This window comes from Bradyrhizobium sp. BWC-3-1 (assembly GCF_032917965.1).
GTDB lineage: Bacteria > Pseudomonadota > Alphaproteobacteria > Rhizobiales > Xanthobacteraceae > Bradyrhizobium > Bradyrhizobium canariense_D.
Window position 1 is genome coordinate 6,993,191 of record NZ_CP136625.1, and the last position, 57,483, is coordinate 7,050,673.

The following is a 57,483-nucleotide window of genomic DNA, read 5'->3' on the forward strand; positions in this document are numbered from 1 at the left end:
ATCCCAAATTGATGCACCGGGCCATGGCAGACGCGCTCGACGTCGCGCTCGTCAGCATCCGGTCGATCCAGCAGCACGCCCGCGACGGCCGCAAGAGCGTCGAACGTCCGCGCTGGCCGATGATCGTGCTGCGCAGCCCGAAGGGCTGGACCGGCCCCAAGGAAGTCGACGGCAAGAAGGTGGAGGGCTTTTGGCGGGCGCATCAGGTGCCCGTCGCGAACTGTCGCGAGAACCCGGCGCATCTGAAGATTCTCGAAGACTGGATGCGCAGCTACGAGCCGGAAAAGCTGTTCGACGCGAACGGCGCGCTCATTGCTGAGCTCCAGGCGCTCGCGCCCGAAGGCAATCGCCGCATGGGCGCCAATCCGCACGCCAATGGCGGCCTTCTGAAGAAGGAGCTGAAGCTGCCGGACTTCCGCAGTTTCGCCGTCGAAGTAGCGCAGCCGGGCGGCGTCGTGGCGGAGGCAACCCGCGAGCTCGGGAAATTCCTGCGCGACGTCATCCGCCTCAACACCGAGGCCCGCAACTTCCGCATCATGGGCCCGGACGAGACTGCGTCGAACCGGCTCGATGCGGTGTTCGAGGCCACCGAACGCGTCTGGATGGAGCCGACAAAACCTTACGACGTGCATCTCGCCCAGGACGGACGCGTGATGGAAGTCCTGAGCGAGCATCTCTGCCAGGGCTGGTTAGAGGGTTACCTGCTCACGGGCCGGCACGGCTTCTTCTCCTGCTACGAGGCGTTCATCCACATCGTGGATTCCATGTTCAACCAGCACGCCAAATGGCTGAAGGTGACCCGGCATCTGCCGTGGCGGCGACCGATCGCCTCGCTCAACTATCTGCTCACCTCGCATGTCTGGCGTCAGGACCACAACGGCTTCAGCCATCAGGATCCCGGTTTCGTCGATCTCGTCGCCAACAAGAAGGCCGACATCGTCCGCATCTACTTCCCGCCGGATGCCAACACGCTGCTGTGGATCGCCGATCACTGCCTGCGCACCTATGACCGCATCAACGTCATCGTCGCCGGCAAGCAGCCGGCGCCGCAATGGCTGTCGATGCAGGAGGCAGCCACGCATTGCGCCGCCGGCATCGGCATCTGGAGCTGGGCCGGCACGGAAGATGCGAATGGCGAGCCCGGTGTCGTGATGGCCTGCGCCGGCGACGTGCCGACACTGGAAACGCTCGCTGCCGTCGACCTGCTGCGCAAGGCGCTGCCCGAGCTGAAGATCCGCGTCGTCAACGTCGTCGACCTCATGACGCTGCAACCCAGGGAGCAGCACCCGCACGGCTTGTCCGACCGCGACTTCGACGGCCTGTTCACGCGCGACAAGCCGGTGATCTTCGCCTATCACGGCTATCCTCATCTGATCCACCGGTTGACCTATAACCGCACCAACCACGCCGGCATGCACGTCCGCGGCTTTGCCGAGGAAGGCACCACGACGACGCCGTTCGACATGGTCGTGCTCAACGAGCTCGACCGCTATCACCTCGCGATCGAGGCGATCGAGCGCGTGCCGGGGCTCGCGACCAGGGCGGCGCAGGTGAAGCAGCAATTCCGCGACAAGCTGATCGAGCATTCGCGCTATGTGCGCGAACACGGCGAGGACATGCCGGAAATCCAGGAATGGGTCTGGCAGAACAGCGCCGGCGGCAACACGCCGGCAGAGGCAGGCGACTGAGGAGAGCCATGTCGAACACGGTTCTCGTTCTCAACTCGGGATCGTCGAGCATCAAATTCGGCCTGTTCGATATCTCGGCGGCCGAGCCCGCCCTGCTCTGCAAGGGCCTGCTTGACGAGCACGAGACGAAGCCGCGGCTCGTCGTGAAGAGTCCCGCGGGCGAAGACCTGTTCGAGAAACGGAGGGAAGCATCGGATGCGGCCAGCGATCATCTGTTCGCCGACGTGCTCGGCTTCATCGAGGATCGTTTCGGCGACCATCGCTTGCGCGCCGTCGGCCATCGCGTCGTCCATGGCGGTCCGGACTATTCCGCTCCGGTCGAGCTGACGGAGGATGTCACCGCAAAGCTGCAAGCGCTGACGCCGCTGGCGCCCCTGCACCAGCCGCGCTGCCTGGCTCCGGTCCGCACTATCACGGCGATCAGGCCCGACCTGACGCAGATCGCCTGCTTCGATACCGCTTTCCACCACGGCATTGCGCCGCCCGCCAGCCGCTTCGCCATTCCGCGACGTTATGAAGAGCGCGGCATCCGGCGCTACGGATTTCATGGCCTCTCGTTCGAATATGTCGCGGGACGGCTCGCCCGAATCGCGCCGCAGCTCGTGGCGAAGCGCACTGTGATCGCGCATCTCGGCAACGGCGCGAGCCTGTGCGGCTTGCGCGACGGCCGCAGCATCGACACCACGATGGGACTGACGCCGCTCGACGGGCTGGTGATGGGCACGCGCTGCGGCAGGCTCGACCCGGGCGTGCTGCTCTATCTGCAACAGCACGAGAAGATGTCGGTCGAAGATGTCCAGCACCTACTCTACCACGAATCGGGCCTGCTCGGCGTCTCCGGCATCGCGTCGGATATGCGCATGCTGCTTGCGAGCCGCGAAGCTGCGGCGCGGGAGGCGGTCGAGCTCTTCACCTTCCGCGCCGCGCAGGAGGTGGCGGCGATGGCGACAACGCTTGCAGGGCTAGACTGCCTGGTCTTCACCGGCGGCATCGGCGAGCATGCCAGCGAAATCCGCAGCGCGATCGGTGAGCGTCTCGACTGGCTCGGCGTGCGCATCGATGCCGCTGCGAATGATGCGGCGCGCGAGCGCATCAACGATGGCGATAGCGCAGTCGATGTCTTCGTCATTCCAACGAATGAGGAACTGATGATCGCACGACATTGTGCGGCGGTGCTGCGAACAGCGAGTTGACCGGCGTTCATTCGAAGCCCTCGTCAGCAGCGTGGTTGCACGTTTTCCCGTCCTCGCGCTCGTCCGCTATCGCATCCTCCTCTTGCATGATTGCGAACGGCCGGCGCGCCGCGCAATATTGCGGCTCACCTCCGGATTAATACGGACAGGACAGGCTGGGGCGACACATTCGGCAATATCGCCGCCCCGTACGGGATATATTTGGATGCGAGGGCTGCAGCGGTTTACCATCGTCTGCCGAGGCGCGGCCGGAAAGTTGCACTCGGCAGCGCCATGTTTTATGACGCCCTCATAATGAGCTACGCTTCTCCCGAAGTGTGGACAGTGAAGCTTCCATCATGCTGAGCGTCATCATTCCGACCGAAGGCGTCGAGCAGACGGCCGTCGCAACTCTGGCCGCGCTGGTACCCGGTGCCGCCGCAGGCGTCATCCGGGAAGTGCTCCTGGTCGACGGCACCCGCAATGGCGTCATCGAGCGCGTTGCCGACGTCGCGGGCTGCCGTTTCATCGGCTTCGAAGGATCCACTCAAGGCGCCGCGCTCGCCGCCGGCGCACTCCAGGCCCGTTCGTCCTGGCTGATGTTCCTGCCCGCGGGCGCCGTGCTGGAAACCGGCTGGATCGAGGAAACCACCCAGTTCATCCAGTCCGTCTCGACCAGCGGCCGGGATCGTGCGGCCGTCTTCCGCTATGCGCGCTCGCCCTACGCCGATGCCGGCTTCCGCCACATCCTCCGGGCCCTGATGCGCAAGCTCGTCGGTCCCTTCGGCGATCAGGGACTTTTGATCGCGCGTGATCACTACGACCGCATTGGCGGCTACCCGCCCCAAGCCCGCCACTCCGAGGCACGGCTGCTCCGGCGGCTCGGCCGCTCGTCGCGGATCATGCTGCGCAGCCGGATCGTCATGGTCGGCTGAGGCACCTCGATACTTGCCAAGGTCAAATAATTATTTGACAATGGCAAATATCGGAGGTGACCCATGTCGTTCAATCCTACCGACGACCACATCGCAGCGGTCCGCGCCTTCAACCGCTTCTACACCCGCAAGCTTGGCGTGCTCGACCAGCACCTTGGCAAGAGCCCGTTCTCGCTCAGCGAGGCCCGCGTGCTCTACGAGCTCGCGCAACGGGACGACCTTGCCGCCAAGGAGATCGGCAACGAGCTTGGCCTCGACCCCGGCTATCTCAGCCGGATCGTGCAAAGCTTCGACGAAAAGGGCCTGATCACCCGCAGGGCCCTGCCCGCGGATCGCAGGCAATACCAGCTCAGCCTCACCGCCAAGGGGCGCCAGGCCTTTGCCAAGCTGAACCTGGGCTCGCAAAATGAGGTCGCCGCAATGCTGGCTCAGCTTTCGACCAGCGATGCAACGCGGCTCACGCAGGCTATGGCGACCATCGAGGCCGTGCTGGAGCATCGAAGCCACCCCGCGGCTTTCATGCTGCGCAGCCATCGCGTCGGCGACATGGGCTGGGTCATCTCCCGGCAGGCCGCCGCCTATGCGGCCGACTACAACTGGGATATCAGCTACGAGGCCCTGGTCGCCGAGATCTGCGCTCAGTTCATCAAGAACTATGACGCCGCCCGCGAGCACTGCTGGATTGCGGAAGTGGGCGGAGAGCCGGTCGGCTCTATCTTTCTGGTCAAGGCCACGGACCAGATCGCCAAGCTGCGCCTGTTGCAGGTGGAAAAGAAAGCGCGGGGACTCGGTGTCGGCCGCGCGCTGGTCGACCAATGCATCCAGGGTGCGCGCGAGAGGGGCTACAGCAAGATGACGCTGTGGACGCAAAGCATCCTGGTCGCCGCGCGTGGCATCTATCAAAGCGCAGGCTTCAAGCTCGTGAAGAGCGAGCCGCATCACAGCTTCGGGCAGGATCTGATTGGGGAAACGTGGGAGCGGGATCTGTAGAACTCTCGCAACGAGCGAGAGGCGCATGTATGCGCCCTCGCCCCTTGTGGGAGAGGGCAGCGATGCTGCCAGACGCACACTCACTAGGGCGAGGGGTATGTCTCCGAGCACTCCGTGCCGATAGATACCCAAGCTTCGCTTCGGCATTCTTTAAGGACGGGCGGCCGAAGGCGGCCTATGCCACCTTTCCCGCATCCGCCTTCGCTAAAGCTTCGGCCGACATGAGCGGAGAAGAAATGTCCAACTACACCGTCGCGCCCTGGGCCTTCGGCCGGCGCAGGTGCTCGTCCAGCCGCGGCATGATCTCGACGAAATTGCAGGGGCGCGTGCGGTAGTCGAGCTGGGCTTTGAGGATGCCGTCCCAGCCGTCGCGGCAGGCACCGGGCGAACCTGGGAGGCAGAAGATGTAGGTTGCGCCCGCGACGCCGGCCGTGGCGCGGCTCTGGATCGTCGACGTTCCGATCTTGGCGTGGCTCAGCATGTGGAATGAGATCGAGAAACCGTCCATGCGCTTCTCGAACAAGGGCTCGATCGCCTCCGGCGTGACGTCGCGCCCGGTGAAACCGGTGCCGCCGGTGGTGATGACGACGTCGACACCTGCGTCCGCAATCCAGCGGCGGATGACGGTGCGGATCGCCTCGACGTCATCGGTGACGATCTCGCGCGCGGCGAGATGATGGCCGGCAGCGGTGAGACGGTCGGCCAGGGTCTGGCCGGATTTATCATCCGCCAGCGCGCGCGTGTCCGACACGGTGAGCACCGCGATGTTGAGCGGGACGAACTGTTTTGTTTCGTCGATGGAGGTCATTGCAACGCACCTTCTTCACAGACCACAGACGTCATCCTGAGGTGCGCGCTCTTGCGCCCTCGAAGGATGGGCCACGGGCTCGCCATCCTTCGAGGCTCGCCAATTGGCGAGCACCTCAGGATGACGGATAACCCCTACTGTCCGCCCCCAAACGTGTTGCAGGCCTGGACGGTGCCCTGCTGGTAGCCGGTCATGAACCATTGTTTGCGTTGCGCCGCCGAGCCGTGGGTGAAGGAATCGGGCACGACGCGGCCTGTGGACTGGCGCTGCAGCGTGTCGTCGCCGATCGCGCTCGCCGTGGTGAGTGCGGCGTCGATGTCGCCCGGCTCCAGGAAGTTCGGCCGCTTCTTCGCCTCGCGATTGACCCAGACACCGGACAGGCAGTCGGCCTGCAATTCGACCTTCACCTGCAGCGCATTGGCCTCCGCCTTGCTGCCGGCCTGCTGCTGCAGCCGCGTCACGCGCGGAATGATGCCGAGCAGGTTCTGGATGTGATGGCCGGCCTCATGGGCGATGATGTAGGCGGTGGTGAAGTTACAGGCCGACTTGCCGGAGCAGCCGCGAAAACGCGTCTCGACCTCTCGGAAGAAACCGGTGTCGAGGAAGATGGTCCTGTCGGGCGGACAATAGAACGGTCCCATCGCCGACTCCGCCCGGCCGCAGCGCCCGCCATTGGTGACGTTGCGGAACAGCACGACCTTTGGACCGGTAAAGGACTGGCCGGAGGCCTGGAAGATCTCGCTCCAGCGATCGTCGATCTCGCCGAGGATGCCGGAGATCATGCTGCCCATCTCGTCGGTCGGCGCGCCGCGCTTGGCGTTGGACGACGATTGGCGATCGGTCTGGTAGGACGGCGCCTGGCCGCCGCCGGTGAGTATCTCGGCGCCGCCGATCAGGATGCGCGGATCGATGCCGAAGGCGTAGCCGACCAGGCCGAGCACGATGATGGTACCGATCCCAAGCCCGCCGCCGCCCATGGGGAGGCCGAACCCGCCTCCTCCACCGCCGCCGCCACCATCGTCGCGACGATCCTCGATGTCGTCGCTGCGGCGGAAATCATCGTAGCGCATGGCGGCTTCCCTCGGTCCTAGCTCAATTCGGCGCGAAAGCGCGAAAGCTCAACGCGCCACATACGTTTCCGTTGCGTTAATCAATATCCCGCTCGGCAATTATTGCCTAGTGCGACAGCATGGCAATGCCAGCAATTTTTTCCGGGCATCGAGCAATTTTTTCCGAGAGGAATTTTGAGTCTTTTTGCGCTCCGATCACAGCCGCAACGCGAAGAAACGCGAAATACACTGCAAAACATGGAGAATGCGCGGAGCGAGCCGCGTGCAAGGCGCGATGTGAGGGCTGTTCACGAAAGCCACGGGTTAAGTCGATTTTTACTTTGCCGCTTCAATGTAACGGTCAGTCGGTTGTTTGGTCCCGCGTCGCCGACAGCGTCGCCTGAGTCAGAGTTCTTGAGTCATGGTAGAGTCGCGTCGCGGGGCGTCTGCAAGGGCGCCCCGCACAAATTTTGAGTCTCCTTCGCACAGCATCGTCCTCGGCGATTGCGTCGCCGAGATGTCGAAGCTTCAGGCTGGTTCGGTCGACCTGGTGTTCGCCGATCCACCCTACAATCTCCAGCTTAAGGGCGATCTCAAGCGCCCCGACGAATCTCATGTCGATGCGGTCGACGACGACTGGGACAAGTTCGATTCGTTCTCCGCCTATGACGATTTCACCCGCGCCTGGCTGCTCGCCGCCCGCCGCGCGATGAAGCCGTCGGCGACGATCTGGGTGATCGGCTCCTATCACAACATCTTCCGCGTCGGCGCGATCATGCAGGACCTCGGCTTCTGGCTGCTGAACGACATCGTCTGGCGCAAGACCAACCCGATGCCGAATTTCCGCGGCCGCCGCTTCACCAATGCGCACGAGACCATGATCTGGGCCGCGCGGGACGAGAAGGCCAAGGGCTACACGTTCAACTACGAGGCGCTGAAGGCCGCCAACGAGGACGTGCAGGCACGGTCCGACTGGCTGATCCCGCTTTGCACCGGCGAGGAGCGCCTCAAGGGCGCCGACGGCAAGAAAGTGCACCCGACGCAGAAACCGGAAGGCCTGCTGGCGCGCGTGCTGCTGTCGTCCTCCAAACCCGGCGATCTCGTGATCGATCCCTTCAATGGCACCGGCACCACCGGCGCGGTCGCAAAGCGCCTCGGCCGCTCCTATATCGGCTTCGAGCGCGACAAGACCTATGCGAAAGCGGCCGAAGCGCGCATCGCCGCGATCGAGCCGCTTCCGGAGGCAAGCCTCGCCCCGTTCATGACGGCGCGCGAAGCGCCGCGTGTGGCGTTCTCCGAGCTGATCGAGCGTGGCATGATCATGCCCGGCACCAAGCTGTTCGACGCGAAGAAGAAACTCGGCGCGCTGGTGCGTGCCGACGGCGCCATCATGTTCGGCGACAAGGTCGGCTCCATCCACCGCATGGGCGCAGTGGCGCAGGGCGCGCAAGCCTGCAACGGCTGGACCTTCTGGCACATCGAGACCAAGAAGGGTCTTAAGCTGATCGACGAGCTGCGCGCCGAGATCCGCGCCGGCATGGCGGCGGGGTAGCCTTCCTTTCGTCGTCCCGGAGCGCGCCTCCTGGCGCGGCCCCGGAATGACGAGACTGGTTGAATACAGCGGCCGGCGGGACTAGATTGACCGCCTACGCCCCGTCTTGACCGGTCGAGCCATGCGACGACAGTCCGAGACATTGCTGCTGGTGCCGCTGCTGCCGATCTTTCTGGTCGGCATGTTTCCGATGTTCCTGATCGCGCTGCTGGGATTTTTCGGCCTCGCCTTGTTCGGCGTGCTCGTGGTCTGTGTCGGGCTCGCCAGCAGCAACGAGGCCCACGACAGCTTCAATCACGACGTCATCGTTCACGGCTACGCGCGCGGATCGGAGCGCGCGGCGCGGGCCTCCGACATGCATATCGCTACCCGGCTCGGGTTGCGCCTGGAGGTCGTGGGCGCGGCCATGGTCATTACGGCGGCGATCGGCCTTTGTTACGCCGGCTGATCTGCGTGACGCGCAGACGCCGCCCGGCAAACTCGCCGGTTGCCCTCCCCGATAAGGTTCAGGCAAGACAAGGCCGCTTGCGGACATGTTGCTGACTCCACTCTCAGCCAACAAACACAGGGGAGATGCCCGATGCTCAAATTCTATTTCAACGGTTCGCCGAACCCGACCAAGGTCGCGCTTTATCTCGAAGAGGCCGGCCTGCCCTTCGAGCCGGTGAAGATCGACACCCGCACGGGCGAGCAGTTCACGCCGGACTACCTGAAGATCAATCCGAACGGCAAGGTGCCGGCGATCGACGACAACGGCACCATCGTGTTCGATTCCAACGCCATCCTGCTGTATCTCGCCGAGAAGACCGGCAAATTCCTGCCGGCCGCCAATGTTCGCGGCGAGATGCTGTCATGGCTGATGTTCGTCGCCACCGGCGTCGGGCCGTATTCGGGCCAGGCCGTGCACTTCAAGCATTTTGCGCCGAAAGACCAGAACCACGACTACGCGCATAACCGCTATCAGTTCGAGACCGATCGCCATTACAAGATTCTCGACGGCCACCTCAAAGGCCGCCGCTACATGGTCGGCGAGAGCTATTCGATCGTCGACATGGCGCTGTGGGGGTGGGCGCGGATGGTGCCGTTCAAGCTCGGCGACGATGCCTTCGCGCGATACCCGAACGTGAAGCGGCTGGTGGACGAGATCTCGGCGCGGCCTGCGGCGACGCGCGCGATCGCGCTGAAGGACAAGTTCACCTTCAAGGCGGAAATGGACGACGAGGCGCGCAGCAACATGTTCAAGCACATGACGACGAAAGTCGCCTGATCGTCTCAGGTCACAATGCGAGGCCACGCGCATGCGCGTGGCCTTTTGCTTCTTGAGGCTCAGGCGGCGTGGACCGAGCTCAGGAAGTTGGCGACTTCCTGCTTCAAGCGATTGCTGTCGGCCGACAGCGAGCGTGCCGCCGAGAGCACCTGCGAAGACGCCGAGCCGGTCTCGGACGCCCCGCGCTGCACGTCGCCGATGTTGGACGACACGAGTTGCGTGCCTTGGGCCGCCTGCTGGACGTTGCGGGAGATCTCCTGCGTCGCCGCACCCTGCTCCTCCACGGCGGCGGCGACCGTCGACGAGATCTCCGACAGCCGCTCGATGGTGCCGCTGATTTCCCTGATCGAGCCGACCGACTCCTCCGTCGCAGCCTGGATGCCCGAGACCTGCTGGGCGATCTCACCGGTGGCCCTCGCGGTCTGCTCGGCGAGCGCCTTGACCTCCGAGGCGACTACGGCGAAGCCGCGGCCGGCTTCACCCGCGCGCGCCGCCTCGATGGTGGCGTTCAGCGCCAGGAGGTTGGTCTGGCCGGCGATGGTGCTGATCAGCTCGACCACGTCGCCGATGCGGGCTGCAGCCTTGGAGAGCTCGCTGACGCGCGCGTTGGTCTTGCTCACCTGACCGACGGCTTCGCCCGCTATGCGCGCCGATTCCTGCACCTGGCGCGCGATCTCCGTCACCGAGGAGGACAACTCCTCGGTCGCGGAGGCGACCGCCTGCACATTGGCCGAGGCTTCCTGGGAGGCGGATTGCACTTCGGTGGAGAGATCCTGAGCGCGCCTCGCGGTCGCGGTCAGGGTGCCGGCCGAGCCCTCGAGCTCGTGGGATGCCGAGGATACGGTATCGACGATCTCGCCCACCGCCTGCTCGAACCGGCTGGCGAGCCGGGCCATGTCGGCCTTGCGGCTCTCGGCCTGCCGGGCCTCGGTTGCGGTCTGCTCTTGGCGCAGCCGTTCGGTCTCGATCATGTTTGTCTTGAAGACGTCGATCGCCTTGGCCATGTCGCCGATCTCGTCGACCTTGCCGCGCGAGGGGATCTCGACGGCGAGATTGCCGCCGGCAAGCAGCCCCATTGCGCGCGTCATCGAGGTCAGCGGCCGCACGATGCTGCGGGCGGTCAGGAAGGCGACGATCAGTCCGAACAGGACGGCGAGGCCGCCCGCGATCTCCTGCAGCGAGGTCGTGCCGTCGATCACAGCATCGGCCGCGGTGCGCGAATCCTTGTAATCCGTCTTCAAGGCGGTTTCCGCGACCTTGAGCTTGGCTATGCTCGCGGAGATGAGCGGTGCGAGATCCTTGTGGTAGATCTCGTCGGACCGCAGCATCGCCGCAGAGGTGGTTTCGAACGCGGATTTGTAGATACCGAGAGCGGTCTTCACTGGCGTCAAAGACGAGCGAAGGTCCGCCGCCTGCGGGCTCCTTTCGACGGCCGCCAGCCGCTGCACCGCCCTGTCGACATTGGTTCTGAAGGCGGTGGGCCCGTTGGCGTCGCGCAGGGCGAGGAAGCGCCAGTTCGCGATTCGAACCAGCAGGACCCGGGACTCGAGGTCCGCGACGAGCGACACCGTGTCGTCGTCGGCGGCGGCACGGGCCACATCGACCAGCTTGGCCATCTTGACGGTCAGCTCTTCGCCACTCGGCAACAGCGTCGCCTTGCCGGTCCGCGCCTCGTTGACGGCGTCGCCGAGACTGTCACGCAGGCTTTTCATTTTGGCGATGTCGGCGATCAGATCGTCGTAGAGCTTCCGCCGCTCCTCCGAGAGGGGGCCCTTTGCTCCCAGCTGCAACAGCCCGGTCGCCGCGGCCTCTCGCTCGGCAGCCTCCCGCATCGCAGGCTCGTTGGCGTCGTAAATGTAGCGCAGATTGGCCCGCTGGATGGCCTGAAGATGGGTCGATATCTCCAGGACGCGCGCCGTGCTGTCCGACAACGCGGAGAGTTTTGCGACCTGATCCTGGACGGATCGCAAATTCCAGATGGCGACCACCGCCATCACAAGACCAACCGCCACCAAGGCCATGAAACCTGCGTACAGGCGTCCCCTGATCCGCAAACGAAAACTCGGCATTCCCACTGTCCACCCAGATGCATGTCAATTCGAGCGGCCGGCCTAATCCGGCGATCGTCACCGGCCACTCTGGCAGCCGCGCGTCGCGTTGTTCGCGACCCACGCTGCACCGCGACACAATGGGGGACACTCGTTAATTGAACCTTCAAATTTTTCGCGCGCGCATCCGTCGGATGGTACAACATCTGCTGATTTTATCGGCAGGTGAGCAAGGTTTTAGCGAGAAGCCCGCAGCGGCATGCAGGCCGCTGCAGCTGGTCCGGCCTGCGCCAGACCAACACGCCCCTCGCCGACCGCGGCGGACGGCACCGGTCGACGGAGGCGACGCTGCTCGATCCGCTCAGCTCGCGGCCCTCACGGCCGTTTGTGGAAACGGACCAAGGGCCTTCTCGGTCAGCACCGAGTCGCAATATTCCCGGATCTCCTTGATCTTGCCGTCCTCGAGACGAAACACGAGACAATAGTCGTTGTCGTAGCGCACGCCTTCTGGCGTGACATTGTCGCCCTTTGCTTCGATGACGACGATATCGCCGTCGGCGATGAAGCGATGAGCGACCGTCCGCGTCCGGTCGACAAGGCGGGTCCGCACATAGCCGTGCAGATCGTTGAGGATCGCCTGTTTGCCCGAAAAGGTGCGCGACCAGGAATACTGGCCGGTCACGATCCATTTGGCGTCGTCGGCAAGACTTTCGGTGAACAAGCCACGGTCGCGCGCAGCCGGATCGGGGCTGGCGGCGGCTGCAAAGATATCCTGCATCAGTTTCTTGTTGGCGCTCGCGCTCATGGCGGCATCTCCTTTGGTGAGAACACGGAAATCATCGCCGCCGGTGCTAAATTCTTCAAATCGATAGTGGATATGATATCTATTCGCCTCATGAATTTGAATTCGCTCGACCTCAATCTCCTGACCGCGCTTGACGCGCTGCTGCGCGAGGCCAGCGTCAGCCGCGCCGCATTGCGGATCGGGCTGTCGCAGCCGGCGGCGAGTCATGCGCTCCAGCGTCTGCGCGACATCCTTGGCGATCCGCTCTTGGTACGCACAGGCGCGCGGATGGAGTTGACGCCGCGGGCGCAAGCCTTGCGCGCGCCGCTGGCGCAGGCGCTCGACCAGGTGCGCGGGCTGTTCGTATCGGATGAATTCGATGCGGCGCGCAGCGAGCGGCAATTCCGACTGATGATGCCGGACCTCGCGGTCGAGCTGTTGATGCCGCCCTTGATGGAAAAGGTGACGCAGGCCGCCCCCAACGTCCGCATCGACGTGGTGCCGTGGCGAGGACCGGCTATTTTCCACGCCGAGTTCGCCCGCACCATCGATCTCGTGATCTCGATCGGCAACGCCTTCAAGGGATTTCACCGCCAGTTGCTTTACACCGACAGCGACGCGCTGGCGGTGCGGCGCGGCCACCCCGTGGCTGCGAAGCTGAAGCGGCGCGAGACGTTCCTGGCTGCACGCCATGTCGGCGTAATCATCCGCGGCCAGCCGGAGGACCTCATCGACACTTGGCTGGGCACCAAGGGCATAGACCGGCATATCGCTCTCGTCGTCCCGGGTTATCTCGAAGCGCTGCACGTCGCCGCCCGTACCGACCTCGTCGCCTTCGTGCCGCGCCGGTTGATCGCGGCGCTGTCCAAGCAGCTCGGCCTCGTCACGGTGACGCCGCCGCTCGACCCCGGCATCGATGAGCAGTTCATGTTCTACCCGACCCGCGCGCAAATGGATCCAGGCTCGATCTGGCTCAGGCGGCTGATGCTGGAGACGGGACGGGATTTGGAGAAGAAAGGGCGCGCTGGATAGGACGCAACTTCAAAGCAAATGGTGTCGTCCCGGACAAGCGCAGCGAAGCGGAGCGCCGATCCGGGACCCATAACCACAGGACGTGGTTTGGCGAAGACTCGTGATTGTCAGCTTGCGTCACAACTTCTCCCTGTGGTTATGGGTCCCGGGTCTGCGCTGACGCTTGCCCGGCACGACAGGGGAATATATTGCCGCGCTCCTACGCCTTCTGCGCGTCCATCACCTTGCGCACGGCGGGGCGGTCGGACATGCGCTTGAAATGATCGGCGATCTTCGGCGTCGCGTTGATGTCGACGCTGTCGCCTTCGAGCCAGGTCGACAGGGTGTAGAGATAAGGATCGCAGATCGTGAACTGCTCGCCCATCACCCAGGGCCCCTTGTACATCTTCTGCTCGATCAGGGCGAAGCAGGCCCCCATGGTCTTCGGGATCATCGCCTTCATGTCGGCGAACGAGCTTTCTTCGCTCGCCCAGCGTGCGCCGCGCATTTTGTGGGCATGATTGATGTGCACGGTCGAGCAGAGGTAGGAGTTGAACGACTGCACTTGGGCGAAGTCGAAGGGATCGTCGAGCGGCGCGAGCTTGGCCTTGGGGAAGGTCTGCGCGAGATAAGCCAGCATCGCCGGGGTCTCGGTCAGGACGCCGCGATCGGTCACCAGCGCGGGGACGCGGCCTTTCGGGTTGATCGCGAGGTACTCCACGCTGTTCTGCTGGTTGTCCTTGAAGCTCAGCCGCTCCGCCGCGTAGTCGGCGCCGGCTTCTTCCAGGGTGATGTAGGTGGCGAGCGCGCAGGTGCCGGTGGCGTAGTAGAGCTTGAGCATGTCGGACCTCATGGGAAAGCCGGAAGGTAACGGCTGCGGGCCCCGAGGTCCATAGCACGAACCTCTCTTCGCAGTTGCCCACCGGCGCCCGGCTGTGCCAAGACGCCCCGAGTTGGAGGGGCTTTCCCATGACCGTACTCATCGCCGGTGGCGGCATCGGCGGGCTGACGCTTGCACTCAGCCTGCACGGAATCGGCATTCCCGTAAAAGTGTTCGAGAGCGTCGCCGAACTGCGGCCGCTCGGCGTCGGCATCAACGTGCTGCCGCATGCGGTGCGCGAGCTGATCGAGCTCGGGTTGATGGACAAGCTCGATGCCAGCGGCGTGCGCACCCGCGAGCTTGCCTATTTCTCCAAGCACGGCAAGCCGATCTGGAGCGAGCCGCGCGGGCTGGAGGCCGGCTATAAATGGCCGCAGTTTTCGATCCATCGCGGCACGCTCCAGCAATTGCTGCTCGACACCGCCATCGAGCGCCTCGGCCGCGACAACATCCTCACCAGCCATCATCTTACCGGCTGGAGCGAAACCGCCGACGGCGTGCGCGCCGATTTCGTCGACAAGGCCACCGGCAAGGCCGCGGGGACTTACGACGGCACGATCCTGATCGCCGCGGACGGCATCCATTCCGCCGCGCGAGAAAAACTCTATCCCGACGAAGGCCCGCCGATCTGGAACGGCCGCATCCTCTGGCGCGGCGTCACGCCCGCAAAAGCCTTCCTCAGCGGCCGCACCATGATCATGGCCGGTCACGAGATCCTGAAATTCGTCTGCTATCCGATCTCGAAGGAACCGGACGCCGCGGGCAACCATCTGATCAACTGGGTTGCCGAGCGCCACATGCCGCCGACCTATCAATGGCGGCGCGAGGACTATAACCGCACCGCGCGGCTGGAGGAGTTCTTACCCTGGTTCGAGAGCTGGCAGTTCGACTGGCTCGACGTGCCCGGCCTGATCAAGAACTGCCCGCACGCCTATGAATATCCGCTGGTCGATCGCGATCCGGTGTCGCAATGGACTTTCGGCCGCGTCACGCTGATGGGCGACGCCGCACATCCAATGTATCCGATCGGATCCAACGGCGCCTCGCAGGCGATCCTCGATGCGCGCACCATCACGCGCGAGATCCTGGCGCACGGCCCGACGCAAGCGGCCCTGCTCGCCTATGAGGCCGAGCGGCGGCCTGCAACCACCAGTCTCGTCCTGCTCAACCGCAAGAACGGCCCCGAGCAGGTGATGCAGCTGGTCGAGGAGCGCGCGCCCGACGGCTACAAGGTCGTCACTGACGTGCTGTCGCAACAGGAGCTCGAGGATGTTGCCGCCAACTACAAGCGCGTCGCCGGCTTCCAGGTGGAAGCGCTGAATGCGAAGCCGCCGATCGTGAGCAAGGACGCGCGCGCGACGAAATGAGTATTCGCACGAAGCGAGACGCACGTTGATGCGCCCGCGCCCCTTGCGGGAGAGGGCAGCGACGCCGGTAGACGCAAGCTCACTCGGGTGAGGGGTCTGTCTCCGCGAGTCTAACTCTCATTTGAACTCGCCGAGACAAACCCCTCATCCGGCGCTTCGCGCCACCTTCTCCCGCAAGGGGAGAAGGAAAAAAGACTGCGCGGCAGCTATTTGCCCACCACCCTCGCCGCCTCCAGCAGCCGCTCGCTCGCCGTCGCCGTCGCCAGCAGCGTTCCGTCCTCTGCCATCAGCTTTGCCTCGACGAACGCAATCGTCCTGCCGAGCTGCGTCACCTTGGCCTCGCCGATGATCGGTCCGGGCTTTGCGGGCGCCAGGAAATTCACGGTCATGCTGATGGTGGTGGTGTAGAGCCTGCCCTCGCTCATCACCAGCACGGCGGGGCCCATCGTGTCGTCGAGCATGGCCGAGAGCATGCCGCCCTGGATGAAGCCGGCCGGATTGCAGAACTCCGGCTTGCCGTCGAAGGCGAGCTTGATCCAGCCTTCCCTGGGTCGGGCATCGAGCAGGCGCCACCCCAATAGCTCGGCACAGGGCGGCCTGGGAAAGTTGTCGAGCGCGGTCTTGATCATGCGAGCCTCCGTTGCCTACCACAGCTAACGCAGGCCTGCTGCCAGCATCTTGTCAGCAGGATGGGCTGCTAGGGTCCAATCCATGCGCAATCACCTTACGCATGACGTTGGGCAATGCTTCATCGGCGAGCGTGGCGATCGGCACCCAGCGCATGCTGGCGGGTGCCCGCGTCCGCGCTTCCACCCTCGCCGTGTAGACCACCAGTTCCAGCGGAAAATGCGTGAAGACGTGGGTGACCACGCCGACCTTGCGCTGCCAGCGCGACAGCCCCTTCAACTCGGGCGCCTGCCGTTTTGCCTTGGCGTCGTCCTGCCCGGCCAGCCAGTCCGACCCCGGTACTTCGGTCATGCCGCCGAGCAACCCCTTTTCGGGACGGGTGCGGACGAGAAGCTCGTCGCCGCGCGTGACAACGAAAGCGGCGCCGCGCCGTAGCGCGCCGCTCTTCTTCGCGGCCTTGCGCGGAAACGTGTCCTGCGTTCCCAGCGCGCGCGCCGTGCAGCCCTCGTTCAGCGGGCATAGCGAGCAGGCCGGCTTTTTCGGCGTGCAGATCGAGGCGCCCAGATCCATCAGCGCCTGCGCGCTATCACCGGCGCGAGAATCGGCAAGCAGCGTCGCAGCCAACTCCTGAATCAGCGGCTTGGCCTGCGGGAGCTCTTCCTCAACTGCAAAGAGCCGCGAGACCACGCGCTCGATATTGCCGTCGACCGGCATGGTGCGTCGATCGAACGCTATCGCCGCGATCGCTGCCGCCGTATAGGGCCCGACGCCCGGCAGCGCGCGCAGACGCACTTCGGTGTCGGGAAAGGTGCCGCCATGCTCGCGCGTCACCGCGACCGCGCAGGCATGGAGATTACGGGCGCGAGAATAATAGCCCAGCCCGGCCCACATCCGCAGCACGTCCTCCTGCGAGGCCCGTCCGAGCGCGGTGACATCAGGCCAGCGCGAGACGAATTTTTCGAAATAGGGCCCGACCGCCTTCACTGTGGTCTGCTGCAGCATGATCTCGGACAGCCAGACGCGGTAAGGGTCGGATGCTTCGCCGGGCGGAGCCCGCCAGGGTAATCGGCGGCGGTGGCGGTCATACCATTGGAGCAGCGCGAGCGGACGCGATGGGGTCTCCGGCGGAACTGGTTCCGATTTCGCCTTGAGGGCGGATTTGGGGCTCATGTCCGCACTGTAACGGCAATGCGTCGATCTCTCCACGTCGTGCCCACGCTTGTCGCGGGCATCCACGTTTTTCTTCGCGGTGAAGAGCCTGCGGCCGACGCCCCGGAGTGCTATAAGGTCCCATGTCCAAGCTTCGACCCATCAAACCCGGTCCCATCAGCGCCAAGCCGCTATCGCTCCTGCTCAACGACGTCTTTGCCGAGGCCTATGCCAAGCAGGGATTTGCCGCGCGCGAGCTGGTGACGCGATGGGCGCAGATTGCCGGGCCGGAGATCGCGGCGCACGCCGAGCCGCTCAAGATGCAATGGCCGCGGCCGGTCGAGGGTCAGCCGCAGGAGCCGGCGACGCTGGTGCTGCGGGTCGAGGGGCCGATGGCGCTCGAGATCCAGCACTCCGCCGATGTGATCCTGCAGCGGGTCAACCGCTTCTTCGGCTGGAGCGCGGTCGGCAAGCTGGCCTTTCGCCAGGCTCCGCTATCACGCGCCCGCCGGCCGACCCGGCCCGGCCCGCCGGACGCCAAATCGGTGGCCGAGGTGGCTGAGCGCCTGGGCGATATCGAAGATGAACAATTGAAGTCGGCGCTGGCGCGCCTCGGGGCCGCCATCAAGCGAAATTGAGCCTTATTCTGCGGCCAAACTGGACCTGTCCTTGCCGCTCGCCATTGCCTCAAACGACGTTTCAAGCTAGCGACAGGCCGTCTGAATGGGAATTCGGGCGAGACCACGCCAATCCGGGAGCCGACCTTGATCATCACCCGCCGCGCCTTCACCTCGATGCTGTCGCTGACCGGGCTTGCCGCGCTCGCCGGGTTCTCTCCGCTGCGATTCATCTCCGATGCCATGATCCCTGAAGCCATGGCGCAGGCAGCGGCTGGTGACGTGGCCAAACCGGTGTCGCTGCCCGACATGGCGCTGGGCCCGAAGGACGCCGCCGTCACCATCACCGAATACGCCTCGATGACCTGCCCGCATTGCGCGGCCTTCAATGAGCAAGTGTTTCCCAAGATCAAGTCGGAATACATCGACACCGGCAAGGTGCGTTACGTCTTCCGCGAGTTCCCGCTCGACATCAAAGCCGCCGCCGGTTCGATGCTGTCGCGCTGCATCGCCAATGGCGACGCGCCGAAATACTTTGCCGTCACCGACATGCTGTTCCGCCAGCAGAACGATTGGGTGGTGAAGAACACCACGGAGACCCTGACCCGGATCGGCAAGCAGGCCGGTCTCACGCAGCAGCAGGTCGAGGCCTGCCTGAAGGACCAGGCCCTGCTCGACAAGATCGCCGCCGACCAGAAATATGCCAGCGACGTTCTGAAGGTCGATTCGACGCCGACGTTCTTCGTCAACGGCGAGAAGATCAAGGGCGAGACCTCGTTCGAGGAATTCGCCAAGAAGATCAATCCGCTGCTGAAGAGCTGATTCGCACGGCACAATCCTGATTCGCATCTCGATAGCCGTATCTTTCCCGGCACAAATCCCTTGGGAAAAGAGGCTTTCGCCGGTTGCCCTCGCAGCGCACCGCGGCCATTGTCCAGCCGCATGAGGCGCTTCGCGCGACTCGCCCGGATACCGACATTGCCTTCCATGGTATTGTCCCGGCAGGGGGATTCGCGCCTGCCAACAGAGATGCGTGCTTATGAAAATCACCCGCCTGCGCCTTCACGGCTTCAAGTCCTTCGTTGAGGCCACCGACTTCGTCATCGAGCCCGGCCTGACCGGCGTGGTCGGGCCCAACGGCTGCGGCAAGTCGAATCTGGTCGAGGCGCTGCGCTGGGCGATGGGCGAGACCTCCTACAAGTCGCTGCGCGCCGCCGACATGGACGCGGTGATCTTCGCCGGCTCCGGCAATCGCCCCGCGCGCAACCACGCCGAAGTGACGATGACGATCGACAATTCCGATCGCACAGCGCCGGCGGCGATGAACGACAGCCAGCTTCTGGAAATTTCCCGCCGCATCGAGCGCGAAGCCGGTTCGGTCTACCGCATCAACGGCCGCGACGTGCGCGCCCGCGACGTGCAGATTCTGTTCGCCGACGCCGCCACCGGCGCGCGCTCGCCGGCCCTGGTCCACCAGGGCAAGATCGGCGAGATCATTCAGGCCAAGCCCGAGCAGCGCCGCCGCGTGCTGGAAGACGCCGCCGGCGTCGCCGGCCTGCACGCCCGCCGCCACGAAGCCGAGCTGCGGCTCAAGGCGGCCGAAACCAATCTCACCCGCGTCGAGGACGTGATCGGCCAGCTCGCGGGGCAAATGGAAGGCCTCAAGAAGCAGGCCCGCCAGGCCGTGCGCTATCGCGAAGTTGCGGCCAAGGTCCGCAAGGCCGAAGCAACCCTGTTCCATCTGCGCTGGATCGGCGCCCATGCCGACGTCGACGAATCCGGCCAGACCCACGATCTCGCGGTCCGCGAGATGGCCGAGCGGACCCAGCACCAGGCCGAGGCCGCCCGCATCCAGGCGATTCGCGCCGCCGAAATGCCGGCGCTGCGCGATGCCGAAGCGCGCGCCGCAGCGGGGCTGCAGCGCCTGACCAACGCCCGCGAGCTGCTCGATCGCGAGGAAGAGCGCGCCAAGGAGCGCGTCGCGGAACTCGAGCGGCGCCTCGCGCAGTTCGAAGGCGACATCTCGCGCGCCCAGCAGCAGACCATGGACGCCGATATCGCGCTGCAGCGCCTCGACGCCGAAGATGCCGAGCTGAAGGAAGAGATCAAGTCGCGCGTTGAGAAGCGCTCCGGCGTCGACGAGCGTGTCGCCGAAGCCGAGGCGGTGCTGACCGAAACCGAGCAGCAGTTCGCCGAGCTCACCACCGCGCTCGCAGACCTCACCGCCAAGCGCAACCAACTCGAAGCCAACGTTCGCACCCACCGCGACAAGCTCGCCCGGCTCGACCAGGAGATTTCGAACGTCGCGGCGGAAGAGCAGAAGCTCACCGAGGAGACCGGCGGCTTCGGCGATCTCGACGAGCTGACCGCGACGGTCGAGAGCGCCGAGCAGACGCTGGCGGCCTCGGAAGCCGCCGCTCAGGCCAGCGAAGCCGCGCACGTCGCCGCGCGGCAGACGCTGGAATCCTCGCGCTCGCCGCTGGTCGAAGCCGACAAGCGCGTGCAGCGGCTCGATACCGAGGCGCGCACGATCTCCAAGATCCTCAACGGCGAGACCAAGAATTTGTGGCCGCCGATCATCGACGGCATCACCGTCGACAAGGGATTTGAAAAGGCGATCGGCGCAGCCCTTGGGGACGATCTGGACGCCCCGGTCGATCCGTCCGCGCCGATGCGCTGGACCAATGCCGGCGTCACCGACGGCGATCCGGAACTGCCCGAAGGCGTCGTGCCTCTCGCCAGCCACGTGCAGGCCCCGGCCGAGCTGACCCGCCGCCTGGCGCAGATCGGCGTGGTGCCGCGCGAGCGCGGCGCCGAGCTGGTCTCGCAGCTCAAGACCGGCCAGCGGCTGGTCTCGCCCGAAGGCGACGTCTGGCGCTGGGACGGTTTTGTCGCAGCCGCCCACGCGCCGACCGGCGCAGCAAGGCGGCTTGCCGAGCGCGCCCGCCTCATCGACATCGAGAACGAGCTGGAGCAGGCCCGCATCGACGCGCAGATCAAGCGTCAGGCGCTGGAGAACGCCGAGGCCGAGCTGCAGATGGCCGCCAGCACCGAAGGTGCGAGCCGCGGAGCCTGGCGCGCTGCGCAGCGCGAACTCAACGTCGCGCGCGAGCGCCATGCCACGGTCGAGCGCGAGATCAGCCGCCACGCTGCACGCAAGGCGACGCTGTCGGAAGCGCACAGCCGTCTGGCCGCCGACCGCGCCGAGGCCGAAGCCGCCTACGAATACGCCGAAGCCGGGATCTTCGAGCTGCCGTCGAGCGAGGACACCGAAACCCGTCTCGCCGCTGTCCGCAGCGACATCGAAGGTCATCGTCGCATGGCCGCCCAGGTCCGGGCCGAGGCACAGGCGCTGGCGCGCGAAGCCGAGCTGGCCGACCGCCGCGTGCAGGCGATCCTCGCCGAACGCACCGAGTGGCAGAACCGCAAGGAGAGCGCGGCCTCCCACATCGACACCATCCAGGCGCGCATCGCCGAAGTCTCAATCGAGCGCAGCGATCTCGAGAACGCGCCGGCCGTGTTCGCGGAGAAGCGCAGCGCGCTGATCACCGAGATCGAATATGCCGAAAACGACCGCCGCATGGCCGCCGACGCGCTCGCCAGCGCGGAAACCGCGATGGCCGAAACCGATCGCGTCGCCAAGCTGACGCTCGAGGCGCTGTCGAGCTCGCGCGAGGCCACCGCCCGCGCCGAGGAGCGCATGGAAAGCGCGCGGCGCAGGCTCGATGACATCGAGCGCGAGATCCGCGACATGCTCGAAGTCGAGCCGCAGGCCGTTGCCGGGCTCGCCGAGATCGAGCCCGGCGCCGAGCTGCCGCCGCTGCACGACATCGAGGAAGACCTCGAAAAGATGCGCCGCGATCGCGAGCGCCTGGGCGCGGTCAATTTGCGCGCCGAGGAAGAGCTGCGCGAGGTCGAGACCCAGCATAATGGTCTGGTCACCGAGCGCGACGACCTCGTCGAGGCCATCAAGCGGTTGCGCCAGGGTATCCAGAGCCTCAACAAGGAAGCTCGCGAGCGGCTCCTGACCTCGTTCGAGGTCGTCAACAACCACTTCAAGCGCCTGTTCGTCGAGCTGTTCGGTGGCGGCGAAGCCGCGTTGCATTTGATCGAGAGCGATGACCCTCTTGAAGCCGGCCTCGAAATCATCGCCAAGCCGCCGGGCAAGAAGCCGCAGACGCTATCGCTGCTCTCCGGCGGTGAGCAGGCGCTGACCGCGATGGCGCTGATCTTCGCGGTGTTCCTCACCAATCCCTCGCCGATCTGCGTGCTGGACGAAGTCGACGCGCCGCTCGACGACCACAACGTCGAGCGCTATTGCAACCTGTTGCACGAGATGACCGCCTCGACCGACACGCGCTTCATCATCATCACCCACAACCCGATCACGATGGCGAGGATGAACCGCCTGTTCGGCGTCACCATGGCCGAACGCGGGGTCTCGCAACTGGTGTCGGTGAACCTGCAAGAGGCGGTGGACATTCTCGACCAGAACGTGGCGTGAGTCCGCTCCCGTCACGCACCCATTGACGTCGTCATCCGCGCAAGCGGATGATGACCACGAATGATGATCTCACCCACCCTCCCCGCCGAACTGAAAGCGGCCCTCGACGGCAAGCTCCAGGGGTTCTCGCGCACCGACGCTGCGCAGCGATCGCAGAAAATCTCGACCACCTATCGTGCAGGGGGCGGCTCCGGCACGATCAAGTCCGAGGCCGATGCGCTCGCCTATGCGCTCGCGAGGATGCCGGCGACCTACGCTGCGGTGGCGGCAAGTCTGAATGCGCTGACCGAGGTCGCACCGGACCTCGGTCCGGAAACGCTGCTCGACGTCGGCGCAGGTCCGGGCACCGCGAGCTGGGCCGCTGCGGAAGCTTTTCCGTCGCTGCAATCCTTCACCCTGCTCGATGCCAACGCCACGCTGAGCCGTCTCGCGCTCGAACTGGCGCGCGACAGCACGCGTCTGGCGAATTGCCGCTATCTGCCGGGCGATGCCGGCGCGAACCTCGCTGAGGTTTCGCAAGCCGATCTCGTCGTCGCGAGCTATGTCATCGGCGAGCTCAGCGAGGGCGATCAACGCAAGCTCGCGGAAGCGATGTGGGCGAAAGCGCGCCACGTGCTGGTCGTGATCGAGCCCGGCACGCCCGCCGGCTACGCCCGCATCCTCACCTTGCGCCAGCAACTGATCGCGGCGGGCGCCTATGTCGCCGCACCCTGCCCGCACGAAAAGCCGTGTCCGCTGACGGCGCCCGACTGGTGCCATTTCTCCCAGCGCTTGCCGCGCTCGCAGGCTCACCGCCAAATCAAGGGCGCCGAGGTGCCGTTCGAGGACGAGCGATTCATCTACGTGGCGCTAACCCGTAGGCCTCCCGCCACCCGCGCCGCGCGCGTGTTGGCGCCGCCGGATCTCGGCAAGGCCGAGATCACGGCAAAGCTCTGCACCGAGCAAGGCGTCGAACTCGCCAAGGTCCCACGGCGGGACAAGGTCGCCTATGCAAGCGCCCGCCGCTGGCGCTGGGGTGATGCCATCCTGTCCGAAAGTTAACCTGCTCCGGCGCTTTCGCCTTGAACTCGGATAGTCCCTCATCCGACCAAGGCTTACCTCTCGTCTGTACCGGGCTCTCGCTCGGCGCCAATTTGGTCTACCCTAGCGCCCGCCTTCTTCCCCCTTCAGGAGTTCTCCATGTCGACCGGCTGGATCGTTCTCGGCGTTATCGTCGTCCTCGTGTTCTTTGCCTTCGCCGCCTACAATCGGCTGGTGGCGCTGGGCCAGCGCGTCGGCCAGGCCTTTGCCGACGTCGACGTGCAGCTCAAGCAGCGCCACGATCTGATCCCGAACCTGGTCGAGACGGTGAAGGGCTATGCCTCGCATGAGCGCGGCACGCTCGACGACGTCATCAAGGCGCGCAATTCGGCGATGTCGGCGCAGGGACCGGCGCAGGTGTCCGCGGCCGAGACCCAGCTCTCCGGCGCGCTCGGCCGACTGATCGCGCTGTCGGAGGCCTATCCCGACCTCAAGGCCAACGCCAATTTCCAGCAGCTCGCCAGCGAGCTGTCCGATCTCGAGAACAAGATCGCGGCCAGCCGACGCTTCTTCAACAGCGCGGTCCAGGAATACAACACCGGCATCCAGCAGATGCCGGCAGCCTTGTTCGCCGGCATGTTCGGCTTCACCAAAAAGGACTTCTTCGATCTCGGCGCCAGCCGCACCGAGGTCGAGGCCACGCCGCAGGTGAAATTCTGAGTTGAGCCGATAGGCCGGCAGGGCATCGCGTCATGGCCGCGTATGGTCTCTACACGCACATCGCCTCGAACAAGTTTCGTTCGATGCTCCTGCTCGCCGGTCTGTTCGCGCTGGTCTACGTGCTGGTCTATGCCGGCGCGCTGATCGCCGAAGTCGTCATCAATGGCGACGAGACCGTCCTCCATTATCTGAGACGCGCCTTCTATGATCTGAAAGTCGCCGCACCGGTTGCGACCGTCGTGGCAGCGACCTGGATCGTGATCGCCTATTTCTTCCACCAGTCGATGATCGATGCGGTGACCGGCGGCCACGACGTCACCCGGCAGGAGCAGCCGCGGCTCTATAATCTGCTTGAAAATCTTTGCATCTCGCGCGGCATCACGATGCCGAAGCTGAAGATCATGGAAAGCCCGGCGCTGAACGCGTTCGCGACCGGCCTCAACCCGCGGCAATATTCGGTCACCGTCACCACCGGTCTCCTCAATGCGCTGGACGACCAGGAAATCGAGGCGGTGCTGGGTCACGAGCTGACCCATATCAAGAACGGCGACGTGCAGCTCATGGTGGTCGCCGTCATCATCGCGGGCGTGGTCGGATTCTTCGGCGAACTGTTCTTCCGCCTGTTCACGAATTTCAGCTGGAGCTCCGGCTCCGGCGGCTCGTGGTCGTCGGGCTCCTCCTCGTCACGATCGTCCTCGTCGTCGAACGACAGCAAGAGTTCGGGCGGCGGCGCGGTGATCGTCATCATCATCGCGGTCGTGCTGATCGTGGTGGCCTGGCTGTTGTCTCAGGTGGTGAAGCTCGCGCTGTCGCGCTCGCGCGAATATCTCGCGGACGCAGGCTCCGTCGAGCTGACGAAAAATCCGGACGCCATGATCTCGGCACTGCGCAAGATCGAGAACCGCGGCGAGCTGCCGGGCGCAACCTCGGCAGTGATGGAGCTCTGCGTCGACAATCCGCGCGAGGGTTTTGCCGATTTGTTCGCGACCCACCCCTCGGTGCAGTCGCGAGTCGACGCGTTGGTCAAGTTCGCCGGCGGCCATGATCCCGGCCCGCTGCCGCTTTCCGCCGACGAGGCCGAGGAGCCAGACACGCAAGCCGACCAGCAGGGCGTCCGACCGCCACCGCGCCAGGGGCCCTGGAACGACGTAGGCGGCGCGGCCAGTCCGCCGCCCCTGCCCGCACCCAGCTCCGCCGGAACCGCCAGCAGCAACCCGATAGGCAATCGAGTAAGCAATCCCTTGGGCAATTCCTTGGGTCCTTGGGGCCGCCATTGAGCGTGATTTGACGCCATGCCCGGCAGGATTCGTCGTGCTTGGGAAAAACCTCGGGAATTGCCATAACTGGGCCCTGCGGAATTGAATTCTCCCTTGTTTCTGCCATGTTCGCGCCCAACAGCAGACTTGGGACATGTCTGCGACATCGATTTGGGGCCCGTCCGATTGCAACCTCGCGATCGGGGGCGCGCGTTAGGGGACAGCAATGGCAAAGCCGGCAGTGGTTGTGGTGGGCGCGGACAAGGGTGGGGTCGGCAAGACCACGGTGTCGCGCACCCTGCTCGATTATTTTTCCGCCAACAACGTGCCGACGCGCGCTTTCGACACCGAATCGCCGCGCGGAACCCTGAAGCGCTTCCATCCTGACATCACCGAGATCGTCGACATGACGACGACGTCGGATCAGATGAAGATCTTCGATACGCTCAACGCGACGAGCCCGTCGGTCACCGTGATCGACGTCCGGGCCGGCCTGCTCTCGCCGGCGCTCGCCTCCTTGCGCGACATCGGATTCCTCGACGCCGCCAAGGCCGGCCAGATCACCTTTGCCGTGTTCCACATCCTCGGACCCTCGATCGCCTCGCTGGACGAGATCGCCGAGACCGCGGGCTTCATGGGCGGCGCGAAATATTTCCTGGTGAAGAACTTCATCAACGATACTCAGTTCTTCCAGTGGGATCAGTCGACTTACCAATCGTATTTCAACCGCATCAAGGACGCGACCGAGCTGACCATCCCCAAGCTCAACGAAATGGCCTATGAGCAGGTCGAGGTGTCCTCCGTCCCATTCCTGAAATTCGTCGCCAACAAGGGCGTCAACGACGAGGCCGCCAACTACTCCTTCGTGCTGCGTGGTTATGTCCGACACTGGCTGGCGAACGTCTGGAGTGAGTTCGATCGGATCCGGCTGACCGATATCGTCGGCTCGACGAAATCCGGGGCCCGCAACAGCGAAAAATAGTTGCGCAAGCCGGGCGGATACGGCTGGATTGGTCGCCAAGTTCGACTGATATAGCTATCGATGTCCGCAACGCCCCTCTACATCATTTGCTCGCCCCGCCCGCAGGTCGGCAAGACCCTGCTGGCGCGGCTTTTGAGCGAATTTTTGCTGCTCAAGAACGGCAACGTCGTGGCCTTCGACGTCAACCTGAAGGAGCCGTCGCTGCTCGACTATCTGCCAACGATCACCGAGACCGCCGACGTGATCGACACCTACGGCAAGATGCAGCTGATGGATCGTGTCATCGTCGATGACGGGCTTGCCAAGGTGATCGACCTCGGCTTCCACGCCTTTGACGAGTTCTTCAAGATGACGGAGGAGATCGGCCTGTTGAAAGAGGCTGCGCGCCGCCACGTCGCGCCGATGATCCTGTTCGTCGCCGACACCGACCGCGTCTCGGCCCGCGCCCACGAGATGCTGCGCGAACAGATCCCGCGGATCAACCTGATCACGGTGGACAACGAGCACATCGTGCGCGGCGAGCTGCCGGAAGCGATGGCCGGCGGCCGGCTGCTGCGGCTGCCGGCGCTGCCCGGATTCCTGAAGACCTATATCAGCCGCCTGAATTTCTCCTTCACCGGCTATCTTCGCCAGGAGAAGGATGCCTCGACCGAGCTGCACCAATGGACCCGGCGCAATTACCTCGCCTTCCGCGAACTCGAGCTCAGCCTGATCCTGCAACGGTCCTGAATATTTTACCCGGATAATATTGACGCCGAGCGACGTTGCGGTTACTGAGTGTACGCACCATCGTTCCTCAGCAAGGCCTCTTCACCGTGAGCATCGACCGTAAAGCAGCAATCGCCGCCTATAAGGAGCGGAAGACCGTTGCCGGCATCTACGTCGTCCGCTGCGCGGCCTCGGGCGAGGCCTGGGTCGGCCAAGCCTCGAACCTCGAGACAATCCAGAATCGCATCTGGTTCTCGCTGCGCCAGGGTAGCCACACCTGCCGTAGACTCCAGACTGCGTGGAACATGCACGGTGAGGCAGGCCTGACACTCGGCGAATGCGAGCGGCTGAAAGATGAGGCGAGCGACTATGTCAGGAATGCGCTCCTCAAAGAGCGCATGCTGCATTGGCTGTCGGAGCTAAAGGCCGAGCCGATCTGAACGTCGCCAGCCGTGCCGTGCCCTCAGTGCCCCTCGAACGTCATCAGCGTGCGCACCGGCACGTCCATCGCGCGCAGCTTGGCGGCGCCGCCGAGATCGGGCAGATCGATGATGAAGCAGGCGGCGACCACATTGGCGCCGATCTGGCGCAGCAGCTTCACCGCACCTTCCGCGGTGCCGCCGGTGGCGATGAGGTCGTCGACCAGGATCACACGCTCACCCGGCTGGATGGCGTCGACGTGCATCTCCATCTCGTCGATGCCGTATTCGAGAGAGTAAGCGATCCGCACGGTGGTGTGCGGCAGCTTGCCTTTTTTCCGGATCGGCACGAAGCCGGCCGAAACCTGGTGCGCCACCGCGCCACCGATGATGAAGCCGCGCGCTTCCATGCCAGCGACCTTGTCGATCTTGTTGCCGGCCCAGGGATTGACGAGTTCGTCGACCGCACGGCGGAACGCACGCGCATCTGCGAGCAACGTGGTGATGTCGCGGAACAAGATCCCGGGTTTCGGATAGTCCGGGATGGTGCGGACGCTCGCCTTCAGATCATGGTCAAAAGTCATGGTGCCTCTCAATCAGCGCGACGCATCCAGGCGGAACGCGTTCTCGACAATTCGTAAGCCCACCTCGCCGCTCAGCGACATCAGCGATTCCGGATGGAATTGCACGCCGGCGACCGGCAGGGTCTTGTGCTCGAGCGCCATGGCGACGCCGTCCTCGGTGCTGGCGGTGACGGATAGCACCTCCGGCATGCTGTCGCGCTCGACATACAGCGAGTGATAGCGGCCGATGACGATCTCGTTCGGCAGATTGCGCATCAGCCGCCCGCCACGTACCTGAACCCGCGAGGGCCGGCCATGGGCGGGATGCGTGAGCTGCCCGAGCTCGCCGCCGAAATACTCGCCGATCGCCTGGACGCCGAGGCAGACGCCGAACACCGGCAGCTTGTCCTCCAGCGCCGCGTCGATGGTCTTCTTGATCCCAAAATCCTCGGGCCTGCCCGGCCCTGGCGACAGCACCAGCAAATCCCACCGCTTCTGCTTGAGCATGTCGAGCGCATGCACATGGCGGACCACGGTGACGTCGGCGCCGACCTGGCGGAAGTAATCGGCCAGCATATGGACGAAGCTGTCGTCATGGTCGATCAGCAGTACCCGCTTGCCGCTTCCGGTGGCGTCGGGCGCAAAGGCCGACAGCGGCTTCGGCGGATCGCCGCGCAGCGCCTGGAACAGGGCCGCGGCCTTGACCTGGCATTCGCGGTCCTCGGCGGCGGGATCGGAGTCGAACAGACAGGTGGCGCCGACACGCACTTCCGCGAGGCCCTCCTTCATCCGGATGGTCCGGATGGTGAGGCCGGTGTTGATGCTGCCGTCGAAATTCACCGCCCCGATCGCGCCGGCATACCAGCGGCGGGGCGAGCGCTCGTGATCCTCGACGAACTGCATCGCCCAGAGTTTTGGTGCGCCAGTGACGGTGACGGCCCAGGCGTGGGTGAGAAAGGCGTCGAGCGCATCGAAGCCGGGACGCAGCATGCCTTCGACATGGTCGACGGTGTGGAACAGTTTTGAATAGGTCTCGATCTGCCGGCGCGCCAGCACCTTGATGGTGCCGGGAACGCAGACGCGCGCCTTGTCGTTGCGGTCGACGTCGGTGCACATGTTGAGCTCGAACTCGTCCTTCTCGGAGTTCAGGAGCTGGCGGATCTGCTCGGCATCGCCGATCGCATCGGTACCGCGCGCGATCGTCCCCGAGATCGGGCAGGTCTCGACCCGGCGTCCGTCCGAGCGCACGAACATTTCCGGAGAGGCCGAGACGAGAAATTCGCCCTCGCCGAGATTCATCAGCGCGCCGTAGGGCGACGGATTGATGACACAGAGCCGCTGGAACACTTCCGCCGGCGAGCGGTCGCAGGGCTCGGCGAAGAGCTGCCCCGGCACCGCCTCGAACAGATCGCCACGCGCAAAGGCAGCGCGCGCGGTCTCGACAGTGGCCTGATATTCGCCGGGGGCGTGATCGGCAAAACCCTGGCGCGGTGTCTTGAGGTAGGGGCTCTCGGCGGTCTCGTGCGGCAGGCCCGCGGTGGACTTGCCCTTCCACGCGAAATCGTATGTGAGCACGACGCCGCGGCCGGTGGCGCGGTCATAGGCGAGCAGGCGATCGGGGACGTAGAGCACGATGTCGCGCTGGTCGCTCTCGCGCGCGCGCTTCTGCACGAGGTCCTCGATCTGGAACACGAGGTCGTAGGCGAAGGCGCCGAACAGGCCGAGCACGCCGTCGTCATTGGCGGAGAAAGCGGCGACGAGATCGCGCACCAGCGACATCACGCTGGCGCGCCGCGTGCGCTGGTCTTCGTCGATCGGGGCTTCGCCGCGGACGATATGACCCGCAAGGCGCGTGGGCGTCGTCTCGGAGATCACGACGCAGGGCTCGCGCAAGACATCCGCAAGGAAGGCGATCAGGACCTCCCCGCGCGCGTTCAGCGCTTCCAGCTTGAAATTGACGCCGGTGGTCTCGAGCTTGAGCGGCGGATCGGAGAAGCCGAGGTCAAAACTCTCGTAGCGGCCGGGCACGGTCGTCCCCGACGACAGCACCACGCCGCGGCGACGGTCGAGCAGGCTGACGAGATCGTCGAGCCGGTTGGCGCCGCCGGAAAACTGTTCCGCCACGCGCGTGATCGCAAGCCCTGCGCGGGTCACGTAGTCGCTTCGAGCCGGAAGGGCAAAGACGGTCCTGTTCATGGGGTCCTCTTACGAAACTTGTCGAGGGAACGCCACACAGGACAAACGATCAGGCCGCCGCACTGCGTGGGCGACCTCAGACGATTTTGGGAGAATAAATCGCACCGGCCACCTCTCAGGAGGTGCGCCACCAAAGACGGGATGGGCGGACGGCGGTGCTCATGGGCGGATACTCACCATGGCGCGGGGACGACGTCAAGGCTGGCTGGGCTGGCTGCTCAACGCCGATCACCACAGTCGTCCCGGCGAAGGCCGGGCAATTGCGCACCAGGCCGGGGCGACACTGAAATGGTAGCGCGACTGGCGCAGCACACCTACCCCAGATGCTTCCTGAAAAACTCCGTCGCCCTGCCCCAGGCGAGCTCGGCGGCTTCCCGGTCGTGCACGGCCTGGCGCTGCTCGTTGACGAAAGCGTGCTCGGCGTCATAGCGGAACAGCTCCAGCGACTTGCCGGCGGCCTTCATGGCCTTTTCGAAACCGTTGACCAGCTCCGGCGTGCACCAATCGTCCTTGTTGGCGAAATGGGCCTGAAGCGGGATCTTGACGTCGGCGGGCTTGGCCGCCTGCTCTGGCGGGATGCCGTAGAACACCACGCCGGCGGCGAGCTCCGGCACATGCACCGCGCCGATGATGGTGACGGCGCCGCCGAGGCAGAAGCCGGTCAGGCCCACCTTGGCGCCGTTGCGCGACAGATATTGCGTGGCGCCGCGCACCGTCTGCGTGGTGGCGTCCATGAAGTCGAGCGAGTTCATCTCTTTGCCGGCGGCGTCGGTGTCGTGATACGGCACCACCTTGCCCTTGTAGAGATCTGGCGCCAGCGCATCGAACCCGGCCAGCGCGAAGCGGTCGCAGAGGCCCTTGATCTGGTCCGAAAGGCCCCACCATTCTTGGATCACCACCACGCCCGGCGCGTTGCCGCGCGCGGCATTGGCGAGATAGCCCGATGCGTCCTTGCCGTCCGGGCGCTTGAAGGTGATGGCGGTTCCCATGGTGTCCTCCGACGAGTTTTTGGGGAGCGGTTGGCGGCATTTTGGCGTTTGAGCGGGCGATAGGCAATCGCGCCTGACAACACACTCTCGTGCCCAACAAAAAAGCCCCCTTGCGGGGGCCTCTTCATTCTCGCCTCGGGCCCCTCAGTGCGAGTCTGCCCAGACCTTCTTCTTGGTGAAGTACATCAGGCCGGCGAAGATGATCAGGAAGATGAACACCTGGAAACCGAGGCGCTTGCGCGCTTCCATATGCGGTTCGGCGGTCCACATCAGGAACGTGGTGACGTCCTTGGAATACTGCGCGACCGTGGTCGGCGAGCCGTCGTCATAGGTGACCTGGCCGTCGCTGAGCGGCTTCGGCATCTTGATGGCGTGGCCCGGGAAGTACTTGTTGTAGTAGGAGCCCTCCGGGATGGTCACACCTTCGGGCGCCTTGTCCTCAAAGCCCTGGAGCAGCGCCGAGACGTAGTCCGGACCCTGCTCCTGATACTGGGTGAAGAAGTCGACGATGAACATCGGGAAGCCGCGGCCGTAGGAACGCGCCTTGGTGATCAGCGACAGATCCGGCGGCGCCGCGCCGCCGTTCGCCGCACGCGCCGCCTGCTCGTTCGGGAATGGCGAGGGGAAATAATCCGCCGGCCGGCCCGCGCGTTCGAACATGTCGCCGGCGTCGTTCGGACCATCCTTGACCTTGTAGTCGGAGGCGAAGGCTGCAGCCTGCGCGACCGAATAGCCGGGACCGCCGGCTTCCGCGAGATTGCGGAAGGCGACGTAGGACAGGCCGTGACAGTTGGCGCAGACTTCCTTGTAGACCTTCAGGCCGCGTTGCAATGCGCCGCGATCGTACTTGCCGAACGGACCGGCGAACGACCATTTGTTGCCCGGCGGCTTGTCGCTGCCTTCGGAGGCGCGCGCGCTGTCGGCTGAGCCCGTAAACAACGCGCCCGCCAGCGCAAGCACGATCGCGCTCGACACCATCGGCGTCGACCTGCTCCCGGTTTTGGCCAGGACGGCATCCGAGATCGAGTTCGGCACCGGACGCGGCTTCTCGATCCGCGAGAGCAGCGGCAGCACGATCAGGAAGTAGGCGAAATAGCAGAACGTCAGGACCCGGCCGGCGATCACATAGATGCCTTCCGGCGGCTGCGCGCCGAGATAGCCGAGCAGGATGCAGACCGCGACGAAGATCCAGAAGAACTGCTTGGCCAGCGGACGGTACTTCGACGACTTCGTCCTGGCGGCGTCGAGCCAGGGCAGGAAGCACAGGATGATGATCGCCGAGAACATCCCGATCACGCCCGCGAGCTTGTTCGGGATCGAGCGCAGGATCGCGTAAAAAGGCAGGTAATACCATTCCGGCACGATGTGCGGCGGCGTCACGCCCGGGTTCGCCGGAATGTAATTGTCGGCGTCGCCGAGATAATTCGGCATGTAGAAGATGAACCAGGCGTAGAGCAGCATGAAGCAGGAGACGCCGAACATATCCTTGATGGTTGCATGCGGCGTGAACGGAACAGTGTCCTTTTCCGTCTTGGGCTCGACGCCATCAGGGTTGTTCTGGCCGGAGACATGCAGCGCCCAGACGTGGAGCACGACGACGCCCGCGATCAGGAACGGCAGTAGATAGTGCAGCGAGAAGAAGCGGTTCAGCGTCGGGTTGCCGACCGAATAGCCGCCCCACAAGAGCGTCACGATGCTCTCGCCGACATAGGGGATGGCGGAGAACAGATTGGTGATGACGGTGGCGCCCCAGAAGCTCATCTGGCCCCACGGCAGCACGTAGCCCATGAAGCCCGTCGCCATCATCAGGAGGTAGATGATGACGCCAAGGATCCACAGCACCTCGCGCGGCTCCTTGTAGGAGCCGTAATAGAGGCCGCGCAGCATGTGGACGTAGACAGCGACGAAGAACATCGAGGCGCCGACGGCATGCATGTTGCGCAGCAGCCAGCCGTAATTGACGTCACGGACGAGCAGCTCGACCGACTTGAAGGCGAGGTCGGCATGCGGCGTGTAGTGCATCGCCAGGATCACGCCGGTCAGGATCTGGATCCCCAGCATGAAGGAGAGGATGGCGCCGAAGGTCCACCAATAGTTCAGGTTGCGCGGGGTGGGATAGACCACGAAGGAGGAGTGCATGAGGCCGAGGATCGGCAGACGTCGCTCGATCCATTGCAGGGCCGGATTGCTCGGCTGGTAGTCGGATGGTCCGCTCATGATGCGATCCTGAGGAAATAATACGACGAGACGGCGCGAAGCTTCGGACGAGGGCCCGAAGCTCAGCCGATCTGGATTTTGGTGTCGGAAACGAACTGGTACGGCGGCACCGGCAGGTTCGCGGGCGCGGGCCCCTGGCGGATGCGGCCGGACGAATCGTACTGCGAACCATGGCAGGGGCAGAAGAAGCCGTCGTAATTGCCTTCATGGGCGATCGGGATGCAGCCGAGATGGGTGCAGATGCCGATCACGACCAGCCACTGCTCATGGCCGGACTTGACCCGGGCCTCGTCGGACTGCGGATCGGGCAGGCTCGCCACGTTGACGGCGCGCGCCTCGTCGATCTGCTTCTTGGTGCGGTGGCTGATATAGATCGGCTTGCCGCGCCAGAACACCTTGATGTCCTGCCCCTCGGCAACCGGGCTGAGATCGACCTCGATCGGCGCACCAGCGGCGATGGTCGACGCATCAGGATTCATTTGGGAGATAAAGGGCCAGAGCGCGGCTGCACCCCCTACTGCTGCAGCTGCCCCCGTTGCAACGAATAAGAAATCACGGCGTGTCGGATGGTCCGCCGAAGACGCTGTCGTCACGATTCCAACCCTTTCTTCTTATGCAGCCGGCGGAACCGCTCCGGGAGCCCCCAAGGTCCCCGGAACAGCCTGCCGGCGCCCGCGGCCCCCCCGCGGCGGCAGAACTTCGCGTGCCCCCACCAAAACAAGGCGAAAACAGCAGTCCAGAATCGTTCTATTGGCACCCTTGCCGGGCGAGCGCAAGCCCGCTATCGGCGCGGGAGCGTGCAATGCACGAATTCCGCGGCCAGCGATGTTTTATTGAGACATTTCCGGCCCGCACCGAACCCGGCACCGCCCATGCAGATAGCGCTTTTCCAACCCGACATCCCCCAGAACACCGGCACGATTCTCAGGCTCTGCGCCTGTCTGGGCATGGCCGCCCATATCATCGAACCGGCGGGCTTCCCGGTCTCCGACCGGCATTTCCGCAGGGCGGGAATGGACTACCTCGATCAGGTCAGCATCGTCAGGCATGACTCCTGGTCAAAGTTCGAGCAATGGCGGGCGGCGCAAGGCGCTCGCCTGCTGCTGTTCACCACCAAGGGGGCGACCGACTACCGCGATTTCCGTTACCAGACGGCGGACATCCTGCTATTCGGGCGCGAGAGCGCCGGCGTCACCGAGGCGGTGGTCGAGGCGGCGGACGCGCGGCTGGTGATCCCGATCGCTCCGGGGCTGAGGTCGCTCAATGTCGCCATGACCGCGGCGATGGCCGCAGGCGAAGCGCTGCGGCAGCTCCGGAACCCGCAAGTTTAATATGTTGAGGTATGTTGAGGAGAGACGGTTGAGTTACGCGGTCAAGGAAATCTTCCTTACCTTGCAAGGCGAAGGCGCCCATGCCGGGCGCGCGTCCGTGTTTTGCCGTTTTGCCGGCTGCAACCTCTGGAGCGGGCGCGAGGCCGACCGTCAGGAGGCCACTTGCAAATTCTGCGACACCGATTTCGTCGGCACCAACGGCACCCTCGGCGGTCGCTATGGCTCGGCCGCGGAACTCGCAGACACCATCGCCGCGCAATGGACAGCCTCCACCGAAGACCGCTATGTGGTGCTCACCGGCGGCGAGCCGCTGCTCCAGGTCGATACCGCGCTGGTCGACGCGCTCCATGCCCGCGGCTTCGAGATCGGCGTCGAGACCAACGGCACCATCGCCCCGCCCGAGGGGCTCGACTGGATCTGCGTCAGCCCAAAGGGCGGCAGCGATCTGGTGATCCGGCGCGGCCACGAGCTGAAGCTGGTCTATCCGCAACCGCTCGCCATGCCGGAGGCCTTCGCGGATCTCGCCTTCGAGCGCTTCTCACTGCAGCCGATGGACGGGCCCGAGGTCGCCCAAAACACCGCGGGCGCCATCGACTATTGCCTCAATCATCCGCAATGGCGGCTCAGCGTGCAGACGCATAAGTCGCTCGGTATCAGATAGGATTGGTTTTCGAACAGATGTGGGAATTGACGAAATCGTTTCGCTTCGAGGCGGCGCACTCATTGTCGGGAACGACGTTCGGCGCGGCCAGCGAAGAGATCCACGGCCACTCCTTCCGCGCCGAGGTGACGCTGCGCGGCACGCCCGATCCCAAAACCGGCATGGTGGTCGATCTCAGCCTGGTCCAGCGCGCCATCGAGGATGTGCGCATGACGCTGGATCACAAGTACCTCAACAAGATCGAGGCGCTGGGCACACCGACGCTGGAAAACCTCTCGCGCTTCGTCTGGGAGCGGCTGGCCCCTATCGGCAAGCTCACCCGCGTCAGCATCCATCGCGACAGTTGCAACGAGAGCTGCACCTATTACGGTCCGCAGGGCTGACGGAATGACATCCACATTGGACCCGAGCTCGATCGAAGACCGCAAGACGCGCGCACGCGCCTGGTTCGAAGCCTTGCGCGACGACATCTGCGCGAGCTTCGAGCGGCTGGAGGACGATGCCCCCGAGAGCCTTTATCCCGGTGAGGCCGGCCGCTTCAAACGCACACCCTGGCAGCGCACCGATCATACCGGCGCGGCCGGCGGCGGCGGCGTGATGTCGACGATGTCCGGCCGCCTGTTCGAGAAGGTCGGCGTGCATTGCTCCACCGTGCACGGCGAATTCGCACCAGAGTTTCGCGCGCAAATTCCGGGCGCGGCGGACGACCCGAAGTTCTGGGCCTCCGGCATCTCGCTGATTGCGCATCTGCGCAATCCGCACGTGCCGGCGGTGCACATGAACACGCGCTTCGTCGTCACCACCAAAGCCTGGTTCGGCGGCGGCGCCGATCTTACGCCGGTGCTCGACCGCCGGCGCACGCAGGACGATGCCGATAGCATCGCCTTCCACGCCGCAATGAAACAGGCCTGCACGCAGCCGAACGGCATCGCCGATTACGACAAGTACAAGAAGTGGTGCGACGAGTATTTCCACCTGCCGCACCGCAAAGAGGCGCGCGGCATCGGCGGCATCTTCTACGACTGGCACGACAGCGGCGACTGGGACGCTGACCTCGCCTTCACCCGGGATGTCGGCCGCGCCTTCCTGAAGGTCTATCCCGACATCGTGCGGCGCAATTTCGCGACAAGCTGGACCGCGGAGGATCGCGAGGAGCAATTGATCCGGCGCGGCCGCTATGTCGAGTTCAACCTGCTCTACGACCGCGGCACCATCTTCGGTCTCAAGACCGGCGGCAATGTGGATTCGATCCTGTCGTCGCTGCCCCCGGTGGTGAAATGGCCATGACGACGATGAAGCCCGCAATGAGACCGCTGCCGCGCGCCATGCTGATCGACATGGACGACACCATCCTGTCGGCCTATGCGCGGCCCGAGATCGCCTGGAACACGATCACAGCGGAGTTCGCCGAGGAACTCGCGCCGCTGCCGCCGCAACTGGTCGCGAGCACCGTCCTGGCCTTCGCGAAGAATTTCTGGGCCAATGCGGACGCTTCCTGGCGGATGAAGCTCGCCGAGGCCCGGCATCTCACCGTCAAGGGCGGTTTCGCCTCGCTCGCGGCCGCCGGTCATCGCGCCCTGCCCGACGACCTCGCCATTCGCCTGGCCGACCGCTTCACCGCCTATCGCGAGGAGGAGATGTTCGTCTTCCCCGGCGCGCATGACGCTATCGACAGGCTCAAGGCGCTCGGCATCAAGCTCGCATTGGTGACCAACGGCGCCGCGGACACCCAGCGCGCCAAGGTCGAACGCTTCGAGCTGGCGCACCGCTTCCACCACATCCAGATCGAGGGCGAGCACGGTTTCGGCAAGCCCGAGGAGCGTGCCTATCTGCACGCGATGGAGGCGCTCGGCGTCACCGCCAAGGACACATGGATGATCGGCGACAATCTGGAATGGGAAGTCGTGACGCCGCAGCGTCTCGGCATCTACTCGATCTGGATCGACGTGCATGGCGACGGCCTGCCCGAAGGCTCGATCGTCAAGCCCGACCGCATCATCCGCTCGCTGACAGAACTGGTGCCGGACTGACTGCAATCGGAGTGCGCAAACAAAAACGTCGAAAACAACCCCATGCACAGTAGACGGCCGCAGCAAAATCAAGGACTTGCGGCGAGCGCAAACTGCGGATCTGACGAAATCATTTGCGCCGTCGGGCAAAACAGGCGCATGGTGTCATGGTCGCGACGCACGGGACGGAAGAGCCCTTGTGCCATCCATCGAACAGGCACCATTGCCTCTCGTGATGGGATCGCTCCGGCCTAAAGCTCTCTGATCGACGTTTCAGCAGTCTGGCCGGCGGATGCGCGCTACCGCAACACATCCACTGACCGAGTAGCCCGTGATCGGCATGTCATGCCGGTTTGCTAGCTTCGCCGTCAATCAACCCGAAAGGACCATCTATGGAACTAAAAGCCGGCGATATCGTCATGCTGAAATCCGGCGGGCAGCCGCTCACCGTCGCGGACGTGAAGGGCGAGGACGTGATCTGTCTCTGGATGGGCGCGGAGGGCGATCTGTTTCGCGAGACGCTCCCGCTTGCGGTGCTCGAGCACCTGGAAGAGCTCGAGGATGAAGACGACGAAGACGAGGAGTAAGCGCGGCTGAGGCCGCGTCCTCATTAGGTCGGGGTGCTCGGCTCCGCCCAACTTGGTGTCCGCTCCTCTGTCCATATCGGCACGAGAGCGGACATCGCTGGATGCTCGAACGTCAATCCAACGGAACGTTCAAACTGGTCCCTTTGGTGATGATGCCGCCACGGTTACCGATCTCGATCGAGCCATAGCGCTGCTTGAAGCAATCGGGCAACGGCCGGTCTCCCTCCATGCTGAGCCAAAGGCGCAATAAATGACGCTTCTGGCCTGCATCGGGCCAATCGCGGAATCCGGTCCGGTCATGCAGCAAGGCATGATTGTAAACGAACTGCATGTCGCCCGGCTGAAGCCGCATGCCGAAATGCAGCGCGGGATCATTTGCGAGCGCGTCAAAGAGATCGAGCGCCTCGACGTGAGCCGGCGTCAGTCTCGGCGCATCGGGAAAGCGCTGCGCACTATCGATATACTGGCGCTGATAGAACCCGGTCAGGAACCCCGCATGCCAATTCAGCACCGGGATTTCAAGATATGGCTTTTCGTTCTCCGGCACCTCGCCCCGTCGGTCCGTCGCGATCGGATCAAACAAGAGAGCCGCAAGATCGGGACGTCTGTCAAACATCTCGTTGTAGATTGTCGTCGTACTGACAAGGAGAGAATCCCCTCCCTCCATCGCCTCGCGAATGCATAACAATCCAACCACGTCGGACGAATCCGTGTGGAATGTTTGCCGTTCCGAGGTTTGATAAATTCGGGTGTTCGGATCCTTAGCATCGGCGCCGGTGTCACGGACGTGACCGAGAATGTGGCCCGCTGCATTCTGAGACCGCGCCGATCCAAGATGGGCGCCCACTCCGCAAAAGATCGTAGCGGCGAACTCCTGGCTATAGTTTGCCACCGGGAGGCCGCGGATGACTTCAAAGCCAAGGCCAGCCAGGAGCGTTGTCTTAAGCTCTTCCAAATGCGCGCCGAAGCGGGGAAGCGGAAAGCTTGCCTTCGTGATCTCGGCGATTTTTTTGTTTCTGCCAAGATACGTTTCGGCCGCACCCTCAAGTTCCGCGATCTCGCCGGCCGCAAGCGATATCAACCATCGATCGGGATTGGCTTTCATCTCAGCGCCCCGCCAGGCAGACGGGATATCGACCTTCCCTGGAGGGCGATGGATCCCGCCGGGCACTGAGACCACATTCATAGTGTTGGTTCCTGAGGGAGATTGAACGTCAGACATCGGCGCGGACGATCGACGATATTGTGCCGACCGCTTGTTTGCAACTTGGCTGAGGCGCAGCCCTGAGCCGAGTGCATCGCCGCCTACAACGGGTGCGCTCGCTTGACGAGATCCGTTCCGGGCAGTTGGCGATCCGCTTCCGCCAAGGGGATCGGTTAACAACATGGCCTCTCGTGCGATCGATCAAAGCCCGGGAAAAAATGGCATCAGCCGGAACGTTCGCGAAGCTGGCTGAGTTAAAAGCCATACGCGTCGCGCTGTGGTCATAGCCGCACCGCGCGCCCGATAAAGGCCCTGCACGAAGCGAAACCTACTCTGCGGCGTGCTTCGCAGCACGGCCGCGCGAGGATCGCGATGTACACGACGGCGATATACGATGAGCTGAGGCAGATCGAGCGCGACGTCGTCGAAGGAGAACGCCGGCTCGCCGAGCAGGAGGCGCTGATCATCGAAATGAAGCGCCAGAACGAGGACACAACCAAAGCCGAAGGCGAACTTGAACGGATGCGCATGGAGCAGCGAGGTCGCGATCAGGATCGGCAACGTCTGCTCTCACGGCTGCAACCCTGAACAACTGCTCCCCATCAGGCTGATCCGCCAAAGGCGTCGCGTTCCTGAGCCGTGGGCTACGGTGACAGTTGCCATTTTCGGTCAATGACGATACAGCGGTTCAGATCAGCAAATCATGATGCGCAGGTAGAATCGCTTGGTGCGGGCTGTTGGTGCCGTGATCGTCCGCGTGTCCGTTCAGTGCATGAGGGACGAGCTTGACGTTGAACCCGAGGCCTTCTTCCTGACCGGGCGGAACGTGCGCATCCAGCGGATGATTGAACTCTTTCAGTCCGACTATCTCGACGAAAGCAGAAGGAGCTACGCCGCTATCGAACCGGAATACCGGTCCCTGGTCTGCGCCGCCGGTTTCGAACGCAGCCTTGGCCGCGTGTGCGTCGTCGGCGATTGCTGCAGATTGCGCAGCGTGCTGCGAGTTACCGTGGTCCACGGTGGCTGGTTCTGCTGTCTTCACGGTCCCAGCAGCCTGCGAAGCCGAAGAGGGATGCTCGGCGCCATCGCCGGCGCCGTTGCCCGGTTTGCCTCCATGTTCCGTCGATTCCGTGCTTGCCGCCTTTGCAGATCCTGGCTCCGAAGCGCGTTGCGAGTTGCCGTGGCCCGCGCTGGCGGGCGTTGCGGCGGCCGGATCGATCGCTGCTCCGTCCGGCGGGCTTGCAGCGGCTGAGTGCCCGGATTTTCCGTGTTCCGCGCCGTCTGGTTCTGCCGTTGTCGCTGGTGTTTGCGCGCCTTCGGAAGCCGAAGCGTGATGCTCGCCACCACGGTCGGCGGCGTTGCCCGCTTTGGAGCCAGCTCCAGTCGATTCGCTGGCTGCCGCCTTCGAAGATTCTGGTTCTGAAGCGTGCTGCGCATTGCCGTGACCCGTGCTGGCGGCCGTTGCGGCGCCCGGATCGATCTCGGTTGCGTCTGGTGCGTTTGCAGCGGTTGAGTGCCCGGATTTGCCGTGTTCCGCGCCGTCTGGTTCTGCCTTCTGCGCTGCCCCTCCCTGAGCCTCCGGGTCCTTATCGTGATGCTCGGCGCCATTGCCGACGCCGTTGCCGGGTTTGCCCCCATCTTCCGTCGACCCCGTGCTTGCCGCCTTTGCAGATCCTGGCTCCGATGCGTGCTGCGGGTTGCCGTGGCCTGCACCGGCGGCTATCGCGGCGCCCGGATCGATCTCGCCTGCGTCTGGTGCGTTTGGGGCGGCGGAGTGCCCGGATTTGCCGTGTTCGGCGCCGACTGGGTCGGCCTTCTTCGCTGGCCCTCCCGGAGCTTCCGAAGCCGAAGCGTGATGCTCGGCGCCATTGCCGACGCCGTGGCCCGCTTTGGAGCCAGCTTCAGTCGATTCGTCGGCTGCCGCCTTTGCAGACCCCGGCTCCGAAGCGTGCTTCGAGTTGCCGTGACCCGCGTCGGCGGCCGTTGCGACGTCCGGATCGGTCTCGGCTGCGTCCGGTGCTTTTGCAGCATTTGAGTGCCCGGCTTTGCCGTGTTCCGCGCCGTCTGGTTCTGCGTTCTTCGCTGACCCTCCTGGAGCGTCCGAGGCCTTATCGTGATGCTCGGCGTCATGGCCGACGCCGTTGCCCGGTTTGGAGCCAGCTTCAGTCGATGGGTCCGAAGCGTGCTGCGAGTTGCCGTGCCCCGCGCTGTCGGCGGTTACGACGCTGGGTTGGCCGATCTCGTTGGGCCCCGTCGGCGAAACGCCGTTGCCCGCATTGATCGGACCACTGTTCGATGCGACATTTGCGACTGCCGGCGCCGTCGCGCTATGAGCAAGCTCGATGGATGATGCGTGAGCCGACGCGGCAGATGCAGCATCGCTCTCTTCCGTTGCATCCGCCGACGCGTCGCTGGAGCTTCTGAGCCTCGTCGGCGCTCCCAAGCCGGTCCGGGTCTGCCCGAAATGGAAACCCGAGCCGTTGTTGGCCAGAAGGGCCCAGGCTCCAGCCGTCCCGAGCGTGCTCTCGCTCCCCTCGATACTGGTTTGGACATGATCCTTCGTCAGAGCGGCCTCATCGGTTGCGATCGCCGGTATCAGCGCGGCTTCGAGCTGCTCCAAGGTGGTCGCAACAGCCGCGCCATCTGGCTCGGAGCCGACATCCGCCTCCGCAACGGCCACGATCCCCTCGAGATGGATTTCCAGCAGGCCGCGATCGCCGATATCAAGGATATGATCGGTCGCATTCACATAGACGATCGTCTCGTTGCTTGCGGAGTCGTAGACCCAGGCGAGTGTATGTGGCGGTATAGACTTGGTTGCCGCCGTCATGTGCAGCCAGGCAAGCGCTCCGAAAGCCGCAAGATTGATCCTGCCCGGCCCAGATGCGAAATCGAACACGGCGTCGGAAGAGGTCGACTTGAACTGGTTAGACTCGGAGTCAATCGGGGAGCGATAAACAATTTTTTCAACGTCGCCGCCCCCGCCGACACCGGCATCGTGACCAGGGTCCGCGCCAACAAATTTATGGAGATTGTCACCCGCATCGCCCGGGCCCTTTTCGCCCAGAGCGCCTTCAGCGAGGTTGCCGTTTCCAGTGGTCACAGCGGCGAAAGACAGGCGGACATCGTGCGAAAGGAAACCCGGGGCTGAATTGTCGTCATGATTGGCGGCAGCATGGGTGATCGCGGCCAGTTTTGTGGTCGCACTCTCTTCAGTGACGGCCAGGATGCTGTCGATCGACGCTTGACGAAGGTCATGCGCGTGGGCGGCGAGATGGGGATCCTCCAGTGCGTAGATCAACGCACCGGTGAGAATAGCAAAGTTGCCATACCCTCCATGCATCGACATCGCATTGGAAAGAAGCCGCGGGAATTGATGTTCCGGGGCCGGGTCAACTCCGACCTGTATGTCGTTTGCTCCTCGCAGTAAGGGCACGGGAAGATCGGGCGCGCCCGATCCAGCAGGAGCGTGGTGCGTCCACGCTTTCGCGCCCCCGGATTGCTCGGCCGCGCGTAGCGCTTCCATTGCCGCCGCCGGGTTGGTGATTTGGGCGGCCTTGGCGAACAAGTCTCTCTGAGCCTGCGTGGGCGGCTCGCCGGATTCCCAGACGACGAGGTGCCGGAGAATCCCTTTTTTCCAGGGCTCGTACCCCGCGTGCTCGTCCACGTGGCCGACGCCGTTCTCATCCGGGAAGATGTCGTTCGCTTCCGACGCCTTGAGTTCGTCCGCAATTGCGAGCGCCAGAAATGCCAGGGAGAGCGCGGCCAGACCGGAGGGCCGTTGCAGCAATGCGATGGTCGCGAGCACAGTTCTGTTGGTGATCTCAAGCTTCTGGAAAATATTGTACAGGTGGACCTTGACCGTCCCGTCGGAAACGTTGAGCTGACGCGCGATCTCCTTGTTCGACATTCCTTCCGCCACGAGTCGTGCGATTTGACGTTCCCGTTGCGTCAACAGCTCCAGCATCCCTTCGACTTTGCTATCGCCGTCCGCCTCCTTGCCGGGTGCGGAGAGATCGGACTTCTCCAGTGCCACGCCGCTCTTCGTCATCAGCCGCAGCGATCGCAGCATCGTGGCGGGAGAGGCATACTTCGAAATTGCGCTGCAGGCGCCGGCTGCGATGGCTGAAGTCAGATCGTGGTCGGTATCGGACTCGGTGAAGAACACCAGGCGCGTGGAGAGCTTCTCCGCCTTCACAATCGCGAGGATCTCGGAGACCGTCAGATCCGGCACCTTGTCGGCAAGAAGCGCGACGTCAGGTGTCAGCTTCCGAATTGCTTCGAGGCAGCTTGTCCGATCGCTGGACGATGCGACAACGTCGAAGTCCGGCTGCGTCCCGAGGACCGACCTCAGTCCCTGCAGAACGATCGGCTGTGGATCGACGATCACGAGCCGGATGGGCTTGAGTATCCCCTGCCTGGCGGACGTGTCCAACATCGACTTTGGCCCTCGGCCCGGTCCCCTATGTCGTTCGCCATATGGCCGTGCCCGGGTGGGATATTAAAATCAAAAAAGGCCTGGCGGTTCCAGAGCCTGACCCAGATTTGGACGCGATGCGAGTGAAAAATATGTCCTTTGACCCGATGGCCGTTGCGGTCGACTGGCTTGATGCCTATCGCGCGGGCGATATCGAAGCGATTTTGGAACTTCATGCCGAGGACGCCGTGGTCCACTGCGGCTGCGCCGGCAGCCAAACCATCACCGGCCGCGAAGCACTTCGTGCCTATTGGGTCGATCACCTCCGGAAATATCCGGCAGGCACGTTGGATGATCTCAATCCCTGGCGCAACGACGGCACCATTATCTCGTACCTCACCAGTGCTGGCGTCATGAGTGCACTTTTGGCATTTGACGCCGCCGGCAGGATCAAGGAACTGGACTGCAGTCCCTCACACTAGACCCGCGGCGTGAACCAAACTGGCAGCGGGACAGCGCCACATCCGATTGATTAGATGAGCTGCCTCGCCGCAGCCGAGATCATCACTACGCCGCCGGTGATCACCGCGACGTCGAGGATCGCGGTGTGGATGTGCACCGGCATCCGCTCGACGAAGGCTTTTGCCAGGAACGCGCCGGGGATTGCGATTGCTCCGATCAGCAGCGCAAAGGCGAGCACCTGTGCGGTCACGGCGCCGGCGAGGCCGAACACCGAGATCTTGATGAGGCCGGTGCCGAGCGAGATCATGGCATCGGTCGCGATCACGGCCGCGCCTTCCAGGCCCGCGGCCATCAGCAGCGACAGCAGGATCACGCCGGAGCCGGAGGTGCCGCCGACCAGCACGCCATAGCCGACCGAGCCGGCCGCAAGCCCAGTGTCGCCGATCTTGACCTGGCGGCGGCGGAGCACACGGCGCAGCGGCACGCTCAGGATCAGCATGGAGCCGATCACCAGCGCCGCGCCCGCATTGGTCAGCCGTGTGTAGCCGTAGGCACCAAGCGCTGTCGTCAGTGCCGCACAGGCCAGCACGATCAGCGCGCGGCGGCGATCGGCATAGCGGAGATAGGCGAGCGCGCGGCTGGAATTGGTGAAGATCGCGGAGATCGCGATGATCGGCACCACCGGTTCGGCGCCGACGAGAGGCACCAGCACCAGCGGCATCAAGGCGCCGGTGCCGTAGCCGGCGAGACCACCGATAATCGAAGCAAACAACGCCATCAACGCGACCAGCAGGAGCTGAAAGATCGAGATGTCGGCGAAGCCTGAAACGATGGTCACGTTCTCTCATCGCGGCTGACGCGTGCCGCAGCTTGATCGGCGATGGAAGCGAGTGCGGCTTCCTCTAGGGGAAAATCCGCCGCAAGCCAAGCGTCCTCCGCGAGCGTCAACACATGTCCGAGCGAAGGTCCTTCCGCCATGCCGCGCGCGATGAAGTCGGCGGCGCGAAGCGGAAATTTCGGCGCAATCCAGCGCTGCGGCAACTCGGCGAGCGCACCCCATCGCGATGAGCTTACGTCACCGCCGGCTCTCGCCCAGCCCAGCAACACGCGATCGTGATAGCGCTCCGCACCGAGCCGGTAGAGCAATCGCCGCGCATCGGCTTCGCCCTTGGTGGACAATCGCCACCAGCGGTGCCCCATCGAATCCAGCGCCTTGGTTTCCGCATTGGAGAGCCTCAGGCGCGTGGCGACGCGCTTGGCGTCTTCAGTCACCGCGACCGTCAGCGCGGCTAGGCGCCGCGTGCTGCTTGCGGTGAGGCCGAGCTCGCGCTCGATCGCGATCATCGCCGCGAGCGGTCCGGTGTAGACCACGCCGCCGGTCAGCGCCTGCAGCAATCCGCCATCGGCCATCGCAAGCGCGGCGGCGGACGCGCCGGGAGCGACCAGAAGCTTCAGCGTCTCCATGCGCAGCCGCTCGGCCGAGAGGCTCGCGAGGCCGGCGCGTCCCCGGATGCAGGCGAGATAGCCGTCGCGGTCGGGATCGCCGGCGCCGAAGGCGGCGTGGATGCGGAAGAAGCGCAGGATGCGCAGGAAATCCTCGGCGATGCGCTGGTCGGCATCACCGATGAAGCGCACGCGCCGCGCGGCCGCATCCGCGATGCCTCCGACGTAATCGTGGACGACGCCGTCGGCATCGACCGAGAGCCCGTTCATCGTGAAGTCGCGGCGCTCGGCGTCCTTCACCCAGTCGCGGCCGAACGCGACCTTGGCCTTGCGGCCGAAGGTCTCGGTATCCTCGCGCAACGTCGTGACTTCGTAAGGTTGCCCGTCGATGACGAGGGTGACGGTGCCGTGGTCGATGCCGGTCGGCACAGCCTTGATGCCGGCAGCTTTGGCGCGCCGCATCACCTCGTGCGGGAGCGCCGTGGTCGCGATGTCGATGTCGCCGGGGACGAGGCCGAGCAGCGCGTTGCGCACGGCGCCGCCGACAATCCGCGCCTCCTCGCCATCCGCATTGAGCAATTGCAGGACGCGCGCGGTGCCACCCGAAATCAGCCAGGGCGCATCGGCGAGCATGGGCACCGCGCTCATCGGCCGGCCCTATCTTTCCACGCCCGGCACGAGCTTGCCGTTCTCGACATGGGCGGGGACATAGGTCGAATCCGGTGCGGCGCCGGAGAAATGCGCAAAGCCGATCAGCCCGGCGATCACCAGCACGAGCGCCGCCAGCATGAGACGCGCGACGATGGTGATCGGCCAGGACGATGCCACGAACAGGCCGGAACGCGTGGCGGCCAGGAACAGCGCATAGACGGCAAAGGGAACGAGGAAGATTCCGATCTCGGTCAGGATCGGCCGGATCATGATGAATAGATCCGTTCGTAAAGCACGCGCAGCATGCCGGCCGTCGCGCCCCAGATGTAGCGTTCGGCAAACGGCATCGCGTAGTAGGACCGCTCCATGCCGCGGAATTCCTTGCTGTGCACCTGGTGGTTGGCCGGGTTCATCAGGAAGGATAGCGGCACTTCGAACGCATCATCAACCTCGGAATGGTTGATCGTCAGCTCAAAACCCGGGCGCACCCTGGCCACCGTCGGCAGGATGCGGAAGCCGAAGCCGGTGCCGTAGAGATCGAGATAGCCGATCGGCTCGACGAAGTCGCGCGACAGCCCGACCTCCTCCTCGGCCTCGCGCAGCGCCGCATCGAGCGGCGAGCGGTCGGTCGCGTCGATCTTGCCGCCGGGGAAGGCGATCTGGCCGGCATGGTCGTTCAGATGCGCCGAACGCTGCGTCAGCAGAATGGTCGGCTCGGGATGATCGACCACCGCGATCAAGACCGCCGCCGGCCGCACCGGCTGCTCGCGCGCGATGATCTCGAGCATCTTGTCGGTGCCGGGATCGCCCGAGGCCGGAATGATGTTGGGATCGTAGAGGCCGGGCGGAACGTCGAAGCCGAGCCGCGCGGCGGAGCGGGCGAAGAAATCCGCCGCACCGATCACGGCGGGATCGTTCCTGGAGATAGGCTTGTTCAAAGCGCGGCCCTCACCTGCTCCGCATCGGCCATGGCGAAGAACTCGCCGGCCGACTCGACACCGAACATCGGCTGGCCATCGACCATCCGCTCCTCACCCATGTCAACCAGATCGTAATAGAGCGCGCGGGTGACCTTGGCCCAGAGCTCGGCGCGGATATGCAGATAGGGCGTCAGCCCGCCGTCCTTGGCCTGCTCGAAGCGCAGCCGGTGCGCCGCATCGCAGGTGACCCAGTCGTCGACATTGGTGCGGAAGCGGAGCACGCGATGGTTGGCATCGCCGTCCTTCTGCATCTCGACCGCCATGAACGGCGCGTCGTCGACGCGAATGCCGACCTTCTCCACCGGCGTGACGAGGAAATGCTTGTCGCCTTCGCGCTTGAGGATGGTCGAGAACAGGCGAACCAAGGCATGACGGCCGATTGGCGTCCCCAAATAGAACCAAGTACCATCTGACGCGATTCGAATGTCGAGATCGCCGCAAAACGGCGGATTCCACAAATGCACCGGAGGCAGGCCCTTTTTGGCGCCTTCGGCATCGGCAGCAGTTTTGGCAGCGGCAGTCAGCCCCTCAAGACCGCGATCGGCGCTCTGCCCTTGGTTCGCCATGGTTTGCCCTGACTTTGTCATTTGGCACGATCGGTCATTTGGCACGATTGGTGCAGGTTTACGTTGTATCCGGGTACTCGGTTCCACCCCGCATTCGTCCGGTGTGGAGGTCGCCACTTCGTGATGCCCTACATATCCCTAAGCCGATAAGGTGGGGATAGGTTAATTCAACGAATACATGGCCTTCCTGCAAGTCTAGCATAGGGCCCACGTCTTGAGTTGAGGACGTGATGACATGACGACGCAAGCGAGCTGCATGGCAGGCTGAAGGAGCTAACGGATGGCGGAGAGTGTCGAGAAGCTCGAAGACGGGATAGTCCGTTCGGCCGAGCAGGTGTCGAGCCAGATTCGCGCGGCAAAGGATGCGATCGCGTCCGTCATCTTCGGCCAGGATCGCGTGATCGAGAACACGCTGGTCACCATCCTCTCCGGCGGCCATGCGCTGTTGATCGGTGTCCCCGGTCTGGCCAAGACCAAGCTGGTCGAGACGCTCGGCATCACCCTCGGCCTCGATGCCAAGCGCATCCAGTTCACGCCCGATCTGATGCCGTCGGACATTCTCGGCGCCGAAGTGCTGGACGAGAGCACCTCCGGCAAGCGTGCCTTCCGCTTCATCTCCGGCCCCGTGTTCGCGCAACTGCTGATGGCCGACGAGATCAACCGCGCCAGCCCGCGCACGCAGTCGGCGCTGCTGCAGGCGATGCAGGAGCAGCACATCACCGTTGCCGGCGCGCGTCACGATCTGCCGAAGCCGTTCCACGTGCTCGCCACGCAAAACCCGCTGGAGCAGGAAGGCACCTATCCGCTGCCTGAAGCCCAGCTCGACCGTTTCCTGATGGAGATCGACGTCGACTATCCCGACCGCGACGCCGAGCGCCGCATCCTGTTCGAGACCACCGGCGCCGACGAGACGCTGGCGAAGGGCTCGATGACACCTGATGCACTCATCACCGCGCAGCGACTGATCCGGCGCCTGCCGGTCGGCGATTCCGTGGTCGAGGCGATCCTGTCGCTGGTGCGCTCGGCCCGTCCGGGTCCGGACGGCGGCGACACCAGCAAGTTCATCGCCTGGGGACCGGGCCCGCGCGCCAGCCAATCGCTGATGCTCGCGGTGCGCGCTCGCGCGCTGATCGACGGCCGCCTCGCGCCCTCAATCGACGACGTGCTCGACCTCGCCGAGCCCGTGCTGAAGCACCGCATGGCGCTGACGTTCCAGGCGCGCGCCGAAGGCCGCACGATTCCGGACGTGATCCGGCAATTGAAGACACGGATCGGTTGATGGCGGCGGAGAACGGGCACACAGCAAAGGAGGTCATCGCGATCCGACGTGCCGATGGCGAAAGCCGCACGCTCGCCGCTTCGCTGCCGCGCCTGGTGCTCGAGGCCCGCCGTATCGCCGCCAACGTCATCCACGGCCTGCACGGTCGCCGTCGCGCCGGCTCCGGCGAAAATTTCTGGCAATACCGCCGTTTCGTCTCCGGCGAACCGTCGCAGAATGTCGACTGGCGGCGCTCGGCGCGCGACGATCTCCTCTATGTCCGCGAGCTCGAATGGGAAGCCTCGCATACGGTCTGGATCTGGCCCGATCGTTCGCCCTCGATGGCGTTCGCGTCAAAGCAGGCGCGTGAATCCAAGCTCGAGCGGACGCTGATCGTCGCCTTCGCGCTGGCCGAGCTGCTGGTCTCCGGCGGCGAGCGCGTCGGCATCCCCGGTTTGATGGCACCGACCGCCAGCCGCAGCGTCATCGACAAGATGGCGCAGGCGATGCTGCATGACGATGCCGACCGCTTGAGCCTGCCGCCCTCCTTTGTGCCCGCGGCGCTGGCCGAGACGATCGTGCTGTCGGACTTCTGGTCGCCGCTCTCCGAGATCAGGACCACGCTCGCCGGCCTGTCCGGCTCCGGCGCGCATGGCACGCTGGTGCAGGTCGTCGATCCCGCCGAGGAATCATTCCCCTATTCCGGCCGCGTCGAGTTCGTCGAGCCCGAGGGGTTCGGCGTGATCACCGCCGGCCGCGCCGAGAGCTGGGCGCAGGATTACATCGCCCGGCTCGCGCTGCACCGCGATCAGATCCGCGCCGAGACCAACAAGCTCGACTGGCTGTTCACGACGCATGCGACCGACCGCTCGGCCGCCGAGCTCTTGCTGTTCCTGCATGCCGGCATGCAGGTGAGCAAATCGGGCGCGCGCACCACAACGATCAAGGCGGGGCCGGCAGCATGATGGGACTGCCGCTCGCCTTCACCGAACCGCTGCTCCTGATCGGCCTCGTCAGCCTGCCGGTGCTGTGGTGGCTGTTGCGCGTGATGCCGCCGCGGCCGCGCCGGATCGAGTTTCCGCCGACGCGCCTGCTGTTCGACATCGCACCGCGCGAAGAGACCCCGTCGCGAACGCCGTGGTGGTTGACCGCATTGCGGCTGCTGGCTGCGGCACTGGTCATTTTCGCCGCCGCCGGTCCGATCTGGAATCCGCAAACAGGCGCGGCCGCCAGCAAGGCGCCGCTGATGATCATGTTCGACGACGGCTGGAGCGCGGCCTCGAACTGGGACATCCGGATCAGGGCCGCCGACGAATTGATCGCCAGCGCCGAGAACGACCGCCGTGCGATCGCGCTGGTGCCGCTGTCCGAGCCGAACCGCGATATCACCCTGATGCCGGCGGGCGCCGCGCGCGTCGCGCTGCGGCAGCTGACGCCAAAGCCGTATTCGATCGAACGCGTCGAGACCCTGACCGCAATCGATCGCTTCCTGAAAGCAACCGGCGACTGCGAGATCGCCTGGCTCTCCGACAGCGTCGATACCGGTCGCGGCGAGGAATTCGTGACTGGCCTCGGCAAGACCATCGGCGATCGCAGCCTGACCGTGTTCGAAGGCGGCACCTCCTCAGCCCTAGCCCTGGTCGCGGCCGAGAACGCCGCAGCCAGGATGACGGTGAAGGTGCTGCGCACCGACGGCGGCATCGCCATCGGCACCGTGCGCGCGCTGGACCAGAAGGCCTCGCCGATCGGCGAGGCGCGTTATTCGTTCGGCCCGCAGGACAAGGAAACCGAAGCGTCGTTCGATCTGCCGGTCGAGCTGCGCAACGACATCACGCGGCTGGAAATTGCCGGTGAGCGCTCCGCCGGCGCAGTGCAGCTGCTCGACAAGCGCTGGCGCCGCCGCGCCATCGGCATCGTCTCGGGCTCGACCAGCGAGACCGCGCAGCCGCTGCTGGCGCCGACCTTCTATCTCACCCGTGCGCTGGCGCCGTTCGCCGACGTGCGGCTTGCCGACAAGGGCTCGCCGCAGCAGGGCATCACGCAGTTCCTCGATCAGAAGCTGCCGATGATCATCCTTGCCGATGTCGGCACCATCGCCCCTGAAATCCGCGAGCGTCTCAATGCCTGGATCGACCAGGGCGGCGTGCTGGTGCGGTTCGCCGGTCCGCGGCTGGCGCAGGCCGAGGACGATCTCGTCCCGGTCAAGCTGCGCAAGGGCGGCCGGACGCTCGGCGGCAGCCTGACCTGGGAAAAGCCGCAACATCTTGCCTCCTTTGCCGCCGATGGTCCGTTTGCCGGCGTCGTGGTCCCCAAGGACGTCACCATAAGCCGCCAGGTGCTGGCCGAGCCCGACGCCGTGCTCGCCACCAAAAGCTGGGCGTCGCTGGAAGACGGCACGCCGCTGGTAACAGGCGAGCATCGCGGCAAGGGCGTCGTCAGCCTGTTCCACGTCAGCGCCGACATGCGCTGGTCGGATCTGCCGATGTCGGGCACCTTCGTCGAAATCCTGCGGCGTGTCGTCGACATGTCCGGCTATACCGCGAAGCCGGGTCCAGGCGTTGCCACCGAGGCGACCGCCGAAACGGTGGCGCCGTTGCACATCCTCAATGGCTTTGGCGCGTTCGGTCCGCCGCCGGCTGCCGCAAAGCCGCTGCCCGCGGATTATCGCGACCGCGCCACACCCGATCATCCGCCGGGCTTCTATGGTCCGGCAGAAGGACCGCTCGCCGTGAACACGCTTGCCAGCGCCGACCGTATCGCAGCCCTGAACACCACGAGCCTGCGCGCCCGGCATGCCACCTACACCAACGCCGAGCCGCAGGACTTGCGCGGTTGGCTGCTATCGACGGCGCTCGCGCTGTTCCTGATCGACGCCATCATCGTCGCGGTACTCGGCGGCGGCCTTGCCGCGCTGGTGCGCCGCCGCGCCGCGGCCGCGATGATCGTCTTTGGGCTGGTGCTCGCAGGTCTCGCCTCGTTCGTGCCGACGCCGTCGCATGCGGACAGCGCGTCCGACGAGTTCGCGATGAAGGCGGTGTCGCAGACCCGCCTCGCCTATGTCGTGACCGGGAATGCCGACGTCGATTCCATCGTCAGGGCCGGGCTATCCGGACTGACGCTGTTCCTGGCGCAGCGCACCGCGCTTGAGGCCGGCGATCCCGTCGGCATCGACCCCGCGCGCGACGAACTCGCTTTCTTCCCGCTGATCTACTGGCCGATCGTGCCGGGCGCGCCCAAGCCGTCGCGGGACGCCATCAACAAGATCGACGCCTATATGAAGCAGGGCGGCACCGTGCTGTTCGACACCCGCGACGCGGTCGAAGCCCCGCCCGGCGCGAACGGCGCCGCGCAGACCCCGGCCATGCAGACGCTCCGCGAGATCCTGTCCTCGCTCGACGTGCCCGAGCTGGAGCCGGTGCCGCGGGAGCACGTGCTGACCAAGACCTTCTATCTGTTGCGCGACTTCCCCGGCCGCTTCAGCACCGGCCAGACCTGGGTCGAGACCTTGCCGCGCGAAGACGACGAGGACAGCGCGCAGCGGCCGGCACGCGGCGGCGACGGCGTCTCGCCGATCATCATCACCTCGAACGACCTGGCCGGCGCCTGGGCCGTGCGGCCCGACGGCCAGTCCATGCTGCCGGTGATCGGCGGCGACCCCCGCCAGCGCGAATTCGCCTACCGCGCCGGCGCCAACATCGTGATGTACACGCTGACCGGCAACTACAAGGCCGACCAGGTGCACGCACCGGCCCTCATCGAACGGCTGGGGCAATGAGCATGATCCGGAAAAGTGGGAACCGGTTTTCCGAAGAGATCATGCTCACAATGAATAGAAGTACGATATGAATTACGGCATCGCATTCACGCCGCTTGTTCCCACGATCGTCCTGTGGCTCGCGCTGGCCGCGATCGCCGTCATCGCGCTCGTGCTGCTGCTGGCGCGGGCGCGCGGCGCTGCCGTGCGCGTGGCCGCGCTGGCGCTGTTCCTGCTGGCGCTCGCCAATCCCTCCTTTACCCGCGAGGACCGCGATCCCCTCACCTCGGTCGCCGCCATCGTCGTCGACAAGAGCCCGAGCCAAAATTTCGGCAATCGCAATCGCGAGGCCGCAACGGCGCAGGAAGCGCTGGTCGACAGCCTGAAGAAGATCAAGGGGCTCGAGGTCCGCGTCGTCGATGCCGGACAGGCTGACGGCGAGACCGACGGCACCAAGCTGTTCGGGGCGTTGGCCTCGGCCTTGTCGGACGTGCCGGTCGACCGCGTCGCCGGTGCGTTCCTGATCACCGACGGCCGCGTCCACGACATTCCGGCCAACGCCGCCGGGCTCGGCTTCCAGGCGCCGGTGCATGCGCTGATCACGGGGCAGAAGGACGAGCGCGACCGCCGTATTGCGGTCATCGCCGCGCCGCGCTTCGGTATCGTCGGGCAGCCCCAGACCATCACCTACCGCCTCGACGACCAGGGCGTCAGCGGCGAGCGCGCCAAGGTTACGGTCCGCAGAGACGGCGAGGTCATCAACGAGCGCACGCTTTCGAGCGGCCAGAGCGCAAGCGTCGACGTCGACATCAAGCATTCCGGGCCGAATATCGTCGAGATCGAGGCCTCGCCGCTCGAGCGGGAATTGACGCCGGTGAACAACCGCGCCGTCGTCGCCATCGACGGTGTGCGCGACAAGCTGCGCGTGCTGCTGGTCTCGGGCGAGCCGCATTCCGGCGAGCGCACCTGGCGCAATCTGCTCAAATCCGATGCCAGCGTCGATCTCGTCCACTTCACCATTCTGCGGCCGCCGGAGAAGCAGGACGGCACACCGATCAATGAATTGTCGCTGATCGCGTTTCCGACCCGCGAGCTGTTCCAGCAGAAGATCAACGAATTCCAGCTGATCATCTTTGACCGCTATGCCCGCCAAGGCGTGCTGCCGATCGCCTATTTCGACAACATCGCACGCTACGTGCGTTCCGGCGGCGCGGTGCTGGTCTCGGCCGGCCCCGACTACGCGTCCAACACCAGCATCTGGCGCACGCCGCTGGATTCGGTGCTGCCGGCCGAACCGGTCGGGGTGACGGAAAAACCGTTCTACGCCCATCTGTCCGACGTCGGCAAACGCCATCCCGTCACGCGTGGCCTCGAGGGCTCCGCCTCCGAGCCGCCGCGCTGGAGCCGGTTCTTCCGCACCGTCGATACCCGCAATGCGGTCAACCCGCCGGTCATGACGGGCGTCGACGGCAAGCCGCTGCTGTTCCTGTCGCGTTTCGGCGAGGGCCGCGTCGCACTTCTGCTCTCCGACCACATCTGGCTGTGGGCGCGCGGCTATGAAGGTGGCGGCCCGCATCTCGATCTGTTGCGGCGGATGTCGCACTGGCTGATGAAGCAACCTGATCTGGACGAGGAAGCGTTGCGCCTGCAGGTGCAGGGCAAGAATCTCGTGGTGGTGCGCCAGACCATGGCGGACAGCGTTCAGCCGGTGAGTGTGACCTCGCCGTCGGGCGTGTCGCGCGACCTGACGCTTGCAGCGGGCGATCCCGGCGAATGGCGCGCCAGCCTGCCGGCGAGCGAGCTCGGCCTGTGGCAGGCCACCGACGGCACGCTGAAGGCGCTGATCAATGTCGGCCCGACCAATCCGAAGGAGTTTTCGGAAGTCACCTCCACCACCGAGACGTTGAAGCCGCTGACCCAGGCGACCGGCGGTGACGCCGTGCGCGTGGTCGACGGCGCCAGCGTCGAGCTGCCGCGCATCCTGCCGGTCCGCTCGGCGAGCGTCTTCCATGGCGACGGCTGGATGGGCGTGCGGATGCGCGACGCCAGCGTGGTGAAGGGCGTCGGCGTGCTGCCGATCTTCGCTGGCGTGATCGGGTTGCTGCTGCTGCTCGGAGCATTCGCCGCGACCTGGCTGCGCGAAGGGCGGTAGGCGGCTTACTCGCCTCCGTTCGCTTCCCCTTAGTCAGATAAAATCCCCATCCTCCCTTCTTCGCCGGAAGCTCCATAGCACCTTCGCCCCCGAACTCGGTCGAATGTAGCGCGTTGTGAAATCTGGGGCCGGTTCTTCCTCGGCGCTGGGCAGGCGCGTCCCTGTCCAGGCATCGCTCCCCGCGGACAAGAGCAGTTCTCGACGGAGCCTTCGCAGCACCCAAACCGCGCGAGCGCTCAGTGAGAAGCGGAGTTACTCGACCATGACAGACCGACTTCAACCGATCAGTTCTGAAGCCGAACTATCGCTCGACCAGCGCACGTTCAGCTCGCCTCGTCAGACAACGCGCTACATCGAGTGCGGGCCGGCCGACGGACCGTTGATGATCTTCGTCCATGGCTGGCCGAGCATCAGTTTGATGTGGCGCGCGCAGATGGAAGCGTTTGCCGCCGACGGTTGGCACTGCGTCGCTCCCGATCTGCGCGGCTACGGCGGCTCTTCCACGCCCGCAGCCAACGACGCCTATACCATCGAGGAAATCGTGACGGACATGGCCGAACTCCATGATGACTTGGGCGGCAAGCCTGCGATCTGGGTTGGCCACGACTGGGGCTGTGTTGTGGTCGGTGAGTTGGTCGCGCATCAGCCAAAGCGCAGCCGCGGAGTCGTGCTGACCTCGCTGGCGTATCAACCCGACGGGCACGCCCTGCGCACAGTCGTCCCGCTGGTCGACCGGACGATTTATCCGGTCGACCAATATCCGGATGGCCAATGGGATTACTACCGTTACTACAACACGCACTTCGTGGCGGCAGTCGCCGACCTCGATGCAGACTTGGCAGCATCGCTGGCGTCGATCTTTCGGCCAGGCGACCCCGCCGGCATCGGCAAGGTTTCGCCGAATGCGATGGTCACGCGCAATGGAGGGCGCTTTGGCGCCGCGCACCGCGCTCCGCCGACTGAGCCCGATCCGGCTCTCTGGCCGCCGGCGGACTTCGACGTGCTGGTGCAGACGTTCAAGGCTCATGGCTTCCGCCCATCCTGCGCGTGGTACATGAACGACGACGCCAACATCGCCTATGCGCGCAAGGCACTCAATGGCGGCCGCCTGTCGCAGCCGGTGCTGTTCGTTAACGGCGACTTTGATCAGATCTGCAGCATCACCGGAAATCGCCAAGGTGACCCGATGCGCGCCACCTGCCCGGACCTGACCGTAACGAGCATGCCCGCAGGGCATTGGCTGCCGCTGGAGCGCAAGGCAGAACACATCGAGGCCATCCGCACCTGGCTCCGGAGCAAAAAGCTCTGATGCCACCTGCTCGCGCTGACACTGAGTCCAATCGCCGTCCGCGTAAGCCGTTTGACAGGTCCTCAGCCTAGGCTTTCAGTTGCCTGCACGACACGGCAAGGAGCCGGCCCGCTCGGGTCGGCTCGACAGCGGTTGACATCCGCTGACGGATTGCGCGATGTTACATTATAACATCGCGGGATCAGGGGATGATACCTCGCGATGTGGGGTGGCGTTTCCAGATGAAGTGGTTCCGGTCGAATATCAGGCACGGCGCCCGGCTCGCGATCTTCGCGATGCTGGTGCAGTTCGCGCTGACGTTCGGCCACAGCCATTGGTTCGCCCAGGCGGCTCCCCTCGCCCAGTCCTCGCTGCAGCAGACCGACGGCGCCCAAGCTCCCGCTTCGATCGACCGTTCCGCGGTCGAGAGGCAATCGCCATTGGCTCCCGACAGGGAGCAACCGGGCGAGGACAATTGCGCGATCTGCGCATTGGTCGCGATGGCGGGCACCGTCTTGTTCGCGGCGCCGCCTGTGTTGCTGCTGCCGCAGGCGATCGACCTGCTCTACCGCACCACCGACGCCGAATTCGTCCACCTGAAATCGGCCGGTACGGCATTCCAGCCCCGCGCCCCTCCCGCGTCCTGACTTCCACAACGCTTGATCACGCCCGGGCTCGCCGCTTTCAGGCGCATTCCCGGGAGCAGCTGAAGTCGAATTCCGTCGCGCAGCGACGGCAGGCCGCCTCCGATCAGCAGACGAACATGCGGACGGCGCCTGACTGGAATCAGGACCATGTCATTCAAATTGCGGCGCGCGCAGCGCCTTGGCGGAGCAAGCCTGCTCCTGCTCGGCGCCGCCACCTCGGCGCTGGCCGAGGATAAGTCATCGACCGAGATCCCCGCCGTCACCGTGACGGCTCCGAGCCCCATCGTGCGCAGGGCGGTGGTGCCGACCCGCAACCCCGGTCGTTCCACCCGAACCGCGCGGGCACGCAGCCACCAACGCGCTGCGGACGCCACGCCGGCAACCTCCACGCCGGCCGCACCTCAGCAGGGCGTGCTGCCCATCGTGACCAACCAGTTCGCGACGGTCACGGTGGTGCCGAACGAAGAGATCCGCCGCGAGGGCGGCGGCCAGCTCGGCGACCTTCTGTTCTCGAAACCCGGCATCACCGGATCGAGCTTCGCGCCCGGCGCCTCC

The 57,483-nt window shown here is 64.8% G+C and carries 52 protein-coding genes (2 of these 52 only partly in view); 33 read left to right on the forward strand and 19 right to left on the reverse strand.

All coding sequences use genetic code 11. The annotated features are described in order from the left end of the window. The 4 genes from RX329_RS33730 to RX329_RS33745 all read left to right on the forward strand — a co-directional run. A protein-coding gene (locus RX329_RS33730) for a phosphoketolase family protein (RefSeq protein WP_317246457.1) crosses the window boundary here: on the forward strand, positions 1-1,688 show its 3' portion. It extends 727 nt beyond the left edge of the window; the window shows 1,688 of its 2,415 coding nt (coding positions 728-2,415); its start codon lies beyond the left edge, outside the window; its stop codon occupies positions 1,686-1,688. Between the two features lie 8 nt (positions 1,689-1,696). Further along, positions 1,697-2,881: an acetate/propionate family kinase gene (locus tag RX329_RS33735; RefSeq protein ID WP_018454914.1), complete on the forward strand. Its 1,185-nt coding sequence runs from the start codon at positions 1,697-1,699 to the stop codon at positions 2,879-2,881. Between the two features lie 338 nt (positions 2,882-3,219). Then, positions 3,220-3,795 (forward strand): glycosyl transferase, encoded by a 576-nt coding sequence (locus RX329_RS33740; RefSeq protein ID WP_204513849.1) that lies wholly within the window; start codon positions 3,220-3,222, stop codon positions 3,793-3,795. A gap of 63 nt (positions 3,796-3,858) precedes the next feature. Beyond that, complete coding sequence (locus RX329_RS33745; RefSeq protein WP_085352622.1) at positions 3,859-4,785, forward strand: helix-turn-helix domain-containing GNAT family N-acetyltransferase; 927 nt, start codon at positions 3,859-3,861, stop codon at positions 4,783-4,785. A gap of 244 nt (positions 4,786-5,029) precedes the next feature. Here the strand turns inward: RX329_RS33745 and moaB are convergent, their stop codons facing one another. Then, positions 5,030-5,593 (reverse strand): molybdenum cofactor biosynthesis protein B, encoded by a 564-nt coding sequence (moaB, locus tag RX329_RS33750; RefSeq protein ID WP_018454917.1) that lies wholly within the window; start codon positions 5,591-5,593, stop codon positions 5,030-5,032. 134 nt (positions 5,594-5,727) lie between these two features. Then, entirely contained in the window at positions 5,728-6,663 is a 936-nt protein-coding gene (locus RX329_RS33755; protein WP_085352623.1) for a neutral zinc metallopeptidase, read from the reverse strand. 400 nt (positions 6,664-7,063) lie between these two features. Between RX329_RS33755 and RX329_RS33760 the strand changes: the two genes are divergently transcribed. The 3 genes from RX329_RS33760 to RX329_RS33770 all read left to right on the forward strand — a co-directional run bounded on the left by RX329_RS33760 (position 7,064) and on the right by RX329_RS33770 (position 9,461). Beyond that, the gene (locus tag RX329_RS33760; protein WP_085352624.1) at positions 7,064-8,194 is read left to right on the forward strand and encodes a site-specific DNA-methyltransferase; all 1,131 of its coding nucleotides are present in this window, start codon (positions 7,064-7,066) and stop codon (positions 8,192-8,194) included. A 121-nt stretch (positions 8,195-8,315) separates the two neighbouring features. Continuing rightward, a complete protein-coding gene (locus RX329_RS33765; protein WP_018454920.1) occupies positions 8,316-8,642 on the forward strand; it encodes a hypothetical protein in 327 nt (108 codons plus the stop codon). Positions 8,643-8,774: 132 nt separating this feature from the next. Continuing rightward, positions 8,775-9,461 carry a glutathione S-transferase family protein gene (locus RX329_RS33770; protein ID WP_317244901.1) on the forward strand — a complete coding sequence of 229 codons (687 nt, stop codon included), beginning with the start codon at positions 8,775-8,777 and terminating at the stop codon, positions 9,459-9,461. Positions 9,462-9,520: 59 nt separating this feature from the next. Here the strand turns inward: RX329_RS33770 and RX329_RS33775 are convergent, their stop codons facing one another. Beyond that, positions 9,521-11,530, reverse strand: a complete 2,010-nt coding sequence (locus tag RX329_RS33775) for a methyl-accepting chemotaxis protein (RefSeq protein WP_204513845.1) — start codon at positions 11,528-11,530, stop codon at positions 9,521-9,523. 340 nt (positions 11,531-11,870) lie between these two features. Then, the gene (locus RX329_RS33780) at positions 11,871-12,314 is read right to left on the reverse strand and encodes a nuclear transport factor 2 family protein (protein ID WP_018454923.1); all 444 of its coding nucleotides are present in this window, start codon (positions 12,312-12,314) and stop codon (positions 11,871-11,873) included. A gap of 90 nt (positions 12,315-12,404) precedes the next feature. On the opposite strand from RX329_RS33780, the gene RX329_RS33785 reads away from it, so the two are divergent. After that, positions 12,405-13,325 (forward strand): LysR family transcriptional regulator, encoded by a 921-nt coding sequence (locus tag RX329_RS33785; protein WP_204513844.1) that lies wholly within the window; start codon positions 12,405-12,407, stop codon positions 13,323-13,325. Positions 13,326-13,524: 199 nt separating this feature from the next. On the opposite strand, the gene RX329_RS33790 is transcribed toward RX329_RS33785, so the two are convergent. After that, complete coding sequence (locus RX329_RS33790; RefSeq protein ID WP_085352629.1) at positions 13,525-14,145, reverse strand: glutathione S-transferase family protein; 621 nt, start codon at positions 14,143-14,145, stop codon at positions 13,525-13,527. A gap of 128 nt (positions 14,146-14,273) precedes the next feature. On the opposite strand from RX329_RS33790, the gene RX329_RS33795 reads away from it, so the two are divergent. After that, positions 14,274-15,551, forward strand: a complete 1,278-nt coding sequence (locus RX329_RS33795; protein WP_204513843.1) for a flavin-dependent oxidoreductase — start codon at positions 14,274-14,276, stop codon at positions 15,549-15,551. A gap of 206 nt (positions 15,552-15,757) precedes the next feature. Here the strand turns inward: RX329_RS33795 and RX329_RS33800 are convergent, their stop codons facing one another. After that, positions 15,758-16,180, reverse strand: a complete 423-nt coding sequence (locus tag RX329_RS33800; RefSeq protein WP_247385556.1) for a PaaI family thioesterase — start codon at positions 16,178-16,180, stop codon at positions 15,758-15,760. Between the two features lie 52 nt (positions 16,181-16,232). Then, positions 16,233-17,348, reverse strand: a complete 1,116-nt coding sequence (gene mutY, locus RX329_RS33805) for an A/G-specific adenine glycosylase (protein WP_018454928.1) — start codon at positions 17,346-17,348, stop codon at positions 16,233-16,235. 122 nt (positions 17,349-17,470) lie between these two features. On the opposite strand from mutY, the gene RX329_RS33810 reads away from it, so the two are divergent. From RX329_RS33810 to RX329_RS33850, 9 genes are all read left to right on the forward strand, one after another. Next, a complete protein-coding gene (locus RX329_RS33810) occupies positions 17,471-17,965 on the forward strand; it encodes a DUF721 domain-containing protein (protein WP_018454929.1) in 495 nt (164 codons plus the stop codon). 126 nt (positions 17,966-18,091) lie between these two features. Then, complete coding sequence (locus RX329_RS33815) at positions 18,092-18,766, forward strand: DsbA family protein (protein ID WP_018454930.1); 675 nt, start codon at positions 18,092-18,094, stop codon at positions 18,764-18,766. 217 nt (positions 18,767-18,983) lie between these two features. Next, positions 18,984-22,448, forward strand: a complete 3,465-nt coding sequence (gene smc / locus RX329_RS33820; protein ID WP_247299551.1) for a chromosome segregation protein SMC — start codon at positions 18,984-18,986, stop codon at positions 22,446-22,448. A gap of 60 nt (positions 22,449-22,508) precedes the next feature. After that, complete coding sequence (locus RX329_RS33825) at positions 22,509-23,489, forward strand: small ribosomal subunit Rsm22 family protein (RefSeq protein WP_018454932.1); 981 nt, start codon at positions 22,509-22,511, stop codon at positions 23,487-23,489. Between the two features lie 138 nt (positions 23,490-23,627). Next, entirely contained in the window at positions 23,628-24,188 is a 561-nt protein-coding gene (locus tag RX329_RS33830) for a LemA family protein (protein WP_085352637.1), read from the forward strand. A gap of 32 nt (positions 24,189-24,220) precedes the next feature. Next, positions 24,221-25,465 carry a M48 family metallopeptidase gene (locus RX329_RS33835; protein WP_317244902.1) on the forward strand — a complete coding sequence of 415 codons (1,245 nt, stop codon included), beginning with the start codon at positions 24,221-24,223 and terminating at the stop codon, positions 25,463-25,465. 205 nt (positions 25,466-25,670) lie between these two features. After that, positions 25,671-26,426, forward strand: a complete 756-nt coding sequence (locus RX329_RS33840) for a hypothetical protein (RefSeq protein ID WP_018454934.1) — start codon at positions 25,671-25,673, stop codon at positions 26,424-26,426. Between the two features lie 60 nt (positions 26,427-26,486). Further along, positions 26,487-27,155 carry a hypothetical protein gene (locus tag RX329_RS33845; protein ID WP_018454935.1) on the forward strand — a complete coding sequence of 223 codons (669 nt, stop codon included), beginning with the start codon at positions 26,487-26,489 and terminating at the stop codon, positions 27,153-27,155. 86 nt (positions 27,156-27,241) lie between these two features. Continuing rightward, positions 27,242-27,574, forward strand: coding sequence for a GIY-YIG nuclease family protein (locus RX329_RS33850; protein WP_018454936.1), 333 nt, complete (start codon positions 27,242-27,244; stop codon positions 27,572-27,574). Positions 27,575-27,597: 23 nt separating this feature from the next. On the opposite strand, the gene RX329_RS33855 is transcribed toward RX329_RS33850, so the two are convergent. The 5 genes from RX329_RS33855 to petA form a co-directional block, all read right to left on the reverse strand. Further along, a complete protein-coding gene (locus RX329_RS33855; RefSeq protein ID WP_007595035.1) occupies positions 27,598-28,137 on the reverse strand; it encodes an adenine phosphoribosyltransferase in 540 nt (179 codons plus the stop codon). A gap of 12 nt (positions 28,138-28,149) precedes the next feature. Then, complete coding sequence (locus RX329_RS33860) at positions 28,150-30,312, reverse strand: anthranilate synthase component I (protein WP_085361326.1); 2,163 nt, start codon at positions 30,310-30,312, stop codon at positions 28,150-28,152. 314 nt (positions 30,313-30,626) lie between these two features. After that, positions 30,627-31,301 carry a dienelactone hydrolase family protein gene (locus RX329_RS33865; protein ID WP_008134159.1) on the reverse strand — a complete coding sequence of 225 codons (675 nt, stop codon included), beginning with the start codon at positions 31,299-31,301 and terminating at the stop codon, positions 30,627-30,629. A 144-nt stretch (positions 31,302-31,445) separates the two neighbouring features. Continuing rightward, entirely contained in the window at positions 31,446-33,518 is a 2,073-nt protein-coding gene (gene fbcH, locus RX329_RS33870; protein WP_085352639.1) for a cytochrome b/c1, read from the reverse strand. A 62-nt stretch (positions 33,519-33,580) separates the two neighbouring features. Then, a complete protein-coding gene (gene petA / locus RX329_RS33875; protein WP_026232845.1) occupies positions 33,581-34,111 on the reverse strand; it encodes a ubiquinol-cytochrome c reductase iron-sulfur subunit in 531 nt (176 codons plus the stop codon). A gap of 279 nt (positions 34,112-34,390) precedes the next feature. Between petA and RX329_RS33880 the strand changes: the two genes are divergently transcribed. The 6 genes from RX329_RS33880 (at position 34,391) to RX329_RS33905 (ending at position 38,106) form a co-directional block, all read left to right on the forward strand. Further along, a complete protein-coding gene (locus RX329_RS33880; RefSeq protein ID WP_018454940.1) occupies positions 34,391-34,849 on the forward strand; it encodes a tRNA (cytidine(34)-2'-O)-methyltransferase in 459 nt (152 codons plus the stop codon). 28 nt (positions 34,850-34,877) lie between these two features. Beyond that, a complete protein-coding gene (gene queE / locus RX329_RS33885) occupies positions 34,878-35,510 on the forward strand; it encodes a 7-carboxy-7-deazaguanine synthase (protein WP_018454941.1) in 633 nt (210 codons plus the stop codon). A 17-nt stretch (positions 35,511-35,527) separates the two neighbouring features. Then, positions 35,528-35,893, forward strand: a complete 366-nt coding sequence (locus RX329_RS33890) for a 6-carboxytetrahydropterin synthase (protein WP_317246458.1) — start codon at positions 35,528-35,530, stop codon at positions 35,891-35,893. Positions 35,894-35,897: 4 nt separating this feature from the next. Then, complete coding sequence (gene hemF / locus RX329_RS33895; RefSeq protein ID WP_317244904.1) at positions 35,898-36,797, forward strand: oxygen-dependent coproporphyrinogen oxidase; 900 nt, start codon at positions 35,898-35,900, stop codon at positions 36,795-36,797. Beyond that, positions 36,788-37,540 carry an HAD family hydrolase gene (locus tag RX329_RS33900; protein ID WP_317244905.1) on the forward strand — a complete coding sequence of 251 codons (753 nt, stop codon included), beginning with the start codon at positions 36,788-36,790 and terminating at the stop codon, positions 37,538-37,540. The genes hemF and RX329_RS33900 overlap by 10 nt, the downstream gene beginning before the upstream one ends. A gap of 371 nt (positions 37,541-37,911) precedes the next feature. Next, positions 37,912-38,106, forward strand: a complete 195-nt coding sequence (locus RX329_RS33905) for a DUF2158 domain-containing protein (RefSeq protein WP_317244906.1) — start codon at positions 37,912-37,914, stop codon at positions 38,104-38,106. A 112-nt stretch (positions 38,107-38,218) separates the two neighbouring features. On the opposite strand, the gene RX329_RS33910 is transcribed toward RX329_RS33905, so the two are convergent. Then, on the reverse strand, positions 38,219-39,292 hold the full coding sequence (locus RX329_RS33910; protein ID WP_317244907.1) for a TauD/TfdA family dioxygenase: 1,074 nt from the start codon (positions 39,290-39,292) through the stop codon (positions 38,219-38,221). A gap of 390 nt (positions 39,293-39,682) precedes the next feature. Between RX329_RS33910 and RX329_RS33915 the strand changes: the two genes are divergently transcribed. Then, on the forward strand, positions 39,683-39,898 hold the full coding sequence (locus RX329_RS33915; RefSeq protein WP_018454947.1) for a hypothetical protein: 216 nt from the start codon (positions 39,683-39,685) through the stop codon (positions 39,896-39,898). 100 nt (positions 39,899-39,998) lie between these two features. On the opposite strand, the gene RX329_RS33920 is transcribed toward RX329_RS33915, so the two are convergent. Continuing rightward, positions 39,999-43,748, reverse strand: coding sequence for a LuxR C-terminal-related transcriptional regulator (locus tag RX329_RS33920; protein ID WP_317244908.1), 3,750 nt, complete (start codon positions 43,746-43,748; stop codon positions 39,999-40,001). A 41-nt stretch (positions 43,749-43,789) separates the two neighbouring features. On the opposite strand from RX329_RS33920, the gene RX329_RS33925 reads away from it, so the two are divergent. Next, positions 43,790-44,209, forward strand: a complete 420-nt coding sequence (locus RX329_RS33925; protein ID WP_240543334.1) for a nuclear transport factor 2 family protein — start codon at positions 43,790-43,792, stop codon at positions 44,207-44,209. A 50-nt stretch (positions 44,210-44,259) separates the two neighbouring features. On the opposite strand, the gene RX329_RS33930 is transcribed toward RX329_RS33925, so the two are convergent. Genes RX329_RS33930 through RX329_RS33950 form a run of 5 tightly spaced genes read right to left on the reverse strand, consistent with a single transcriptional unit; the run spans position 44,260 to position 47,829 of the window. Then, entirely contained in the window at positions 44,260-45,027 is a 768-nt protein-coding gene (locus RX329_RS33930) for a sulfite exporter TauE/SafE family protein (protein WP_085352646.1), read from the reverse strand. Then, the gene (locus RX329_RS33935) at positions 45,024-46,280 is read right to left on the reverse strand and encodes a CCA tRNA nucleotidyltransferase (protein ID WP_317244909.1); all 1,257 of its coding nucleotides are present in this window, start codon (positions 46,278-46,280) and stop codon (positions 45,024-45,026) included. Before RX329_RS33935 ends, RX329_RS33930 begins: the two co-directional genes overlap by 4 nt. Before the next feature lie 9 nt (positions 46,281-46,289). Beyond that, a complete protein-coding gene (locus RX329_RS33940) occupies positions 46,290-46,553 on the reverse strand; it encodes a DUF6111 family protein (protein ID WP_317244910.1) in 264 nt (87 codons plus the stop codon). Beyond that, positions 46,550-47,221 carry a CoA pyrophosphatase gene (locus RX329_RS33945; protein WP_027568565.1) on the reverse strand — a complete coding sequence of 224 codons (672 nt, stop codon included), beginning with the start codon at positions 47,219-47,221 and terminating at the stop codon, positions 46,550-46,552. The genes RX329_RS33940 and RX329_RS33945 overlap by 4 nt, the downstream gene beginning before the upstream one ends. After that, on the reverse strand, positions 47,218-47,829 hold the full coding sequence (locus tag RX329_RS33950; RefSeq protein WP_018454953.1) for a DUF1285 domain-containing protein: 612 nt from the start codon (positions 47,827-47,829) through the stop codon (positions 47,218-47,220). Before RX329_RS33950 ends, RX329_RS33945 begins: the two co-directional genes overlap by 4 nt. Before the next feature lie 280 nt (positions 47,830-48,109). Here RX329_RS33950 and RX329_RS33955 point away from each other — a divergent pair, with 280 nt between their 5' ends. The 7 genes from RX329_RS33955 to RX329_RS33985 all read left to right on the forward strand — a co-directional run. Next, the gene (locus RX329_RS33955; RefSeq protein ID WP_018454954.1) at positions 48,110-49,108 is read left to right on the forward strand and encodes an AAA family ATPase; all 999 of its coding nucleotides are present in this window, start codon (positions 48,110-48,112) and stop codon (positions 49,106-49,108) included. Beyond that, complete coding sequence (locus RX329_RS33960; RefSeq protein ID WP_317244911.1) at positions 49,108-50,052, forward strand: DUF58 domain-containing protein; 945 nt, start codon at positions 49,108-49,110, stop codon at positions 50,050-50,052. Before RX329_RS33955 ends, RX329_RS33960 begins: the two co-directional genes overlap by 1 nt. Further along, positions 50,049-52,862, forward strand: a complete 2,814-nt coding sequence (locus tag RX329_RS33965) for a DUF4159 domain-containing protein (RefSeq protein ID WP_317244912.1) — start codon at positions 50,049-50,051, stop codon at positions 52,860-52,862. The genes RX329_RS33960 and RX329_RS33965 overlap by 4 nt, the downstream gene beginning before the upstream one ends. A 67-nt stretch (positions 52,863-52,929) precedes the next feature. Beyond that, complete coding sequence (locus RX329_RS33970) at positions 52,930-54,993, forward strand: hypothetical protein (protein WP_317244913.1); 2,064 nt, start codon at positions 52,930-52,932, stop codon at positions 54,991-54,993. Between the two features lie 262 nt (positions 54,994-55,255). After that, complete coding sequence (locus tag RX329_RS33975; RefSeq protein WP_317244914.1) at positions 55,256-56,302, forward strand: alpha/beta hydrolase; 1,047 nt, start codon at positions 55,256-55,258, stop codon at positions 56,300-56,302. Positions 56,303-56,523: 221 nt separating this feature from the next. Beyond that, positions 56,524-56,928, forward strand: a complete 405-nt coding sequence (locus RX329_RS33980) for a DUF2946 family protein (RefSeq protein ID WP_018454959.1) — start codon at positions 56,524-56,526, stop codon at positions 56,926-56,928. Positions 56,929-57,075: 147 nt separating this feature from the next. Next, a protein-coding gene (locus RX329_RS33985; protein ID WP_317244915.1) for a TonB-dependent receptor crosses the window boundary here: on the forward strand, positions 57,076-57,483 show its 5' end (the start). The gene runs 1,953 nt beyond the window's last position; 408 of the gene's 2,361 nt are visible here — the first part of the coding sequence; the start codon lies at positions 57,076-57,078; the stop codon falls past the right edge of the window.

Bases quoted from the DNA above. Each gene is read 5' to 3' on its own strand.
- smc (WP_247299551.1), top strand. From the start codon at position 18,984: ATGAAAATCACCCGCCTGCGCCTTCACGGCTTCAAGTCCTTCGTTGAG.
- RX329_RS33735 (WP_018454914.1), top strand. From the start codon at position 1,697: ATGTCGAACACGGTTCTCGTTCTCAACTCGGGATCGTCGAGCATCAAA.
- mutY (WP_018454928.1), bottom strand. From the start codon at position 17,348: ATGAGCCCCAAATCCGCCCTCAAGGCGAAATCGGAACCAGTTCCGCCG.
- RX329_RS33835 (WP_317244902.1), top strand. From the start codon at position 24,221: ATGGCCGCGTATGGTCTCTACACGCACATCGCCTCGAACAAGTTTCGT.
- RX329_RS33740 (WP_204513849.1), top strand. From the start codon at position 3,220: ATGCTGAGCGTCATCATTCCGACCGAAGGCGTCGAGCAGACGGCCGTC.
- RX329_RS33745 (WP_085352622.1), top strand. From the start codon at position 3,859: ATGTCGTTCAATCCTACCGACGACCACATCGCAGCGGTCCGCGCCTTC.
- RX329_RS33810 (WP_018454929.1), top strand. From the start codon at position 17,471: ATGTCCAAGCTTCGACCCATCAAACCCGGTCCCATCAGCGCCAAGCCG.
- RX329_RS33765 (WP_018454920.1), top strand. From the start codon at position 8,316: ATGCGACGACAGTCCGAGACATTGCTGCTGGTGCCGCTGCTGCCGATC.
- RX329_RS33955 (WP_018454954.1), top strand. From the start codon at position 48,110: ATGGCGGAGAGTGTCGAGAAGCTCGAAGACGGGATAGTCCGTTCGGCC.
- RX329_RS33965 (WP_317244912.1), top strand. From the start codon at position 50,049: ATGATGGGACTGCCGCTCGCCTTCACCGAACCGCTGCTCCTGATCGGC.
- hemF (WP_317244904.1), top strand. From the start codon at position 35,898: ATGACATCCACATTGGACCCGAGCTCGATCGAAGACCGCAAGACGCGC.
- RX329_RS33865 (WP_008134159.1), bottom strand. From the start codon at position 31,301: ATGGGAACCGCCATCACCTTCAAGCGCCCGGACGGCAAGGACGCATCG.
- RX329_RS33935 (WP_317244909.1), bottom strand. From the start codon at position 46,280: ATGAGCGCGGTGCCCATGCTCGCCGATGCGCCCTGGCTGATTTCGGGT.
- RX329_RS33905 (WP_317244906.1), top strand. From the start codon at position 37,912: ATGGAACTAAAAGCCGGCGATATCGTCATGCTGAAATCCGGCGGGCAG.
- RX329_RS33880 (WP_018454940.1), top strand. From the start codon at position 34,391: ATGCAGATAGCGCTTTTCCAACCCGACATCCCCCAGAACACCGGCACG.
- fbcH (WP_085352639.1), bottom strand. From the start codon at position 33,518: ATGAGCGGACCATCCGACTACCAGCCGAGCAATCCGGCCCTGCAATGG.
- RX329_RS33840 (WP_018454934.1), top strand. From the start codon at position 25,671: ATGGCAAAGCCGGCAGTGGTTGTGGTGGGCGCGGACAAGGGTGGGGTC.
- RX329_RS33785 (WP_204513844.1), top strand. From the start codon at position 12,405: ATGAATTTGAATTCGCTCGACCTCAATCTCCTGACCGCGCTTGACGCG.
- RX329_RS33855 (WP_007595035.1), bottom strand. From the start codon at position 28,137: ATGACTTTTGACCATGATCTGAAGGCGAGCGTCCGCACCATCCCGGAC.
- RX329_RS33790 (WP_085352629.1), bottom strand. From the start codon at position 14,145: ATGCTCAAGCTCTACTACGCCACCGGCACCTGCGCGCTCGCCACCTAC.
- RX329_RS33760 (WP_085352624.1), top strand. From the start codon at position 7,064: ATGGTAGAGTCGCGTCGCGGGGCGTCTGCAAGGGCGCCCCGCACAAAT.
- RX329_RS33915 (WP_018454947.1), top strand. From the start codon at position 39,683: ATGTACACGACGGCGATATACGATGAGCTGAGGCAGATCGAGCGCGAC.
- RX329_RS33920 (WP_317244908.1), bottom strand. From the start codon at position 43,748: ATGTTGGACACGTCCGCCAGGCAGGGGATACTCAAGCCCATCCGGCTC.
- RX329_RS33900 (WP_317244905.1), top strand. From the start codon at position 36,788: ATGGCCATGACGACGATGAAGCCCGCAATGAGACCGCTGCCGCGCGCC.
- RX329_RS33800 (WP_247385556.1), bottom strand. From the start codon at position 16,180: ATGATCAAGACCGCGCTCGACAACTTTCCCAGGCCGCCCTGTGCCGAG.
- RX329_RS33925 (WP_240543334.1), top strand. From the start codon at position 43,790: ATGGCCGTGCCCGGGTGGGATATTAAAATCAAAAAAGGCCTGGCGGTT.
- RX329_RS33780 (WP_018454923.1), bottom strand. From the start codon at position 12,314: ATGAGCGCGAGCGCCAACAAGAAACTGATGCAGGATATCTTTGCAGCC.
- RX329_RS33975 (WP_317244914.1), top strand. From the start codon at position 55,256: ATGACAGACCGACTTCAACCGATCAGTTCTGAAGCCGAACTATCGCTC.
- RX329_RS33825 (WP_018454932.1), top strand. From the start codon at position 22,509: ATGATGATCTCACCCACCCTCCCCGCCGAACTGAAAGCGGCCCTCGAC.
- RX329_RS33845 (WP_018454935.1), top strand. From the start codon at position 26,487: ATGTCCGCAACGCCCCTCTACATCATTTGCTCGCCCCGCCCGCAGGTC.
- RX329_RS33830 (WP_085352637.1), top strand. From the start codon at position 23,628: ATGTCGACCGGCTGGATCGTTCTCGGCGTTATCGTCGTCCTCGTGTTC.
- RX329_RS33940 (WP_317244910.1), bottom strand. From the start codon at position 46,553: ATGATCCGGCCGATCCTGACCGAGATCGGAATCTTCCTCGTTCCCTTT.
- RX329_RS33755 (WP_085352623.1), bottom strand. From the start codon at position 6,663: ATGCGCTACGATGATTTCCGCCGCAGCGACGACATCGAGGATCGTCGC.
- RX329_RS33950 (WP_018454953.1), bottom strand. From the start codon at position 47,829: ATGGCGAACCAAGGGCAGAGCGCCGATCGCGGTCTTGAGGGGCTGACT.
- RX329_RS33860 (WP_085361326.1), bottom strand. From the start codon at position 30,312: ATGAACAGGACCGTCTTTGCCCTTCCGGCTCGAAGCGACTACGTGACC.
- RX329_RS33775 (WP_204513845.1), bottom strand. From the start codon at position 11,530: ATGCCGAGTTTTCGTTTGCGGATCAGGGGACGCCTGTACGCAGGTTTC.
- RX329_RS33910 (WP_317244907.1), bottom strand. From the start codon at position 39,292: ATGAATGTGGTCTCAGTGCCCGGCGGGATCCATCGCCCTCCAGGGAAG.
- RX329_RS33890 (WP_317246458.1), top strand. From the start codon at position 35,528: ATGTGGGAATTGACGAAATCGTTTCGCTTCGAGGCGGCGCACTCATTG.
- moaB (WP_018454917.1), bottom strand. From the start codon at position 5,593: ATGACCTCCATCGACGAAACAAAACAGTTCGTCCCGCTCAACATCGCG.
- RX329_RS33770 (WP_317244901.1), top strand. From the start codon at position 8,775: ATGCTCAAATTCTATTTCAACGGTTCGCCGAACCCGACCAAGGTCGCG.
- RX329_RS33795 (WP_204513843.1), top strand. From the start codon at position 14,274: ATGACCGTACTCATCGCCGGTGGCGGCATCGGCGGGCTGACGCTTGCA.
- RX329_RS33970 (WP_317244913.1), top strand. From the start codon at position 52,930: ATGAATTACGGCATCGCATTCACGCCGCTTGTTCCCACGATCGTCCTG.
- RX329_RS33980 (WP_018454959.1), top strand. From the start codon at position 56,524: ATGAAGTGGTTCCGGTCGAATATCAGGCACGGCGCCCGGCTCGCGATC.
- RX329_RS33960 (WP_317244911.1), top strand. From the start codon at position 49,108: ATGGCGGCGGAGAACGGGCACACAGCAAAGGAGGTCATCGCGATCCGA.